This is a genomic window from Oerskovia merdavium (genome assembly GCF_014836755.1).
Taxonomy (GTDB): domain Bacteria; phylum Actinomycetota; class Actinomycetes; order Actinomycetales; family Cellulomonadaceae; genus Oerskovia; species Oerskovia merdavium.
Genome location: NZ_JACSQF010000009.1, coordinates 63881 through 105280, shown reverse-complemented (window position 1 = coordinate 105280; position 41400 = coordinate 63881). Strand labels below are relative to the sequence as shown.

The window sequence follows — 41400 nt, the reverse complement described above, 5'->3', positions numbered from 1 at the left end:
AGGTAGAGGGCTGGAGCCCTCTACCTCGACGCGAGACCTCTACCTCGGCGAGGCGGGCAGGGCTTAGTGGAACTGGGCGGTCTCGGTGGATCCGGCGAGCGCGAGGGTGGCGCTGTCGGGGTTGAGAGCCGTGGCGACCCGGTCGAAGTAGCCGGTGCCGACCTCCCGCTGGTGGCGGGTGGCCGTGTAGCCGTCGGCCTCGGAGGCGAACTCGGCCTCCTGCAGCTCGACGTAGGCGCTCATCGCGCGGTCGTTGTACCCGCGGGCGAGCTCGAACATGGAGTGGGACACGGCGTGGAAGCCGGCCAGGGTGATGAACTGGAACGCGTAGCCCATCGCGGCGAGCTCCTTCTGGAAGCTCGCGATCTGGGCGTCGTCGAGGTGCTTCTTCCAGTTGAACGACGGCGAGCAGTTGTACGCGAGCTTCTTGTCGGGGTACTGCGCGTGGATCACCTCGGCGAAGCGGCGGGCCAGCTCGAGGTCCGGCTCGCCCGTCTCGACCCAGATGAGGTCGGCGTACGGGGCGTAGGCCAGTCCGCGCGAGATGACCGTGTCGATGCCGGGGCGCGTGCGATAGAACCCCTCGGCCGTGCGCTCGCCCGTGAGGAACTCCTGGTCGCGGGGGTCGACGTCGGACGTGATGAGGTCCGCGGCGAGTGCGTCGGTGCGGGCGATGATGACGGTCGGGACACCCGCGACGTCGGCGGCGAGGCGCGCCGCGTTGAGCGTGCGGATGTGCTGCGCGGTGGGGACGAGGACCTTGCCGCCCAGGTGGCCGCACTTCTTCTCGGACGCGAGCTGGTCCTCCCAGTGCACGCCCGCCGCGCCCGCCTCGATCATCGAGTGCATGAGCTCGTAGGCGTTGAGGGGCCCGCCGAAGCCGGCCTCGGCGTCGGCGACGATGGGGGCGATCCAGTCCCGCTCCGGTGCCCCCAGGGGAGACTCGGCGGTCTCGATCTGGTCGGCGCGCAGCAGGGCGTTGTTGATGCGGCGCACGACGGCCGGGACCGAGTTCGCAGGGTAGAGCGACTGGTCCGGGTAGGTCTGGCCGGACAGGTTGGCGTCGGCCGCGACCTGCCAACCCGAGAGGTAGATGGCCTGGAGACCGGCCCGCACCTGCTGCACGGCCTGGTTGCCGGTCATCGCGCCGAGCGCGGCGACCCACTCCTCGGTGTGGATGAGGTCCCACAGCTTCTCCGCGCCGCGACGGGCCAGGGTGCGCTCCTCGCGCACCGAGCCGCGCAGGGCCACGACGTCCTCTGCCGTGTAGTCGCGCTGGACGTCGGCCCAGCGGGGGTCGGTCGACCAGGAGAGCGCGAGGTCGGCCGCGGACTGGCGCTGGTCGCCGGGGCGCGAGGGGGTGTGGCCGGAGGATGCGACGGGGGCCGTGACGGCCTCGGTCCGGGAGGTCGCCGACGCCGGGCGGGGCGTGGCGTACTCGTTCTCGGAGCGACGGCTGATGATGGGCGGGGTGGTCACGGGGTGCCTCCAGAGCTTCGTTGCGTGCGGTGGTACTCGTTCCGGTCGCCGTTCGGGGTGAGCGGTGGCCGTGGAACGACCTTCCTTCGCCGCGCAAGGGGTCCACAAGGACTTTCTTCGTAGAAGAAGTCGACTTCTTCTGTTGTGCGCAAGGAGTGGCGTGTGTCACCCTCAGTCATGGCAACTGACCCCGGCGCGGTGCAGAAGATCAGAGGCACGTCAGGCGAGTCCCTCGGTCCCCTCGGGGGCACCCTGGCCGTCGAGGACGAGGCCGACGCCCTGACGATCGGCCGCCGCATCCGGCACCTGCGCACCGAGAGGGGCATGACGCTCGACGACCTGGGTGCCGCGATCGGGCGTGCGCCCTCGCAGGTGTCCGTGATCGAGAACGGGCGCCGCGAGCCCAAGTTCTCCCAGCTCCAGGCCATCGCCCGTGCGCTCGGCGCGAGCGTCGAGGACCTGCTCTCGGCCGAGCCGCCCACCCGGCGCGCGGCCCTCGAGATCGAGCTCGAGCGGGCGCAGCGCGGTCCGCTGTTCGCCTCGCTCGGGCTGGGCGCGGTGCGGGTCGGCAAGTCCCTCCCGAGCGACGCGCTCGAGGCCATCGTGGGCCTCCAGCGCGAGCTCGAGCGCCTGCACACCGAGCGGGCCGCGACCCCCGAGGAGGCGCGCCGCGCGAACACCGAGCTCCGCGCGACCATGCGCGCCCAGGACAACCACTTCCCCGAGCTCGAGGCCACCGCGCGCGAGCTGCTCGACGGCGTCGGGCACGCCCGCGGACCCATGTCGCAGCGCGTGGCCGCCGACCTCGCGACCCACCTGGGCTTCTCGCTGCACTACGTGCACGACCTGCCGCACTCGACCCGCTCGGTCATCGACCTGCGCCACCACCGCGTGTACCTGCCCAGCACGGGCACGCGCGCGTCGAGCGACCCGCGCTCGGCCCTGCTCCAGGCGCTCGCGTCGCACGTCCTGGGCCACCACGAACCGCGCGACTACGCCGAGTTCCTGCGCCAGCGCGTCGAGGCCAACTACCTCTCGGCCGCGCTGCTGCTGCCCGAGCGGGACGCGGTCAAGCTCCTCAAGGAGGCCAAGGACGCCCGCGAGATCTCGGTCGAGGACCTGCGCGACGCGTTCTCGGTGTCCTACGAGACCGCGGCCCACCGGTTCACGAACCTCGCCACGACGCACCTGGGCATCGGGGTGCACTTCATGAAGATCCACGAGTCCGGGATCATCCACAAGGCCTACGAGAACGACGGCGTGCGCTTCCCCGCGGACCCCCTCGGCGCGGTCGAGGGCCAGTACGTGTGCCGCCACTGGACCGCGCGCACGGTGTTCGCGGTCGAGGACCGCCTGAGCCCGTTCAGCCAGTACACCGACACCCCGACCGGCACCTACTGGTGCACCTCGCGCGTCCAGGACTCCGACGACGGCCAGTTCTCGGTGAGCGTGGGCGTGCCGTTCGCGCACGTCAAGTGGTTCCGGGGGCGCGAGACGAGCGAGCGCACGGTCTCGCGCTGTCCCGACGAGTCGTGCTGCCGGCGCCCGCCCGCCGCGCTGACCGAGCGCTGGGGCGAGCAGTCGTGGCCCAGCGCGCGCCCGCACGCGAGCATGCTCGCCGCGATGCCCGTGGGGGCCTTCCCGGGCGTGGACCAGACCGAGGTCTACCGGTTCCTCGAGGCGCACGCACCGGCGCTGCGGTAGCCAGCGAGGCGACAGGTCAGCCCAGGCGGGGGAAGACCGGCACCGGCGTGCCCACGCGGTCGGTGCCGGATTCCTGCCCGCCGCCCGCGGGCCCGCCGAGCTGCTCGCGGAGCCGCGCGGCGCCGTCGGGCACGAACGGCGAGAGCTCGACCGCCACGACCCGGCACGCCTCGACGGGCCGCGCGAGCACCTCGTCCAGGTGCGCAGCAGCCTCCGCAGCGTCCGCGTCCCCGGCCCGCTCGCGCGCCGCGAGCTCCCACGGCCGCTCGGTGTTCACGTACCGGTTGGCCGCGTCGACGACGCGCCGCACGGCTCCGGTCGCGGCCCGCAGGTCGGCGTCCGCGAGGGCCGCGTCCACGGCAGGGGCGACCTGCCCGACGGCGGAGCCCAGCTCGTCGGGTGCGCTCGCCCGGGTGCGGGGGAGCGCAGGCACGACGCCGTCCCGGAACCGGTGCACGAGCGTGAGCGTGCGGTTGACCAGGTTGCCCACGCCGTGCGCCAGCTCGTCGTCGTGCCGGGCCACGAGGCGCTCGGCCGTGAACTCGGCGTCGCCCAGGAGCGGGACCTCGCGCGCGAACCACCAGCGCAGTGCGTCGGTGCCGTAGGCGTCCACGAGCCCGACGGGGTGCACCGCGGTACCCGCGGACTTGGCGAGCTTGGCGCCGCCGGCGGTGACGTAGTCGTGCACGTGGATCGTGGTGGGCAGCGGCTCGCCCGCCGAGAGCAGGAGCGCGAGCCAGTACACCGCGTGGAAGCGCGTGATGCCCTTGCCGATCACGTGCACGCGCTCGTCGCCGCCGGACCACCAGGTGCGGTAGTCGTCCGCGGCGCCCGGGTCGGCCGGGTCCGAGCCGTAGCCCAGCGCGGTGACGTAGTTGGTCAGCGCGTCCCACCACACGTAGATGACCTGCGACGGGTCGCCCGGGACGGGGACGCCCCACCCGTCCGAGCGGGTCTCGGGCCGCGAGACGCTGAAGTCCTCGAGCCCGGCGTCGACGAACGCGAGGACCTCGTTGCGCTTGGCGGGCGGGTTGATGCGCACGCGCCCCGACGTGATCTCCTCGCGGACGCGGTCGGCGTAGCGGGACAGGCGGAAGAACCAGTTCTCCTCGACCACGCGCTCGGGCAGGGGCAGGTGCTCCGGACAGCGGCCCGACGCGTCGAGCTCGTCGGGGGAGTAGAACTGCTCGCAGCCCGCACAGTACAGACCCTCGTAGGAGCGCAGGTAGAAGTCGCCGGCCTCGGCGCACCGCCGCCACAGGGCCTCGACGCCCGGACGGTGGCGGGCGTCGGACGACGTCGACAGGAAGTCGTCCGTGGACAGCGACAGCGCGGGGCGCAGGGCGCGGAAGTCCTCGACACGCTCGGCGACGAACTCCCCGACCTCGCGGTCTGCCGCTCGGGCCGCGCTCACGTTCTTGAGGGCGTGGTCGTCGGTGCCCGTCAGGAAGCGGGTCGGTCGTCCGCGCAGTCGCGCGTGGCGGGCCAGGACGTCCGCCTGGACGAGCTCGAGCGCATGGCCCAGGTGCGGGTCGCCGTTGACGTAGGGGATCGCGGTCGTGACGTAGAAGGTGGGGCTGCTGGGCGGTGTCGTGCTGCGGGGCTGGGCGGGTGCGGCGGTCATGGCGGTGGTCCTCTCGGGGACTGCGGCACCTTGGGAGGTGCCTCGACGGGCGCCTCGACCGCACCGGGCCCGGACACACGAAAGGCCTCGCTGCGGCGAGGCCTTGGGTGGTGACGAGCGTGCTCAGCGCATCACGAAGGGCCCCGGGTGGGGCGCATCATGACGGTCGACGAGCAGCTCATGCGTCCGACCCTAGCAGCGTCGCGGCGCGGTCCTGAAGCCGGTCGGCATCGGGTGGGGTCGGGCCGGGCGTGCGCGGCCGGCACCCGGCCGGTCGGCCGTCCAGGTGTCGCGCCTGGCGCGCTACGGCAGGAGCTGACGCACGAGCGCGTCGGTCGCCCAGTCCTGCCAGGCCTGAGGGGACCAGCCCAGGTCGAGCACGAGCGTGCCGTACGTGTCCGGGCTGAGCAGTGCGTGGGTGATGTCGGTCGCGACCTGCGTGCTGGTGCGGAGCGCGGACTTCGTGGCGAGCGCGCTCGTCAGGGTCGCAGCGACGGTCCGTCGTTGCTCCTGGTTGGCGGCCCACAGGTCGGCGAGGGCCGGCAGGCCGGGCGCGGCGTCGCGCAGCACGCGCAGGAGGGGGGCGACGCGTTCGAGGACGGCGCGGGCGCCCGCGACGTGCAGGGCGAGGTGACGTGCGGGATCGGGCTCGGCGAGCACCTCGCGGGCCCAGGGGCGGTCGAGCGTGGCGACGTCGTCGTGGTCTCCCGCGATGCGGACGTCGAGCAGCTCCTTGAAGAGCGCGTGCTTGGTGCCGAACGTGTAGTAGATCGTCTGTGTGGCCACGCCCGCCGCGCGTGCGACGTCCTCGACCGAGGTGCGGGTCCAGCCGTTCGTGACGAAGAACTCGTGCGCCGCGTCGAGGATGCGGGTGCGTGTCGCGCGGGCCTTCTCGGCGCGGGTGGGGGGCATGGGTCTCCGGGGGACGGTCGCCGACAATTGACTGTAGTTAGACTACAGTGATATTCACTAGAGCATGACTCTAGTGAATGTGCGGGACGTGCTCGTGATCGGTGGCTACGGGGCGGTCGGGTCCGTCGTGTGCGAACGGCTCGCCGAGGCGATCCCCGGGCGCGTGGTCCCCGCAGGGCGCAACCTCGATGCCGCGGAGGCGCTCGCGCGACGGATCGGCTCCCCGCGCGCGGTGCGCGTGGACCTCGCCGACCCCGCGACCCTCGTTGCGGCGCTCGACGGCGTGGGCCTGGTCGTCCTGGCGGTCGAGCCCGGTGACGACCGGGTGGCCCGGGCGTGCCTCGCACGGGGCGTGTCGCTCGTGGACGTCTCGGCATCCCGCGAACAGCTCGAGGCGACCGAGCGCCTCGACGAGGTCGCCCGTGACGCGGGCGGCGCGGCCGTGCTGAGCGTGGGCGTCGCGCCCGGGCTCACGAACCTGCTCGCCCGGCGTGCGCACGACCTGGTCGGAGGTGCCCAGGAGATCGACGTGGCGGTGGTCCTCGGCGGGGGCGAGGCGCACGGCGCGGACGCGATCCGCTGGACGGTCGACGGGCTGGTCGGTCCGCAGCCCGACGGCGGCGCACGCCAGGTGCTGCTGCCCGGCCTCGGGCGGCGCACCGTCCATCCCTTCGACTTCTCCGACCAGCACGCCCTGCGTCGCACGCTCGACGTGCCGCACGTGACGACGCGGTTCGCGCTCGACTCCCGCCTGCTGACCGCATCGGTGTTCGGGGCGCGGCGTGCGGGGGTCCTGCACGCCTTCCGCGGCGAGCGCGGGCGGCGGGCGCTCGCATCGGTCTTCGCCGCCGTGCACGTGGGCGGCGACCGGTTCGCCCTCGCTGCCACGGCGCGCCACGGCGACCGCGAGGTCCAGGTCTCGCTCGTCGCGTCGGGCCAAGGCCGGGTCACGGGGCTCGTCGCGGCCGAGGTGGCGCTCGCGGTCCTCGCGGGGCACGTCGCGCCGGGCGTGCGTCACGTCGAGCAGGTCGACGGCCTGGCCGACCTGCCAGAGCGGCTCGTCGCGGCCGGAGGAGAGGCGGCCGTCGAGGTGTTCGTCGACGGGGGCGCTCAGCCGTCGGGCACGGAGAGCGGGTTCCTCAGCCCGTCGAGCTCGACGCGGCCGGCTGCTTGGTCAGCATCTGCTCCTTGAGGCGCAGCGTGTCGTCCTCGTCCCAGCCGTCGGGGGCGTTGAGCGCCGACCAGCCGTCGGCGTACTCGAGGTAGTAGACGTGCCCGTGACCTGCGGGGATGTCCGAGGCCGCGGCCACGAAGAGGTCGCCCGTGAGCTGCCAGAACGTGACGACGGGACGCCACTGCACGGCGTCGAGGACATCGGGCCCGCGGGGCTCGCGCATCCAGTCGGGCTCGGACCACAGGGTCGTGGGGGACCACCACGTGACGCCGTCGGACGCGTGCTGGACGTACACGACACGCGGTGTCTCCCACGTGCCGGGCACCGACCAGATGTTGGCCGCGCTCGAGACCTCGGTGCCCCACCGGACCTGTGCGCCCTCCTCGTACACGGGCGAGTACTCGAGCGAGCCGGCGTCGCGGTGGTTCGTGAAGTCGGTCCAGTTGGGCGTGAAGTTGGGCGTGCCCACGAACATGGCCCCGTCGGTGCGGGTCGTCATGTCCTGCAGGCCGCTGAACGCGCCCTGCGCACCGAACGAGCCGAGCGAGATGCCGAACGCCATGAGCTGCGGACGCGAGTCCTCGGGCTGCTTCGACCACGCCTCGTACACGGCCTCGTAGAGGGCCTTGCCCGCGTTCGGCGGGGTGCTGCGGTCACCGACGAAGCTGATCCAGCTCGGCAGGTACGAGTACTGCATCGAGGCGATCGCGGTGTCGCCTCCGTGCATGAGCTCGAGCGAGTTGCTCATGCCGGGGTCCACCCAGCCCGTGCCGGTCGTGGTGGCCACGACCAGGACCGAGCGGTCCCAGGCGTTCGTGCGGTCGAGCTCGTCGACCACGCGCTGGGCGGTCGCGTCGAGGTCGCCCTCCGGGTCGAGACCCGCATAGACGCGGATGGGCTCCTGGACGTCGGCCGGGTCGACCACGTCGCCGCCCGCGGCGAACTCGGTCAGCTCGGCCTGCGTGGGGCCGAGCGCCACGAACCGGCGCCCTTCGGCACCGAGCGACTCCCAGGACGAACCGGACTCGGGCGAGCCCGACCGGTCGGGCGAGGTGGGCGGGGCGAGGTCCGGGTCGATCTTCTCGTTGGCGCTCGCGTAGACGTTGTTGAGCATGTGCAGCGCGCCGGCCCAGATCACGCCGTTGAAGAGCAGCACGACCACGACGGCGACGATCACCCCGCTCAGGAAGCGGGCGACCGGCTTGGGCATGATGTTGTCCACCAGCAGGCTCACCCACTGCGCGACGCGGCGCAGCGCGCGGCCGAGCTGCAGGACGCCGATCGCGATGAGGACCGCGACGAACACGACCGCGACGTCGTTGGCGGGCGCCTGCTCGGGCATGCCGAACAGGGCGCGCAGCTCGTGCTGCCACCGGGCGCCCAGGACCAGGAAGACCGGCACGAGGACGATCGTCGCGGCGCCCAGGACCCACCAGGCGATCCGGCTCACGCGTGGGCTCCAGCGGATCCGGAGCCCCACCTTGAGGGCGAACCACTCGACGAACGCCCCGATCCCGTACCCGCCGACCATGCTCATGCCCGTGATGAGCGCCTGGTAGTACCAGGCGCGGGGGATGAGCGAGGGCGTGAGGGAGAAGCAGAAGAACAGGAGGGCGAGGACGAGCCCGGTCGTGGAGAAGCGCCGCACGTAGTGCTGGAGCCAGGCCCACGGCCGACGGCGCAGCGGTGGCCGCGTGCTCGCCTCGCCGTCGGGCGTGGCCGGGCGGGCTGGGGTCCGTGCGCCGGAGCTGCCCGTCGGCCCGGCGGGTCCGGCGGGGCCGACGGAGCCATCGGAGCCGGCCCCCTCGGGGACCTCGGGCGTCCCGGCGTCCGGAGCGTTCTCGGGCTTCTGCGTGACGTCTGGCTGCACGGGTGCGATCGTACGGGGCTGGGGGTTTCGCGCCACCGGGCGCCGGGTGAAGCCGGTGGGGCGGTCCCCGCCGGGTGAGGGAGTCCGGAGCCCTCGCGGCTCCCGCCACCTCGCCCGGCCGGGACCTGGCTCAGCGCTCGTCGTCGACGGCGTCCCCGATGTACGTCGAGACGTCGTCGGGCAGCCCGTCCTCGTTCATGTCGTCGGAGCGCTTGCGCCGGGCGTCCCAGCGCAGCGCCGTCGCGGCGAGCAGCGCCGAGATCACCGAGGCCAGCAGCACCGCGGCCTTGGCCGAGTCCGTGTGCTCGGAGTCGGGGAAGGACAGCTCGGCGATGAGGAGGGAGACCGTGAACCCGATCCCGGCGAGCAGGCCCACGGGCAGCAGGTCGCGCACCCCGATGCCGGGCGCGAGCCGCAGCGGCGTCAGCCTCGTCACGAGCGCGGTGACGCCGAGCACGCCGATGCCCTTGCCGACCACGAGCCCCACGATGATGCCGATCGCGGCCGGCTGGCCGATCATCTCGCCGATCCCGCCGCCGTCGACGAGCGAGACGCCGGCCGCGAAGAACGCGAAGATCGGCAGGGCGATGCCCGAGGAGATCGGTCGGACGACGTGCTCGAACCGGTGCGTGCGCGAGGTCTTCTCGCCGAACAGGACGACGGCCGGGACCGTGAAGCCCAGGAGCACGCCCGCGACGGTCGCGTGGATCCCGGACGCGTGGACCAGCGCCCAGACGACGAACGCGAGCGGGAGCAGCAGCCACCAGTGCGTGCGGCGGCGGCGCACCAGGAACGCGAACAGCGCGACGCCCACGAGCGCCAGGCCCAGCGGGGCCCAGTGCAGGGTCTCGGTGTAGAAGACCGCGATGACGACGATCGCGAGCAGGTCGTCGACCACGGCGAGCGTGAGCAGGAACGTGCGGATCGCCGTCGGGAGCCCGCGGCCGAACACCGCGAGGACCGCGAGCGCGAACGCGATGTCGGTCGCGGTCGGGATGGCCCAGCCGTGCACGGCGTCGGCGCCGCCTCCCCAGAGCGCGACCGTGACGTAGAGGATCGCGGGCACGATCATGCCGCCCACGGCCGCGAGCATGGGGACGCCGGCCTGACGCGGGTTGCGCAGCGAGCCGGCGACGAACTCCTGCTTGAGCTCGACGCCCACCACGAAGAAGAAGATGGCGAGCAGCCCGTCGGCGGCCCACGTGGACAGCGACAGGTCGAGGTGGAGGGACTCGGGTCCGAACGTGAGCGCGGACAGGTCGAAGTACGCCGCGCGCCAGGGCGAGTTGGCCCACACGAGCGCGATGATCGCGGCGCCGATGAGGAGCGCGCCGCCCGTGGTCTCGCGCGTGACCCAGCGCTTCCAGCGCTGCGCGGCGCCGGGGCGCGGCGCGGGCTGGGCGGCGGGCGAGGGGGCGGGGTTCTCGCTGCCCGACGGCGTCGCGCCAGCAGGGAGGTTCACCGCGCCGTCCGCGGTCGCCGGGCCGGGCGTCGCGCTCGTGCGGGGGGAGTCGTCCGGGGTGGGGGTGTGCTGCTCGTGCGTGCTCACAGGGCTCCTGTGGTTGAGGGGTCGTCGACGTCACGCCGACCAGACTTCCCGGCACACCAGCGTCCCATCTTACCGGTGGCCCGGCTCGGGCGGGCCCGCCCGTCGGGTCCTGGACCGGACCGGAGGAGGACGGCACGCTCGCCGGGGGATGCCGGAAGGTGGACACGGACGCGACCGAAGTCCGCCGAAAGGGGGATGTCTCGGACACCCGCCCGGCAGGAGCATGTACGGGTGTACGAGAAGACCCCTGACGCGCCCACCCCCACGCCGCCCTCCGCATCGACCACCCCTCGCACCCCGGAGGAGACGGTCGTGGGGTGCTCGTCCGCCGACACGCTGTTCCTCCGTGCCGTCCTCCCGGTCCTCGGTGCCGCGGCCGGCGTCGGCCTGCGCTGGCTCGCGGCGTGGATGTCCGGCCTGTCGTGGGCGCCGTGGCAGGGCATCGCCCGGTCTGTCGACACGCTCGCCGACAGGTGGGGTGCGTGCACCGTCGTCGGGCTCGCGATCGTGGGCGCGATCGTCGGAGCGGTCTTCGCCCAGCACCTGGTCGAGACCATGGGGCGCGTCGCGGTGACGTCCACGGGGGCCGGGTTCAAGACCAAGGACACTCTCGAGACCCTCGGGCGGTCCGAGGTCACCGACGTGTTCGCGGACGGCAAGGAGATCGTCCTCCTGCGCGGCGAGCGGGAGGTCGCCCGGTGGTCCGCCGACCTGCCCTCCGCGGAGGTCCGGGCGGCCTTCGACACGCACGGGTGGCCCTGGCGTGAGACCGGCGACCCGTTCCGTGCGGCATACCGCCCGTGGGAGGCAGGCGACCTGGGGCTTCCCGCGGGGGCCGACGCCCTCCTGCGCGCACGAGCCGGACTGATCGACGCGGGAAAGGACGACCACGTGCGCGAGCTGCGAGCCGACCTCGCGGCGATCGGGGTCGTGGTGCGGGACGAGGGGACCGTGCAGCTCTGGCGTCCGGTCGCGCCCGCCGCGCCCACGGGCGCGATCGGCGTCGAGCGCCGGGCCTGAGGGAAGATCAGCCCGCCGCGTCGACCAGCCCGGCGAGCTTGGTGACCGTGTTCCAGTTCCTGGCCGTGCCCCACAGCCCGACCGTCCGCAGCAGCACCGCCGGCGTGAGCCTCGAGGTCCCGACCCCGCCCTGGTACCAGGTGTAGCTGACCGGCCCGGACCACGCCATGTGCTCGACCCCGTAGGCGAGCGGGTCGAGCGCTGCGACCCGCTCCGGGTCCGGTGCCGCCGGGTAGAACGTCAGCAGCAGGTGCGACGGGTCCTGGCCCGCGGCCTCGAGGAAGGGGTTCGCGGCGATCGCTCGTTCGAGGTCCGCGCCCGTCAGCGCGAGCACGTCGACGTCCAGCCCCAGGCGCCGGGCGAGCCCTGCGCGCACGAGGCGCGCGACGTCGTCGGGCCCGGAGGCTCCCGACGTCCCCGGCGAGACGACGAGGTTCCCGCTGTTGAGGAGCGTGCGCGCGCCCGCGAACCCTGCGTCCTGCGCGACAGCGCGCAGGTCCGCCGACAGGACCTTGCGGCCCCCGCCCACGTTCACCCCGCGCAGCAGCACCGCGTAGGCCGACGGGACGCTCGACCCGGACACGCCTCAGCCCAGGAGGTTGCGCGCGGACGCCGGCATGCCGGGCGTCGACGGGGCGACCGCCACGGGCGGGCGGACCACGCAGCGGAAGCCGATGTGGCTCGTCGCGGTGTCGACCGCCTGGGGCGAACGAGCCGCGGGCCGGTAGCGCAGGCAGTACTCCGGTGCGCACAGGTGCGACCCGCCCTTGAGGACCTTGCGGGGGATCGCCGAGCCGGGCTCGGCGCTCGCGGCGGCCCGAACGTCCGTCGCGGTGTCCTCGTCGAGGCCGGCCGCTCCCAGCGGGTCGTGCGGGGCGGGGTGGGCCGCTGCCATGGCTGCGCCGGTGCTCGGCGCGCAGCACGCGGGCATCTCGATCGTGAGCGCGTCACGTGCCGCGGCGACCTCCTCGGCCGTGCGGGCGTCGACCGCGTGGTTGGGCGTGTAGAAGGACGAGGTCCACTCCCAGACGTTGCCGGTCATGTCGGCGAGCCCGAACCCGTTCGCGGGGAACGTCCCCACGGGGCTCGTGCCGACCCACCCCCGGGCGCCCGTGTTGCGGTACGGGAACGAACCCTGCCAGTGGTTCGCGAGGAGCTCGCCGTCGGGCTGGTACTCGTCGCCCCAGGCGAAGCGTGCGCCGTCGAGCCCGCCGCGTCCTGCGTACTCCCACTCGGCCTCGGTGGGGAGCGACCTGCCTGCCCACGCCGCGTAGGCCTGGGCGTCCTCGTACGAGACCTGCACGACCGGGTGGTCCTCGCGGCCCTCGATCGAGCTGCCCGGGCCGTGCGGTGCGCTCCACCGGGCCCCGGGCTGCCAGCGCCACCACTGGCGCCAGTCGGAGAGGTTCACAGGACCGGCGGTCGGGGTGAAGACGAGCGCCCCCGGCTGGAGGTCCTCGACCGCGACGCCCGGGTAGTCGGCCGGGTCGAGCGGACGCTCGGCGACCGTGACGTAGCCCGTCGCGTCGACGAACGCCGCGAACTGCGCGTTGGTCACCGGGTGCTGCTCGATCTCGAACGGGCCGACCGTGACCTCGTGGACAGGAGCCTCGTCGGGGTAGAACTCGGTCGATCCCCGCCGGTACGTGCCGCCGGGCAGCGGGACCAGGGGCGAGAGGGTCGAGGTCGGGCGGGCCGTCACGGGGGCCGTCGCGGGGACGGTCGTGCCGGCCCGACCGGCGCTGCCGGTCGTCCCGCCGTCGGGCCCCTTCGTCTGCTCGGGTGCCGATGACGTGCCCGCTGCCGTGTCCATGCGTCTCCTCGTGTCGAGCTCGTTCTCGATACCGCTCTGATGCCGCCCGGACACCGCTCCGGTGGCGGGCCGTGCCGGCGTCCGCACCGGCGCCGTTCGGCGGCCGCGGTCGGGGTGGTGCTTGACCTGCAGCGATGCCGTCCGTCCTGCCCGCGCGCACCGCCCGTCCGAGCCTAGTGCCGTGAGTGGCGACCGGAGTAGTCAACACCTCGGCAGCATGCGGGCACGTCGGCCCGGTCCGTCGGACGACGGCAGGGACACGTGACGTGCCCCACCGTGGCGGCATCGCCCTCGACCCTGCCGCTGCGGGGGCGTATATTCCGACGGGAATATTCCTGGGGGAACGACCGTGCTGGAGTGCTCGCGCACACCCGCCGCTCCGGCTCTCCGGCCACCCGTCGTCGGCCGCCAGGTTGCTCGCACGAACCACACCAACGAACCAACGAGCCACCCCACCGTCAGGAGGCGAGACATGGCACGCAAGGAGCTGTCCGCCGCCGCGCTCCTGCTGCTCGGGCTCCTCCACGAGCAGCCCATGCACCCCTACCAGGTCCACCAGACGCTCAAGCAGCGCGGGGACGACCGGCTCGCGAGCATCACGCCGGGCTCGGTCTACCACGCGATGGACCGCCTGGAGTCCGAGGGGTACGTCGAGGTGGTCGGCACCGACCGCGAGGGCAACCGTCCGCAGCGGACCACCTATCGCCTGACCGGCGCGGGGCGCGACGCGTTCGCCGACCGCACCGCGCTGCTGCTCGGTCGACCCCGGCGCGAGCACCCCTCGTTCCCGCTCGCGCTCTCGCAGGCGCACGCGATCGACCGGGCGAGCGCGGTCGACGCGCTGCGGGACCGGCGGGCCGCGTCGGCCGAGGAACTCGCGTCCTACATCGCCAGGTACGACGTCGTCCGCAGCCACGGGCTGCCACGTCGCCTCCTGCTCGACGTCGAGTACGACATCCACCGGATCGAGTCCGAGCTGGCCTGGATCGACCGCCTGCTCGCCGACCTCGACTCCGGCGCCCTGGACTGGGACGAGTCCGTCCCGCAGTCCTTCCGTGACTTCTCCGCCGCCCGCTCGCGGGCCGCGGCCGCAGGTGACGTGCCCTGACGGGCCGCCGGCGTCACGCCGGTTCCGCTGCTCGCGCAGCCCTTCCTGAACTCCCCGCACTTCTCCGAGCCCGAGGACACCCATGACCACCACGCCACCCTCTTCCGAGAGCCTGCCGACGACCGGCACCCGGACGGACCCCGCCACGCCGACGCTCGCTGCACCACCGGAAGGCCCGCCCGCAGGCGCACCCGGGGCGCCCGGCGCGACCGCAGGACCGCCGCTCGTCGACCTCGGCGGGCGCAGCCCGTGGAGCATCCTGCCCGCGCTGTGCCTGGGCTTCTTCATGATCATGGTCGACACCACGATCGTGAACATCGCGGTCCCCACGCTCGTCGACACGTTCGACACGACCCTCACCGCGGTGGGCTGGGTCAACAGCGCCTATCTGCTCACGTACGCGGTGCTGCTCCTGCTCGCGGGTCGCCTGGGCGACCGGTTCGGACCCAAGCCCGTGTTCGTCCTGGGGCTCGTGGTCTTCACGCTCTCCTCGCTGTGGTGCGGGCTCTCCGGGTCGGTCGAGATGCTCATCGTGGCCCGCGCGGTCCAGGGCGTCGGTGCCGCCCTCATGACCCCGCAGACCATGTCGATGATCACGCGCGTCTTCCCGCCGCGTCAGCGCGGCGCGGCGATGGGGCTGTGGGGCGCGGTCGCGGGGGTCGCGACGATCGCGGGACCGCTGCTCGGCGGTGTGTTCGTCGAGTCCTGGGGCTGGGAGTGGATCTTCTTCGTCAACATCCCCGTGGGCGTCGTGGCTCTCGTCCTGGCGCTGCGGAGCCTGCCGTCCCTGCCGACCAACAAGCGCAGCTTCGACATGGTCGGGGTCGCGCTGTCGATCGTGGGCCTGTTCCTGTTCGTGTTCGGTCTGCAGGAGGGCGAGACCTATCACTGGGGCAGGGTCGTGGGCCCGCTCACCATCTGGTCGATCATCGGCCTGGGGGTCCTGGTGCTCGCGGCGTTCGTGCTGTGGCAGCGGCACCTGGGCGACCGTGCCCTGCTGCCGCTCACGCTCTTCCACTCGCGCAACTTCTCGCTCGCGAACGTGTCCGGCATGGCCGTGTCGTTCGGGATGATCGGGATCTTCTTCCCGCTGACGATCTTCCTGCAGTCGATCCTGGGTCTCTCGCCGCTCGAGGCGGCGCTCATCAACCTGCCGGGGTCGCTCGTGTCCGGTGTCGTGGCACCGTTCGCGGGCAGGCTCTCGGACCGGATCCCGGCCAAGTGGGTCGTCGCGACGGGCTTCGCGCTGCTCGCGGCGTCGGTCGCGTGGCTCAGTGTCGCGATCACACCTGACGCGAGCACCCTGTCCATCGTCGCGCCCATGACCCTGTTCGGGATCGGTACCGGCGCCGTCTTCTCGCCGCTCGCCAACCTCGCCACGTCGGGGCTCGACCACCGCACGGCGGGCGCCGGCGCGGGCGCGTTCAACACGTTCCGTCAGGTGGGCGGCGTGATCGGTTCGGCTGCGATCGTCGCGACCCTCACGAGCCGTCTCTCGGCGACCCTGCCCGCGGCCGCGCGCGACGCCGCGGCAGGCCTGCCTCCCGAGCTCCGCCAGCCGTTCGTCGACGGCTTCGCGTCGGCCGGCGGGTCGTACACGGGCGCTGCCCAGAGCTTCGATCTCCCTGCGGGCATCCCGCCCGAGGCCGCGGCGCAGATCCGCGAGGCCGCCACGACCGCGCTGCACCAGGGATTCTCTGTCGCGGTCGGGCAGACGCTCCTCGTGACGTCGGCGGTCCTGGTGATCGGGCTCGTCGCGGCGCTCGCCATGCGGGGGACGCACGTCGCGCACGCGGACTGAGCACGCGGCGACGGAGACCGACGGCGGTGCGTGCGTGCCGCCGTCGGGCGTGCCGGGCCCCGCTCGCCCCGTCCCAGGGGGCGGGCGGGGCCCGTCACGTGAACGGCAGGTGACATCTCGGACGCGCGGCGTGTCAGGTCGACACGGCAGAACTTCACGGGCGTAGTTTCGAACGTGACGGACGACACACGTCGTCCTCCGGGAGGCCATCCGATGGAGTTTCTGCTCCGCGCAGGAGGGCCGGCACCGGCCTTCTGTCGGCCGGTCGCCTGCCCCACCCAGCGAGAACGGCGCTGAGCGCCGGAGGGAGCCTGCTGTGGTCCGAACCGCCTCTGCTTCTGGAGCTGCACCCGACGTCACGGACATCGCGTCCCGTGGCACGACGTCCCCCGAGGGTCTGCGCACCTTCGTCATCGACACGTCCGTGCTCCTGTCCGACCCGCGAGCCATGCTGCGCTTCGCCGAGCACGACGTCGTCCTCCCCGTCGTCGTCATCACCGAGCTCGAGGCAAAGCGCCACCACGCCGAGCTCGGGTACTTCGCCCGCAGCGCGCTGCGCATGCTCGACGACCTGCGGGTCAAGCACGGCCGCCTCGACGCCCCGCTCCCCGTGGGGGCCGTGGGCGGGACGCTGCGCGTCGAGCTCAACCACACGGACCCGGCGGTGCTTCCCGCCGGGTTCCGTCTGGGCGACAACGACACGCGCATCCTGTCGGTCGCGGCCAACCTCGCGAGCGAGGGCTGCGACGTGACCGTGGTGTCCAAGGACCTGCCCATGCGGGTCAAGGCCTCGGCCGTGGGTCTGCGGGCCGAGGAGTACCGGGCCGAGCTCGCGATCGACTCGGGCTGGACGGGCATGGGCGAGATCGACGTGAGCGACGAGCAGATGGCCGACCTGTGGGAGCACGAGTCGGTCGAGCTCTCGGCCCTCGACGCCGCCACGGTCGCGGCCGCCGAGCCGCTCCTGGTGCACTCGGGGCTCGTGGTCCACTCGCCGCGCGGCTCGGCGCTGGGCCGCGTCACGGCCGACAAGCACGTGCAGCTCGTCCGGGGGGACCAGGACGTGTTCGGCGTGCACGGGCGCTCGGCCGAGCAGCGCATCGCGATCGACCTGCTGCTCGACCAGGAGATCGGGATCGTGTCGCTCGGCGGGCGTGCCGGGACGGGGAAGTCCGCGCTCGCGTTGTGCGCGGGCCTCGAGGCGGTGCTCGAGAAGAGGCAGCACCGCAAGATCATGGTCTTCCGTCCCCTGTACGCCGTGGGCGGCCAGGAGCTCGGCTACCTGCCCGGCTCCGAGGCCGAGAAGATGAACCCGTGGGCCCAGGCCGTGTTCGACACCCTGGGGGCGCTCGTGTCCAAGGAGGTCATGGAGGAGGTCGTGGACCGCGACGTCCTCGAGGTCCTGCCGCTGACCCACATCCGCGGACGCTCGCTCCACGACGCGTTCGTCATCGTCGACGAGGCCCAGTCCCTCGAGCGCAACGTCCTGCTGACCGTGCTCTCGCGCATCGGCCAGTCCTCGCGGGTCGTCCTCACGCACGACGTCGCCCAGCGTGACAACCTGCGCGTCGGGAGACACGACGGCGTCGCCGCGGTGATCGAGGCGCTCAAGGGCCACCCGCTGTTCGCGCACGTGACCCTGACGCGCTCCGAGCGCTCGCCCGTCGCGGCGCTCGTGACGGAGATGCTGGAGAGCATCGAGGTCTGACCTCGCGGGATCCGGTGCGTCACGGCCCCGGTCCTCACGGACCGGGGCCGCGACGGTGCACGATGCTCGGGCCTGTCCGAAGGTCGGCTCTCCGACGTCGGCAGGCATACTCGGTGCGATGAGCACAGGTCAGCAAGGTCCCGCGGTCCTCGTCCCCTCGGACCCGGCGTGGGGCGACCAGGCCGCGGCCCTTCTCGCGGACGTGCGTCGTGCGTTCGCTCCCCTCGAGGGAGCGGACGAGATGCGTTATGACCACATCGGGTCCACGGCGGTCCCCGGGCTCGCCGCCAAGCCCTTCCTCGATCTCCAGGTGCGTGTCCCGGTGCTGCTTCCTGTCGAGGACTGGGCGCACGCCCTCGGGTCGACGACCTTCCGCCAGGCGCACGGCAGCAGACCCGACTCCCCGGGTGTCACGTTCGATCTCCCGCGAGGGCGAACGGGACGCGACGACGAGAGCCTCTGGAGGAAGTCCCTCTTCGTCTCGGCCGTGCCCGCAGCGATCCTGCACGTCCGGCGGTCCGACTCGCCCTGGGGCGCGTACACCGTCGCGCTCCGGGACCTCCTGCGCGACGACCCGCGCCGGCGGGCGCAGTACGAGCGCCTCAAGAGCCGGCTGGCTCGCGAGCACGCGGAGGACGGCGACTACGACGACTACACGCGTGCCAAGACGGTGTTCTTCGACGAGGTCCAGGACGAGCTCGAGCGCAGGGTTCGGGCCGTCGGCGAGCCGGTCAGGTCCGCACAGCACCGCTGACGCGTGGCGCGCCACGCCGCGCGTGGACCAGCACCACGGTCAGCACGCCGACGACCGCGCCCACGGCCGTGTCGAGCGCCCGGTCCAGCGCGATGCCCTCTCCGGTCCCGCCGAGCGACGTCATGAGCAGGGCCATGGGCGTGATGGTCAGCATCGCGAGGCCGTAGTGACGCCCCACGACGATCTCGGTGACGACCTGGAGCACGACGACGAGCGCCGCGGTGGCCCAGAACCCGAGGTGCGCGTCGAGCAGCGGCCACGCGATCAGGGCGCCCGCGACCGTGCCGAGCGCCCGCTGGAGCGCGCGGACCACGGCGTGCTGCGTCGTCGTGCCCTGGAGCGTCGCGGTGGCGCCCATCGCGGCCCAGGCCGGGTGGCCGAACCCGGCGACCTGCGCGATCGCCGCCGCTGCGGCCGCCGCGAGCGTCACGCGGGCCGCGCGCAGACCCCAGCCTCCGTCAGCGAGGGACCTGTGGGCTGTCTGGCGCAACGAGAGGCGAGGTGGAAGGGCAGCGGGGGTCCCGGCCGCCCCGGAGAGCTCGTCGGCGAGCCGCAGCGCGGTGGCGCGCGTGCGGCCGTGAGAGGCGTCGTCGGCGAGGACGGTCCGGGCCAGGGCCACGGCCTCCTGCGCGCGCCCGACGGCGCCACGGTCCTCGGGTGCGAGGGCTGCGGCCTCGGCGGCGAGGGTCGCGCGGCGCACGGCGAGCCGCGCGGGTCCGCTCGGCCGGACCAGGAATCCTGCCAGGCACACGACGCACGCGACCACGACTCCCAGGAGCGCGGCGAGGCCCCGCGGGGCGAGGTCGGCGAACGTGGGCGCTCCTGCCAGGCCCGCACCGGCCGCGAAGACGACGATCGTGGCGCCGGGCGCACCCGTGCGGACGAGCTGGCACAGGGCGGTCATGCCGCCCGCGAGCAGTGCGACGACCCCGAGCGTCACGGCGGCCGGGGCGCCGGCGGCCGTGATCGCGGTCGTGAGCAGGATCGAGCCGGTCATGGTCGCGCCCACCAGGGCGAGCAGAGCGGCACGACGGCGGTACGGGTCGAACCGCCCGTAGAGCGAGGTCAGGGCACCGAGGGCCGCGAAGCCCGCGAGGTCCTGGTGCCCGCTCGTGGCGGCGAGGACGAGCGTGAGAGCGACGCTCGCACCGCACCGCAGGGCTGCTGTGAGGGTCGCGTCGACAGAGGTGAGTCGGAGCGCGGCCCGCAGGTGGGAGGGGTCGAGGACCTCGCGTGCGGCGGTGCGGACGGGGGAGCGTCGATCGGCTGGTGGCTCGGGGGACAGGGCTGTGGCGGTCGCGGAGGAGAGTGGCATCCCGTCCAGGGTACGCCTCGTTCGCAGACGTTTCACTAGTGAACTAGTTGGCGACGGGCACTACGCTGGGTCTCGTGGACTACGTGGAGCGCCTGCGCGAGCAATGGGCAGAGCAGATGCCCGACGTCGACGTCTCGCCCGCCGACTCGATCGGCCGGATCACCCGGATCGCCGCGCTGCTGGCCGAGGCGAGCGACGCCGCCCTCGCGCAGCGGTCCCTGACCCGCCCCGAGCTCGAGGTGCTCACGGCCCTGCGGCGCGCGGGCCGCCCCCTGCGGGCCCGCGAGGTCACGACCATCACCCGCGCCCCCGGCGCATCGATCAGCAAGCGCCTCGACCACCTCCAGCGCGAGGGGCTCGTCGAGCGCACCGTCGTCGAGCGGGACCGCCGGGGTGTGCTGCTCTCGCTCACCGAGGAGGGGACCCGGCTCGTCGACGAGCTCTTCCCCGCCCAGCTCGACCGCGAGCGTGCCGCGCTCGGCGGGCTCACCGGCGACGAGCGCGAGCGCCTCGCCGAGCTGCTCGCGATCGTGCTGCGTCGGGTGGACCCGGTCGAGTACTGAGCGGCAGGGGCTCGGGCGACGAGAGCGCCCTGGGCAGTCGTCATCGGGCCAAGCCTCCCGAGCCGCGCGAGGTGGACGGCGACGCCGAGGACGTCGACGGCCAGGTCGGTGCTCCGTCAGCTGCTGGTCGGTCTCGCTCCGTGTCGCTCGGTGTCGACGGCGGCGAGCAGGGTCTCGACGTCGGCCTCGGAGAGGATGAAGGGTGCGGCACAGATCCTGAGGCAGGAGACCCGCTCTGCGCGGGTCCAGGTGTCCCAGGGGGCTGACGAGGCCAGGTATCGGACCACGATCGGAGGCTCGGTGCCGCGGTTGGACCACTGAGCCCATCGGCGCCAGCCCGCTGCGCGCCCTCGATCCTCGGTCCGGTCGCTCTCGTCGAGAATCGCCTGAAGCATCTTCGACGCTGCGTCCGCGACGAAAGGGCTGCCGAAGTACGGCTCGGGCACATCGCCGGATTCATCGAACTTCAGGCGAACGATCGCCGCCAGGGTTGCTTCGCACTCCTGGACCGTCAGTGCCACCTGCACGTGTGCTTGCTCCTTGCGTACGTGTCGCCCCGGTGGGGAGAGTCTGGCGCCGCCAAGGGTACGGGTTCTCGTCGCCGCCCGGGTACGTCGTCGGCGAAGCGCGGATCGACAGCGTGTGCCCGGCGACGAGGTGCGCACAGGGGTGGCAGGAACGACCGACGGCGTGGGCCGGGTGACCGCACCCGGCACACGCCGTCCGTCGTGCAGGCCGAGGGGTGCGCTCCACGCCGGAGCGCACTCCTCGCTGCCTCAGCGCCTCGTCAGGCCTGCGGCGGGCGCGTCATCGACAGGACGTCGAGCGCCGTGTCGAGCTGCTCCTCGGTGACCTCGCCGCGCTCGACGAAGCCCAGGTCGATCACGGCCTCGCGGACCGTGAGGCCCTGCTTGACCGAGTGCTTGGCGACCTTGGCCGCCGCCTCGTAGCCGATCACGCGGTTGAGTGGCGTGACGATCGACGGCGAGGACTCCGCGAGCGCACGCGCGCGCTCGACGTTGGCCGTGATGCCCGTGACGGTCTTGTCCGCGAGGACGACCGACGCGTTCGACAGCAGACGGATCGACTCCAGGACGCCCAGCGCGATGACCGGGATCTGCACGTTGAGCTCGAAGCTCCCCGAGGCCCCGGCCCACGCCACGGTCGCGTCGTTGCCGATCACGCGCGCGGCGATCATGAGGACGGCCTCGGGCACCACGGGGTTGACCTTGCCCGGCATGATCGACGAGCCGGGCTGCAGGTCCGGGATGAAGATCTCGCCCAGGCCCGTGTTGGGGCCCGAGCCCATCCAGCGCAGGTCGTTGCAGATCTTGGTGATCGAGACCGCGATGGTGCGCAGCGCGCCCGAGAGCTCGACGAGCCCGTCGCGCGAGCTCTGCGCCTCGAAGTGGTCGCGCGCCTCGGTGAGCGGCAGGCCCGTGTCCTCGACCAGCAGGGCGATGACGCGCTGCGGGAAGCCGGCCGGCGTGTTGATGCCCGTGCCGACGGCCGTGCCGCCCAGGGGGACCTCGGCCGCGCGGGGGAGCGCCGACTGCAGGCGCTCGATCCCGTAGCGCATGGCCGCGGCGTACCCGCCGAACTCCTGGCCCAGCGTGACCGGGGTCGCGTCCATGAGGTGCGTGCGGCCCGACTTCACGACCGTCGCGAACTCGGCAGCCTTGGCCTCGAGGGCCTCCGCGAGGTGCGTCAGGGCCGGGATCAGGTCGTGCACGACGCCCGCGGTCGCGGCCAGGTGCACCGACGTCGGGAAGACGTCGTTGGACGACTGCGACGCGTTGACGTGGTCGTTCGGGTGGACCTCGCGGCCCAGCGAGCGCGTGGCGAGCGTCGCGAGGACCTCGTTGGTGTTCATGTTCGACGACGTGCCGGAGCCCGTCTGGAAGATGTCGATCGGGAAGTGGGCGTCGTGCGCGCCCGAGGCGACCTCGTCGGCCGCGGCCACGATGGCGGCCGCGACGTCCTCGTCGAGCACCCCCAGCTCGGCGTTGGCGCGCGCGGCGGCCTTCTTGACACGAGCGAGGGCCTCGATGTGGCTGCGCTCGAGAGGAGTGCCCGACAGCGGGAAGTTCTCCACGGCGCGCTGCGTCTGCGCGCGGTAGAGGGCGGCCGCGGGGACGCGGACCTCACCCATGGTGTCGTGCTCGATGCGGTAGTCGGAAGCGTCGGCAGAAGTCATGGGGCTAATGGTGCCGCACGAGCACGGGTGATCTCGAACCCGGCCGCGGGGCGGGTGCGTGCTGCACGCCGCCCGCGCGGACCGGTTCCGGCGCGGGAGGGCGCCGGTCAGACGTCCTGGGTCTCGCCGACGTCGCCGACGACCTCGACGAGCCGGGCGCGGCCGTCCGCGAGCGTGTACTCGACGCCGACGATCGCGAGCCTGCCCTCGGCCACGGCGTCGGCCAGGGCCGCCGAGTAGCCGTGGAGCATGTCGACCGTGTGGCGCACGTGCTCACGACGCAGCGTGTCCGGGTCGAGGGTCGCGAGGCTGCCCGTGCTGCTCGTGATGTTGACGATCGAGGGGATGACCCGGTCCACGACCGCACGGACGAACCCGTCGGCCTGCTCACCGGTCGAGAGGGTGTGTGCCGCCGCGGCGATCGCACCGCAGCTGTCGTGGCCGAGCACGACCACGAGCGGGGTCCCCAGGATGTTGACCCCGTACTCGATCGACCCGATCACGGTGGTGTCCAGGACGTGACCCGCGGTCCGCACGACGAACACGTCGCCCAGGCCCTGGTCGAAGATGATCTCGGCGGCGACACGCGAGTCCGCGCAGCCGAAGATCACGGTGTGCGGGTGCTGCGCGACGCTGAGCTCGGCCCGGCGCGCGGCGCCCTGGGAGGGGTGCTCCATCTCGTCGCGGACGAAGCGCCCGTTGCCGTCGCGGAGCATGGCCCAGGCCTCGGCGGGGGTCATCACGGGTGGGGTCTGCTCGGTCGTCTCAGTCGTCGTCACAACCTCCATGTTCGCTCACGCGAGCGCGTCCTGTCGGCGGTGTTCACGATCCGACCCTCGCCGTGGACGCGGCGGGCCTGCCGCACGGGGCGCGCGGCGTCGTCGGGCCGGCGCACGGGCGCCCCGACGGCCCTCCGGAATGTCCCCCCTGTGGCGAGACGTCCCGCGACGGTGTAGCCCTAGGAGGAGGGAACCAACCGAGAACGGGCACGAGGCAGCGCCCGTTGGACGAAGGGGAGACCGTGCACCGACGCACCCGAGCACTTGCCGCGGCGCTCGCCGTCGCGACGATCGTGCCGCTCGCCGCGTGCAGCACCGGAGAGGGTTCCGGCCCTCCCGTGCTCACCTGGTACATCAACCCGGACAACGGGGGACAGGCCTCGATCGCGGCCTCGTGCACGGACGCGGCAGGGGGCGCCTACACGATCGAGACGTCCCTCCTGCCGCGAGACGCGGCCGCCCAGCGCGAGCAGCTCGCGAGACGTCTCGCGGCCAAGGACTCGTCGATCGACCTCATGAGCCTCGACCCGCCGTTCATCCCCGAGCTCGCCGAGGCGGGCTTCCTCGCCCCCGTCCCGGACGACGTCGCGGCCGCCGCGACCGAGGACGTCGTGCAGGGCGCGATCGACGGCTCGACGTGGAAGGGAGAGCTCGTCGCGATCCCCTTCTGGGCCAACACCCAGCTCCTCTGGTACCGCAAGTCGGTCGCCGAGGCCGCGGGACTCGACCTGACCCAGCCCGTGACCTGGGACCAGCTCATCGACGCCGCGCAGTCCCAGGACAAGTACCTCGCGGTCCAGGGTGCCAAGGCCGAGTCGCTCACGGTGTGGATCAACGCCCTGATCGCCTCGGCCGGCGGCCAGATCCTCGAGAACCCCGAGGCCCCCGCCGACGAGCTGAAGCTCGGGCTCGAGACCGACGCGGGCCGTGACGCGGCCCGGATCATCGGCGAGATCGGGACGTCGGGCGTCGGGGGTCCGGGCCTGCCGAGCGCCGACGAGTCCGCCTCCCTCACGCTCTTCCAGGGGGACAAGGGCTCGTTCATGGTCAACTGGCCGTTCGTCTGGTCGTCGACGCAGGGCGGGGTCGAGGCGGGCTCGCTCGACCAGTCGCTGCTCGACGACATCGGCTGGACCCTCTATCCCCAGACCGTGGCGGGCGAGGACACCCGCCCGCCCTACGGCGGCATCAGCATCGGCGTCGGGGCGTTCAGCGACCACACCGACCTCGCGTACGAGGCCGCGCAGTGCATCGTCGGTGCTGAGAACCAGGCCGCGTACTTCGTGTCCGACGGGAACCCGGCGTCCAACACCACGGCCTACGACGACCCGGCGGTGCAGGCGGCCTACCCGATGTACGACGTGATCCGGCAGTCGCTCGAGCAGGCCGCACCCCGGCCGCAGACCCCGTTCTACAACGAGGTCTCGACGGGCCTCCAGCAGACCTGGTACCCGCCCTCGAGCGTGACCGAGGACGGGACCCCCGTGAAGTCCACCGACTTCATCACCGCCGTCCTGCGAGGGGAGCGACTGCTGTGAGCACCGAGACCCGAGGCGCCCGCCGCGCCCAGCCCGAGCCCGCCGCCCCGGACCCCGCGCACGGCAGGAAGGGCAGGGCCGCACGCAGCGACCGTGCCCGCGCCGAGGCCCGGCTCGGCTGGTACCTCGCCGGACCCGCGTTCGTCGTGATGCTGGCCGTGACGCTGTACCCGATCCTCCAGGCGGTCTACGACTCGCTGTTCAACTACAAGCTCACGGCGCCCGACGACCGCTCGTTCGTCGGGCTCGGCAACTACCTGGTGATCCTCAGCGACCCCGTGTGGTGGCGCGACTTCGCGGTGACGTTCTTCATCATGGTCGTGTCCGTCGTGGTCGAGCTCGTCCTGGGGTTCGCGCTCGCGCTCGTCATGCACCGGGCGATCAAGCGTCTGCGAGGGCTGCTGCGCACCGCGATCCTCGTGCCCTACGGGATCATCACCGTGGTCTCGGCGTTCGCGTGGTTCTACGCGTTCGACATCACCTCGGGGTACGTCAACAGCTGGTTCGACTGGGTGCCGGGGGTCGGCCCCGACCTCAACTGGTTCGCGCACCAGGGCACGAGCCTGTTCGTCATCATCGCGTCCGAGGTCTGGAAGACCACGCCGTTCATCTCGCTCCTGCTGCTCGCGGGCCTGGCCCAGGTGCCGGGCGACCTCGAGGAGGCCGCGAAGGTCGACGGCGCGACGGCGTGGCAGCGCTTCTCGCGCGTGATCGTGCCCAACATGAAGGCCGCGATCATGGTCGCGGTGCTGTTCCGAGCGCTCGACGCGTTCCGCATCTTCGACAACGTCTTCATCATGACCAACGGCGCGAACAACACCGAGGTCCTGTCGCTGCTGGCCTACCGGACCTCGATCGGCCAGCTCCAGATCGGCATGGGCTCGGCGATCTCGGTCCTGCTGTTCCTCTGCGTGATCGGGATCTGCTTCGTGGCGATCAAGCTCTTCAAGGTCGATCTGGCCGGCGCGAGAGGGGAGCGATGATGGGCAGCGTCCTGAGCACCCGGGCCCGCGTGTGGTGGGCCGTCATCACGGTCGTCGTCCTCGTGGGGGCGCTGTTCCCGGTCGTCTCGATCCTCATGACGAGCTTCAAGGGCCCGAGCGACATCAACTCGGGCACGTTCCTGCCCCCGCAGTGGAGCACCGACAACTACGAACAGATCCTGTCCTCGGGCGGGTCCGCGCAGGAGCTCTTCCTGTCCGCGCTGCGCAACTCGGTGGGCATCTCGCTCATCGCGACGGCGATCGCCGTGGTCCTCGCGACGCTCGCGGCCTACGCGATCGCGCGCCTCGACTTCCCGGGCAAGCGGCTGATCCTGACGACCGCGCTCGGGGTGTCGATCTTCCCCGTGGTCTCGATCGTGACACCGCTGTTCAACCTGTGGCGCAACATCGGGCTCTACGACACGTGGCTCGGGCTCATCATCCCGTACCTCTCGCTCACGCTGCCGATCTCGATCTGGACCCTCGCGGCCTTCTTCCGGCAGATCCCGTGGGAGCTCGAGCAGGCCGCACAGGTCGACGGCGCGACGCCGTGGCAGGCGTTCCGCAAGGTCATCGTGCCGCTCGCGGCCCCTGGCGTGTTCACGACGGCGCTCATCGCGTTCTTCATCGCGTGGAACGACTTCATCTACGGCATCTCGTTGACGTCGACGAGCGCGGCCCGGCCCGTGCCCGCGGCGCTCGCGTTCTTCACGGGCGCGTCGTACTTCGAGGAGCCGACGGGGGCGATCTCGGCCGCTGCCGTGGTCGTGACGATCCCCGTGGTGATCCTCGTGGTGCTGTTCCAGCGCCAGATCGTCTCGGGCCTCACGCAGGGGGCGGTCAAGGGATGAGCAGAGCCACCGGCCCGACGGCGCCGCCCGCCCCGAGCGCTCGACGCCCCCTGCGCACGGCGCGCCGCGCGCGGGGGAGAACCCGCTCGGAGGTGCGCGACGCCGTCGGGCACCTCCCACCAGCACGCGCCCGAACCCTTCGCTGCCCGACCCCCGACCGAGGAGAGAGCTGATGGCGTCGATCACCCTCAAGGACATCGTCAAGAAGTACGGCGACGGGTTCCCCGCCGTGAACGGGGTGAGCATCGACATCGCCGACGGCGAGTTCGTGATCCTCGTCGGCCCGTCGGGCTGCGGGAAGTCGACGCTGCTGCGCATGATCGTCGGCCTCGAGGACATCACCTCGGGAGACCTGATGATCGACGGGCAGCGTGTCAACGAGAAGGCGCCGCGCGACCGTGACCTCGCGATGGTCTTCCAGAACTACGCCCTGTACCCGCACCTGACCGTCGGGGAGAACATCGCGTTCCCCTTGCGGCTGACCAGGGGGAAGTTCAGCGACGCGGAGATCCGCGAGAAGGTCGAGTACGCGGCCGACCTCCTCGAGCTGCGCGAGCACCTCGACCGCAAGCCCGCCAACCTCTCGGGTGGTCAGCGACAGCGCGTCGCGATGGGCCGGGCGATCGTGCGAGACGCCAAGGCCTTCCTGTTCGACGAGCCGTTGTCCAACCTGGACGCCAAGCTGCGCGGGCAGATGCGGACCGAGATCGCCCGGCTCCAGCGGCGCCTCGCGACCACGACCGTGTACGTGACCCACGACCAGACCGAGGCCATGACGCTCGGGGACCGTGTCGCGGTGCTGCGCAAGGGCGAGCTGCAGCAGCTCGCGAGCCCGCGCGCCCTGTACGAGCAGCCCGTCAACCTGTTCGTCGCGGGGTTCATCGGGTCGCCGCCCATGAACTTCCTGCCCGGGCAGGTCTCCGGGAGCAGCATGGAGCTGCCGTTCGGGACGTTCGAGCTGCCCGAGCGGATCGTGAGCGCGGTCGGGGAGCGCGAGCTGGTCATCGTGGGGCTGCGCCCCGAGCACTTCGAGGACGCCCGGCTCGTCGACCCGACGAAGAAGGACCGAGGTCGCACGTTCGACGCCCAGATCGACGTGACCGAGTGGCTCGGGGCCGAGCTCTACGCGTACGTGCCGTTCGAGATGCACGCGTCGGTCGCCGAGAAGCTCGAGGAGCTGGACCGCGAGCTCGACGGCGAGGGCCTGCGGACCCAGTTCGTCGTCGCGCTCAACTCGGCCTCGCGCGTGCGCGACGGTGACACGACCGAGCTCTGGTTCGACCCCGACAAGATGATGATCTTCGACCCCGAGACGGGGGAGAACCTCACGCACGACCAGGACGAGGTGGACCGGCTCGACCGGGAGAACGAGGAGGACCGGCGCGCCTCGCTCGAGCGCGCCCAGGCGCAGGCCGACGCCCAGTCCCAGAAGGCCAGCGCCTGACGCGACCCGGTCAGTCGTCCTCGGTCGCCTCGGAGGAACCGCCCGCCGCGGCGGGGGCGTCCGCGGCGCGTGCTGACGCGAGGCGCTCGCGCGCGCCGTCGAGCCACTGCTGGCAGCGGGCCGCGAGGGCCTCGCCACGCTCCCACAGGGCGAGCGAGGCCTCGAGCGGCTCGCCGCCGGTCTCGAGGCGGGACACGACCTGGACCAGCTCGTCGCGGGCCTGCTCGTAGGTGAGGTCGGCGACGTCGGCGTGGGGAGGGGTGGTGGTCATGGTGGTGGGCCTTCCTGGGGCTGGTCTGGAACCTGGGTGCTGCGTTTGCTGCGGTGCTGCGGTGCTGTGGGGGGCGGCCGGACGGGTTCAGCGCACGGTGGCGTCGATCGCGCCCTGGGCGAGGCGGACGTGCAGCGCGTCGCCCGGGCTCACGTCGTCGGGCGACCGGACGATCGCGCCGTCCGGGCCGTGCACGACCGCGTAGCCCCGCTCGAGCGTCGAGGCGGGGGACAGGGCGCGCACCTGGGCCGCGAGCCGGTCGACCTCGCCGTGCGCGCGCAGCAGGACCGCGTCGAGCGAGCGCCGGGCCCGGTCCCTCGCGGTGAGGACCTGCTGCTCGCGCGTCGAGATCATGGTCTCGGGGGCTGCGAGCACCGGACGTGAGCGTGCGCTGTCCAGGCGCGACTGCTCGCGCTGGAGCTGGTGCGTGATCGCGGCCCGGATCCGGGACCGGGCCTGCAGGACGCGCGCACGCTCCTCGCCCACGTCCGGCACGATGCGCTTGGCGGCGTCCGTGGGGGTCGAGGCGCGGTAGTCGGCGACCAGGTCCAGGAGCGGCGTGTCGGTCTCGTGGCCGATCGCGCTCACGAGCGGGGTGCGGCAGGCCGCCGCAGCCCGGACCAGGGCCTCGTTGCTGAACGGCAGGAGGTCCTCGACCGCGCCGCCCCCGCGTGCGACCACGATCACGTCGACGTCGGGGCGCGCGTCGAGCTCGGCGATCGCGGCGCTCACCTGCGCGACGGCCCCCGTGCCCTGGACGGCGACCTCGCGGATCTCGAAGCGCACCTGGGGCCAGCGGGCGCGGGCGTTGACCACGACGTCGTGCTCGGCCTTGGACTCGCGGCCGCACACCAGGCCGACGACCGCCGGGAGGAAGGGGAGCGGGACCTTGCGGTCCGCGTCGAACAGGCCCTCGGCGGCCAGGACTCGCTTGAGGTGCTCGATGCGGGCCAGGAGCTCGCCGATCCCGACCGTGCGCACCTCGCTCGCCTGGAGCTGGAACGACCCGCGCTTGGGCCAGAAGACCGGCTTGGCGTGGACGACGACGTGCGCGCCCTCGGTGAGCGGCGTGCTCGCGGCCTCGAAGACCTTGGCGAGGGCGGCGACCGGGAGCGACATGTCGGCGTCGGTGTCACGCAGGGTCAGGAAGGCCATCGAGGCGCCGGGCCGACGGTTGAGCTGGACGACCTGACCCTCTACCCAGACGGGGGCCATCTTGTCGATGTACGCCGTGATCTTGCTCGACAGCAGCCGGACGGGCCACGGGTTCTCGGCGGTCGTGTCGAGAGCCCGGGCGGGGAGCGCGGGCGGCGGGGCGGGGCTGGCGGGGCGGTCGGTCACGGGTCAAGACTGCCTCATGGGTCTGACAGGAGGGCTGTGTGCGCGCCGACCCGTGGGGATCCTGTGGAGTTGCTGCCAGGACCTGGCCCGGACCGCACCCGGGGCCGCCGGCCCGGCCCGGCCCCGGAGGCCCGTCGCCTAGACTCGTGGGGTGACTTCCCCGACTGGTAAGCGTGTCCTCCTCGCCGCCCCCCGCGGCTACTGCGCGGGGGTCGACCGCGCCGTGATCGCGGTCGAGAAGGCGCTCGAGCACTACGGCGCCCCCGTGTACGTCCGCAAGGAGATCGTCCACAACAAGTACGTCGTCGAGTCCTTGAGCGACAAGGGCGCGGTGTTCGTCGACGAGACCGACGAGGTGCCCGAGGGCGCGCGCGTCGTGTTCTCGGCCCACGGCGTCTCGCCCGCGGTCCACGAGGCCGCTGCGCAGCGCAACCTCCAGACGATCGACGCGACGTGCCCCCTGGTCACCAAGGTGCACAAGGAGGCCGTGCGCTTCGCGGCGGACGACTACGACATCCTGCTGATCGGGCACGAGGGTCACGAGGAGGTCGAGGGCACGGCCGGTGAGGCTCCGGACCACGTCCAGATCGTCAACTCGCCCGACGACGCCGCGAACGTGACGGTCCGCGACCCGGACAAGGTCGTGTGGATCTCGCAGACGACGCTGTCGGTCGACGAGACCATGGAGACCGTCGACCGCCTCCGTGAGCGGTTCCCGACGCTCCAGAACCCGCCGTCGGACGACATCTGCTACGCGACGCAGAACCGTCAGGTCGCCGTCAAGAAGCTCGCCCCCGAGTGCGAGCTCGTGATCGTGGTCGGTTCGGCCAACTCGTCGAACTCGGTGCGTCTCGTCGAGGTCGCCCTGAACGCCGGCGCGGACGCCTCGTACCGCATCGACCGCGCGCAGGAGATGGACGAGTCGTGGCTCGAGGGCGTCACGACGGTCGGCGTGACCTCGGGGGCCTCGGTCCCGGAGATCCTCGTCAACGACGTGCTCGCGTACCTGGCCGAGCGTGGCTACGGCGAGGTGCAGGAGGTGCGCACCGCGACCGAGGACCTCATGTTCTCGCTCCCCAAGGAGCTGCGCGCGGACCTCAAGGCCGCGGGCAACGCCCCGGCCCGCCCTCGCCGCGAGAACCGGACGTCGCTCTCGGTCGAGCCCGTCTGACCCGTCCGCGTCAGTCTGCATCGAGCAGCCGCACGAAGGCCCGCCCCCCTGCTGGGGGCGGGCCTTCGTCGTCCGGCCCGACGACGGCGCTCACCTCGCGGCGAGCCCCCCGACCGTGCTGTGCGTCAGGACGCGTCGGCCCCGCGGTCGCGCTCGTGCCGTCCGGGGCCGTTGATGGTCCCGAGCATGCCCGCGTCGAGCACACCGTCACTGCCGTCGCCGCGTGAGCCGGGGTCCGCACCCGCACCCGAGGCGCTCCCGATCTCGTCGAGCGCGACGACCGACTCGTTGACCGAGGCGAGCAGCTCGGGTGCGCTCACGGCGCTGAGCTGCGGGTTCGCCGGGGCGGGGGTCTCGAGGTCCTCGTCGACGACGTTGAGGTCGGCGAAGCGGCGGGCGCTCACGAGGACGCGGGTCTCGAGCGAGGCGACGGTCTTGTTGTACGACTCGGCGGCGCCCTGGATGGACCTCCCCAGCTTGGCCAGGTGGCTGCCCATGACGGCGAGGCGCCCGTGCAGCTCCTTGCCGAGCGTCAGCACCTGCTGGGCGTTGGCCGCGAGGGCGTCCTGGCGCCACGCGTACGCGACGGTCCGCAGCAGCGCGATCATGGTCATGGGGGCCGCGATGATGACGTTCTTGGCGACCGCGTACTCGAGGATCGAGGGGTCCTGCTCGACCGCGGCCGACAGGAACGACTCGGCGGGCACGAACATGACCACGAACTCGGGCGCGGGGCTGAACTGGTCCCAGTACCTCTTGCCCGCCAGGTCGTCGATGTGCTTGCGGAAGTGGCGCGCGTGCGCGGCCAGGCGTTCGGCGCGCACCCGGGGGTCGGCGGTCTGCTGGGCGTCGAGGTAGCCGAGGAACGCGACCTTGGCGTCCACGACGACGTTCTTCCCGCCCGCGAGCCTGATCACCATGTCAGGGCGCAGCGCGCCGTCGTCGGTGCTGACCTGGTCCTGCTCCATGAAGTCGACGTGGGGGATCATGCCCGCGGCCTCGACCACGCGGCGCAGCTGGAGCTCGCCCCAGGCCCCGCGCACCTGCGAGGATCGCAGGGCCGTGACGAGCTGGGCCGTCTCCGAGCGCAGGGCCTCCGAGTCGAGGCGCATGCTGCGCACCTGCTCGGTGAGCGTGCCGTGCGCCTCCCGGCGGGCCCGCTCGGCGGCCGTGACCTCGGCCTTGACCTGGTCGAGGGCCTTGCTCAGCGGCTCGACGAGCTGCTGGACGGCCTGCTCGCGCTTGGCCAGCTCGGACTCGCCGACCTGCTGGCTGCGCTTGAAGCGCTCCTCGGCCTGGGTGAGGAACTGCTCGCTGCTGGTCGCGAGGGCCTTGCGGGCCAGGACCTCGAACTGCGCCTCGAGGCGCGCCTGGTCGCCGCGGATCTCGCCGAGCCTCTTCTCGGAGCCCGCGCGCAGCTCCTCGATGGCTCGCTCGTGGTTGGCGCGCTCGATGTCGAACCGTTCGTCCGCTGCGCGCTCGACGCCCGCGAGGTGACGTCCGAACCCCTCGCGCTCGGTGCGGAGCTGTCGCTCGAACCCCTCGCGCTCGGCCTCGAGGCGCTCGGCGAGCCCCGCGCCGCGCGCGGCCTCCTGCTGCGCCTGGGACAGCAGGCCCGTGAGCCTGCCGATCTCCTCGCGCCCCGAGTCCGGCGCGGACCGCCGCGCGAACCACCCCAGGAGGGCACCCACGAGGAGCCCGACGACGAGCATCAACCACGGCAAGGCGTTGTCCATGCCCGCACTCTGCCAGGTGCCACCGACAGGACGGGTGAGCGACGCCGTCGGGCGTGCGGGCGAACCTCCCACCTCGAAAGACGTGACATTTCACAGGGGGAGCAGCGGCCCTGCTCCGCTACGTTTGTCCGTATGGCCCACGACCCTGAGCCCCGCGACCTGTTCCCACCCACGACCCCCGGCGCACCCGAGGCGCCGACCGCCCCGGCCGAGACCGCCCCCGTGCTCGCTCCCGCAGCGCCCCCGGCCCCGTCGACGCAGGGGCCCGCTGCCCCCGCGCTCTCGGTGCGCGGGCTGTGGAAGAAGTTCGGCGAGAAGATCGCCGTGGCCGGGATCGACCTCGACGTCCCGGCCGGATCCTTCTACGGGCTCGTCGGCCCCAACGGCGCGGGCAAGACGACCGCGCTGTCCATGGCCACTGGCCTGCTGCGACCCGACTTCGGCACGGTCCACGTGCACGGCCTGGACCTGTGGGCCAACCCGCTCGAGGGCAAGCGCATGCTCGGCATCCTGCCCGACGGCGTGCGCCTGTTCGACCGCCTCACGGGCGCCCAGCTGATCACGTACGCGGGCCTGCTGCGCGGCATGGACCGGCAGACGGTCGCCGAGCGCACCGCGGACCTGCTCGAGGCCCTGGGCCTGGCGGCCGACGCGAACACGTTCGTCGTCGACTACTCGGCGGGCATGACCAAGAAGATCGCGCTCGCCTCGGCCCTCATCCACGCGCCGAGCCTGCTCGTGCTCGACGAGCCGTTCGAGGCCGTCGACCCGGTCTCCGCGGCCAACATCCGCGAGATCCTCAACGGGTACGTCGCGAGCGGCGGCACCGTGATCGTGTCCTCGCACGTCATGGACCTGGTCCAGCGCATGTGCGACCACGTCGCGGTCATCGCGGGCGGGCACGTGCTCGCGGCGGGCACCGTGGACGAGGTGCGCGCGGGCCAGAGCCTCGAGGACCGCTTCGTCGACCTCGTCGGCGGCCGTCACACCACGGAGGGGCTGTCGTGGTTGCGCACCTCGTAAGGCTCAAGCTCACGCTCATGCGCAACACGCTCAAGAAGAGCGTGTGGCAGACCATCGGGCTGGCCCTCGGCATCCTCTACGGGCTCGGCATCGCGACCATGGCGCTGATCGGGCTCGCGGTCCTGGGCACCACGGCCCCGGAGACCGCGGGCCAGATCGTGACGATCGTCGGCTCGGTCGTGGTCATCGCGTGGTGGGTCGTGCCGCTGTTCGCGTTCGGCGTGGACGCCACGCTCGACCCGCAGCGCTTCGTGACGTTCGCGGTGCCCCAGCGCCAGCTCCTGGCGGGCCTCGCGGTCGCAGGGCTCGTCGGGATCCCGGGTGTCGTGACGCTCCTGGTCTCGCTCGGCACCACGCTCGCGTGGTGGCGCTCTCCCGTCGCGGCCCTCGCCGCGGTCGTGGGCGGGCTGCTCGCGGTCGCGATGTGCGTCGTGGGGTCGCGCGCGACCACGACGGCGCTCGCGCCGCTGCTCGACTCGCGCCGCTACCGCGAGGTCCTGTCGATCGCGGCGTTCGTGCCGCTCATGCTCGCCGGCCCGATCATCGGCTGGGCGACCGCGGCGATCGCCCGCGGCCAGGACGTCCTGCCGGTCATCGCGGACGTCCTGGGCTGGACGCCTTTCGGAGCACCGTGGGCCGTCGCGTCCGCGGTCGCGGACGGCGCCTGGGGACTCGCGCTCGCCCGGCTCGCGATCGCCGTGGTCGTGGTCGCGCTGGCGTGGGTCGTGTGGGACCGCGCGCTCGCCAAGGCGCTCGTCGCCCCGCGCGGCGGCGCGAGCGCGGGCAAGTCCAAGGGCCTGGGCTGGTTCGACCGCTTCCCGGCGACCCCGGTCGGGGCCGTCGCGGCGCGCTGCCTGACGTACTGGTTCCGCGACCCGCGCTACTCGGGGTCCATCGCGGTCGTCCCGCTGCTCCCGGTCCTGCTGTGGTTCGTCGGGTCGAGCATGGGGATCGACGGCGGCGACGGGTTCCGCGAGCTCATGCTCGTGCTCGGGCCGCTCACGGCGTTCACGTTCGGGTTCGCGATCTCGGCGGACATCGCCTACGACCACACCGCCTTCTGGACGCAGCTCTCGTCCGGGGTCACGGGCTTCGCGGACCGCGCGGGCCGTGTGCTCGCGGCCGCGGTGCTGGGGGTCCCGGTCGTGACGATCTTCGCGGTCGTCTCGGTAGCGTTCACGGGGCGCTGGGACCTGCTGGTCGCCACGGTCGGGCTGAGCCTGGGCGTGCTCGCGACGGGGCTCGGGGTGTCGAGCGTGGTCTCGGCGCGGCTCCTCTACCCGGTGCCCAAGCCGGGGGACAGCCCCTTCAAGTCGCCCCAGGGTGCCGCGATGGCGACCATGTTCGCGCAGATGATCACGATGCTCGTGCTCCTCGCGCTGTCCCTGCCCGCGGCGGGCCTGGCGCTCACGAACGTCCTGACGGGCGACGCGGTGTGGGGCTGGCTCGCGCTGGTCGTGGGCATCGGTCTCGGCGGGCTCTTCCTGGTGCTGGGCATGCGCTGGGGCGGGCGTCTGGTGGACCAGCGGGGGCCGGAGCTGCTCCAGCAGGTCATGAGCTACAAGTAGCGGGCCCGACGCCGCCTCTCGCCCGGGTGCGCACGTGCAGTCCTGCACGGGCGCACACGGGTGGGCGGCGCCGTCGGGCTGCGGGCCGCCGAGCGCGCGAGCGGGCCGGGGCGCGGCTCCCGTAGACTCAGGCCCCGTGGCTCTTACAATCGGCATCGTCGGCCTGCCCAACGTCGGCAAGTCCACCCTCTTCAACGCCCTGACGCGCAACCAGGTCCTCGCCGCGAACTACCCGTTCGCGACGATCGAGCCGAACGTCGGCGTGGTGTCCCTCCCGGACCCCCGGCTGAACAAGCTCGCGGAGATCTTCGGCAGCGAGCGCATCCTGCCCGCGACGGTCTCGTTCGTCGACATCGCGGGCATCGTCAAGGGCGCGAGCGAGGGCGAGGGCCTCGGCAACAAGTTCCTCGCGAACATCCGCGAGGCGGACGCGATCTGCCAGGTGACCCGCGCGTTCGACGACCCCGACGTGATCCGCGTCGAGGGGTCCACGGACTCCGCGGACGACATCGAGACCATCAGCACCGAGCTGATCCTCGCGGACCTCCAGACCCTCGAGAAGGCGCTGCCGCGCCTCGAGAAGGAGGTCAAGATCAAGAAGGGCGACCCCGTCCTCGTCGCGGCCGCGCAGAAGGCCCAGTCGCTGCTCGAGCAGGGCATCACGCTCTTCCAGGGCGCTGCTGCCGCGGGCCTGGACCTGGCCGAGATCGCGAGCCTGCAGCTCATGACGGCCAAGCCGTTCATCTACGTCTTCAACACCGACGACGCGGGGCTCGTGGACGAGGCCCGCAAGGACGAGCTGCGCGCGCTCGTCGCGCCGGCCCAGGCGATCTTCCTGGACGCCAAGTTCGAGTCCGAGCTCGCCGAGCTCGAGCCCGAGGAAGCGGCCGAGATGCTCGCCGAGACGGGCCAGGAGGAGTCGGGGCTCGACCAGCTCGCTCGCGTCGGCTTCGACACGCTCGGCCTGCAGACGTACCTGACCGCCGGGCCCAAGGAGTCGCGCGCCTGGACCATCCGCAAGGGCTGGACCGCGCCGCAGGCCGCGGGCGTCATCCACACCGACTTCGAGCGCGGCTTCATCAAGGCCGAGGTCATCTCGTTCGACGACCTCGTCGAGACCGGCTCGGTCGCGGCTGCTCGTGCGGCGGGCAAGGCGCGCATCGAGGGCAAGGACTACGTCATGGTCGACGGCGACGTCGTGGAGTTCCGCTTCAACGTGTAGTCGCGCGGCGCCCGGCCCGGCCCGGCCCGGGGCGAGCCGGGCCGGTGGGTCTGGCCGGGTCGGTGTCGGCTCGACGACCGCGGGCGGGACCGCACGAACGACGACGGAGGACAGCCATGGCCCGCCCGTACCACCCCGGACCGAAGCAGTTCGTCTTCGGCGTCGGCGACGGCGTCGGCGACGGCGACGACCGACGGGTCTCCGTGGACGACCCGCAGGAGGCCTACGTCGCGTTCTCCGCGTTCTTCAGCGGTCGAGAGTCGGACACGTACACCGTGGACGACGAGTCGGCGGGCCAACGCCTGGTGCTCATGCCCGGTCGCGGTGTGATCGTGAGGATCGAAGCAGCAGGACGCGCCCGGAGCGAGCACCTCACGGTCGACCGGGCCCATCGCTACCTGCCGAGCGCCATGCTGTTCTTCGAGAACGGGTTTGCCGGCCTGGACCGGTTCGGCCAGTGGCTCCCGGCGGTCGCCGACCTCGACGCGTCACCGGAGGCGCGTGGTGCCGCCCGTGCCGCGGCGATCACGACCGAAGCCGCGGCGATCGAGGAGGTCGCTCGGATCTGGGGAGACTCGGGCACGATCGACCCGAGCGACCAGCTCTACGTCTTCTTCGGTGCGCACGGCCTCGACGAGGACCAGGCGGAACGAGCCGAGCTGCTCGGACTGATCACGTTCCTCGGGCTCCAGCGGGTCGATGCGCCGAGCGAGGCCTCCGACGGCGAGGTCTGGGTGCGCACCGACGAGCGCCTCGACGTCGAGCTCGAGAAGTGGTCATGACGGAGGTCGTCTTCGCGCGCACGAGCGGCTGGATCCCCACCGTGATCCGGGAGGACGGCGTGCTCACGCTGATGCTCGCTGCCGGGGCCGACGCCAACCACGATCCGCGGACGTTCACGTTCCCGATCGGGGATGCCCATCTGGCGGTGATCCGGGAGGACCTGGCGAGACACCTGCTGCTGTGGAGTGCGGTCCTTCCCTTGTGCGACGCGGCCGGGACCCGGGGGCGCCTCGACGAGGACGCCGCAGTCGCGCTCCTGGACCCGGTCCTCCTCTCGCCGTCCGCCGCCGTCGACGCGCTGTTCGAGCGCATCCCGTGGGACAGGAGCCGGCTCGTCGCTCACGGGGCCGACATCCTCCTGCTCGAGCGCGGTCAGCTCTGCGCGGCGATGCGGTCGGCCACGGAGACGCCCGACGGGAGACGGGCGCAGGAGTACTCCGCGGACCGCCGTCGCGCCGGGCGCGGTGTGGTGCTCGGTCCGCTCGACACCGCGATCCTGAAGTTCACGGGACAGCACCTGCACGGCGCGACGATCCCGAGGCGTCTTCCCGAGGCCGTCGACCCCGCGCTGCTGCCCGAGGTCCTGCGCGTGATCGGCACTGCCGAGCAAGCGTGCGCCGGGATGCGGATCGGGCGCGATCCGCGACGGGGAGAGCGCGCCACGGACAGGCGAGAGTGGGACCGCGTGGCGGAGGCCGTCGAGGCCGCGGTGCGCGGCGCACACCCTGGGCTCGTCGACGACGCGGTGCGCTCCGTGAGCTTCCTGATGTGCTCGGAGGTCGCGGACCGTACACGGAACCTGCCCGTGGGTGACGACGAGGCGGCCCCCGGACCAGGCGCCGGTACGCGAAAGGTGAAGCTGACCTTCACCGACGACAAGGACGTCGAGAGGCTCTGGCAGCGGGGCGATCCCCGCAGCGCCGACGCGGAGTTCTGGGAGTTCGTCGGTGATCGGTCGGCCCCGGACAACGAGGTGTTCACCATCGAGGACGAGACGATGGGCGAAGGGATCCAGCTCCACTTCTACGCGGACTCGATCGCCCGGGTCACGACCGTGCACGAGGGTGTCGGCGGGGCGGAACCGGAGTACCGGGTCGAGTACGGTCTGGTCGACGGGACGAGCGGGTACCGGACCGTGGTGAGCGCCTTCGTCCGCGGCGGCTGCGCCGGGCTCGACCAGCACGGCCCGTGGATGTTGGACGCCGCCGAGCTCGAGCACGCACGTCGGCGGCGCGACGCCGGGTGGCCCCGGCCCGACGCACCCACACGGTGACAGGAACGATGACCGGCTCGAGGCCGATTCCTCGACACACGACGACCTGGAGGTCCAATGTCTGATCAGCTGCCCCCCTGCCCTTCGTGCGCGAGCGACTTCACGTACGAGTCCGGCGCACTGCTGGTGTGCCCGATGTGCGGCCACGAGTGGGCGCCCGGAAGCGTCGAGGAGACCGACGAGGTCGGGACGCTGGACGCACGTGTCGTGAAGGATGCCGTCGGCAATCCGCTGGAGGACGGCGACGACGTCACGATCGTCAAGGACCTGAAGGTCAAGGGTGCGGGCGGCGGGGTCGTCAAGGTCGGCACCAAGGTGCGCGGCGTCCGACTGATCTCCGACGGCGTGGGTGACCACGACATCGACGCGAAGGTGCCGGGCTTCGGGCAGATGCAGCTCAAGTCGAGCGTGGTGAAGAAGGTTCTGTAGTCCGATCGATGCGTCCGGGACGACCCGTTCCATCTCGTGGCGTGCGGCTCGGTCAGGAGCGTTCGAGCGACTTCCCCCGCAGGGCGCGGTCTCGGCCGTCGAACGGGTGGATCGGCTGCGTGACCGACGTCTCCGAGAGACCGGTCACACTCACGGTTCGTGGGACGAGTAGCGCCGTATCGTGAGACGAGGCAGGTTGCTATTCCTTGTGTCCGGGTTGTTACGTACCGGTTTCTCCCGGTATCAAGACGGAAACAGGACCGTACCGGCCAGTATCAACTCGGTAACGATCGGTTGCTCGAATGGTGCAACCGGGTGAAGTCACCCATCTTGGTCGGTACCGTTGCCCCAAACCATGGTGGGCTTCCCTGACGACGCCGCCGAGGGACGCCCTGCGGGTCACCCCGCGCGTTCCTTCGGGGCAAGGGAGTCGCCATCCCCTTGAGGAGGAACATTGAACATCAGGCGCACAAGTGCCGTCACCGCGGCCGTGGCCTCGGTCGCGTTGGTGCTGACCGCATGCGGTGGCACGGCCAACGAGGCGGACACCGAAGACGCAGGCATCAACCAGGAGTCCGCGGTCACCGTGGCCTGGGAAGCGCCGCTCAACGAGCTCAACCTCAGCTCGTCGAACGGCAACGCGACGCAGAACGCCGTCATCGGTTACATGCTGAACTCGGGCTTCAACTACTACGACGAGAACCTCGACCTGGTCGAGGACACCTCGTTCGGCACGTACGAGAAGGTCTCCGACGACCCGTTGACCGTCAAGTACACCGTCGCGGACGACACCAAGTGGTCGGACGGCACGGCGTTCGACGCGACGGACATCCTGCTCCAGTGGGCCGGTACCTCCGCCAAGTTCAACAACGTCGAGCCCGAGACGGACGAAGAGGGCAACGTCACGAACCAGGAAGCCCTGGACGCCGGCGTCTACTTCGACGGCACGACCCCGGGTGCAGCGCTCATCAGCGCGACCCCGGAGATCAGCGAAGACGGCAAGTCGATCACCTTCGTGTACGACAAGCCGTTCGGTGACTGGGCCCTGAACTTCACCAACCAGTTCGTCCCCGCGCACGTGGTCGCACAGAACACGCTCGACATCGAGGACGCGCAGGAGGCCAAGGACGCTCTGCGCGACGCCATCCTGAGCGGCGACGCTGCCAAGCTCTCGCCCGTCGCGACCTTCTGGAACTCGGGCTTCGAGATGACGAAGATGCCCGAGGACAAGGCACTCGTGCTCTCGAACGGCGCGTACGTCCTCGACGCGTACGAGGAGAACCAGTACCTGACGCTCAAGGCGAACCCCGACTTCAAGGGCAAGAACAAGGCGTCGGTCGAGACCATCACGGTCCGCTACATCGACGACCCGATGGCCCAGGTCCAGGCGCTGCAGAACGGTGAGGTCGACCTCATCGGCCCGCAGGCCTCGGCAGACGTGCGCAGCGCCCTCGAGGCCCTGCCCGGGATCGAGACCAACAACAGCGTCGAGGGCACGTTCGAGCACGTCGACCTGGTCTTCGCGAACGGTGGTCCGTTCGACCCGGCGACCTACGGTGGCGACGCCGAGAAGGCCAAGAAGGTCCGCCAGGCGTTCCTCACGGCCATCCCGCGCCAGACGATCGTCGACAACCTGATCGTCCCGCTGAACCCCGACGCCGAGGTCCGCAACTCGCAGATCCTCATCCCGGGCTCGCCGAACTACGACAAGATGGTCGCTGAGAACGGGTCGGACTTCTACAAGCCCGAGGCCGACATCGAGGCCGCCAAGGCGCTCCTGGCCGAGGCCGGCGTGACCACCCCGGTCAAGGTCCGCTTCGCGTACAACAACGAGAACGCGCGTCGTGTCAACGAGCTCGCGCTCATCACGGACACCGCCTCGCAGGCCGGCTTCGAGATCGTCGACACCGGCCGCCCCGCCGCGACGTGGGGCACGCTGCTCGCGACCGGTCAGCAGGAGTACGACGCATCGCTCTTCGGCTGGCAGTCGACCTCGACCGCCGTCACCGAGTCGGACGCCAACTACCGCTTCGCTCCTGAGCGCGGCATCAACAACTACGGCTTCTACTCGAACCCGGCCGTCGACGCCGCGCTCGACCAGCTCCAGGTCGCGACCGAGCCCGACGAGCAGTTCGCGCTCCAGCTCGAGGTCGAGAAGAACCTGTGGGCTGACGCGTTCGGCACCACGATCTTCCAGTTCCCCGCGATCCAGGGCTGGAACGAGAACCTGAAGGGCGTCGACGCGATCACCATCAGCCCGACGATCTTCTACGGCTTCTGGAACTGGGAGCTCGGCGCGTAGCGTCGAGCCCATCCGTTCCTGAGCACGGGGCCAAAGCCCCCGGTCGGGCCCCCCCCCCCCCCCGGGACCCGGTCAGACCATCGAGCGGCCCTCGT

At 72.1% G+C, this 41400-nt stretch carries 34 protein-coding genes; 20 read left to right on the top strand and 14 right to left on the bottom strand.

Annotated elements, in window-relative coordinates; translation table 11 throughout:
* Positions 1-63 precede the first annotated feature (63 nt).
* Positions 64-1479 carry an isocitrate lyase gene (aceA, locus tag H9641_RS10245; protein ID WP_318244509.1) on the bottom strand — a complete coding sequence of 472 codons (1416 nt, stop codon included), beginning with the start codon at positions 1477-1479 and terminating at the stop codon, positions 64-66.
* Between the two features lie 177 nt (positions 1480-1656).
* On the opposite strand from aceA, the gene H9641_RS10240 reads away from it, so the two are divergent.
* Entirely contained in the window at positions 1657-3183 is a 1527-nt protein-coding gene (locus H9641_RS10240; RefSeq protein ID WP_191803413.1) for a helix-turn-helix domain-containing protein, read from the top strand.
* Between the two features lie 16 nt (positions 3184-3199).
* Here H9641_RS10240 and metG read toward each other — a convergent pair whose 3' ends face one another.
* Complete coding sequence (gene metG / locus H9641_RS10235; protein ID WP_191803411.1) at positions 3200-4807, bottom strand: methionine--tRNA ligase; 1608 nt, start codon at positions 4805-4807, stop codon at positions 3200-3202.
* Between the two features lie 303 nt (positions 4808-5110).
* Entirely contained in the window at positions 5111-5719 is a 609-nt protein-coding gene (locus tag H9641_RS10230; protein WP_191803409.1) for a TetR/AcrR family transcriptional regulator, read from the bottom strand.
* A gap of 64 nt (positions 5720-5783) precedes the next feature.
* Here H9641_RS10230 and H9641_RS10225 point away from each other — a divergent pair, with 64 nt between their 5' ends.
* Entirely contained in the window at positions 5784-6911 is a 1128-nt protein-coding gene (locus H9641_RS10225) for a saccharopine dehydrogenase family protein (RefSeq protein ID WP_191803407.1), read from the top strand.
* On the opposite strand, the gene H9641_RS10220 is transcribed toward H9641_RS10225, so the two are convergent.
* Both H9641_RS10220 and nhaA read right to left on the bottom strand, forming a co-directional pair.
* A complete protein-coding gene (locus tag H9641_RS10220; protein WP_191803405.1) occupies positions 6859-8763 on the bottom strand; it encodes an alpha/beta hydrolase in 1905 nt (634 codons plus the stop codon). The two genes, H9641_RS10225 and H9641_RS10220, sit on opposite strands and share 53 nt — an antisense overlap.
* 130 nt (positions 8764-8893) lie before the next feature.
* A complete protein-coding gene (nhaA, locus tag H9641_RS10215) occupies positions 8894-10312 on the bottom strand; it encodes a Na+/H+ antiporter NhaA (RefSeq protein WP_318244508.1) in 1419 nt (472 codons plus the stop codon).
* Between the two features lie 231 nt (positions 10313-10543).
* On the opposite strand from nhaA, the gene H9641_RS10210 reads away from it, so the two are divergent.
* On the top strand, positions 10544-11332 hold the full coding sequence (locus H9641_RS10210; RefSeq protein ID WP_191803403.1) for a YqeB family protein: 789 nt from the start codon (positions 10544-10546) through the stop codon (positions 11330-11332).
* A gap of 7 nt (positions 11333-11339) precedes the next feature.
* On the opposite strand, the gene H9641_RS10205 is transcribed toward H9641_RS10210, so the two are convergent.
* The gene (locus H9641_RS10205; protein WP_191803401.1) at positions 11340-11915 is read right to left on the bottom strand and encodes a DUF1697 domain-containing protein; all 576 of its coding nucleotides are present in this window, start codon (positions 11913-11915) and stop codon (positions 11340-11342) included.
* A 3-nt stretch (positions 11916-11918) separates the two neighbouring features.
* On the bottom strand, positions 11919-13145 hold the full coding sequence (locus H9641_RS10200; protein ID WP_449866957.1) for a formylglycine-generating enzyme family protein: 1227 nt from the start codon (positions 13143-13145) through the stop codon (positions 11919-11921).
* A 472-nt stretch (positions 13146-13617) separates the two neighbouring features.
* On the opposite strand from H9641_RS10200, the gene H9641_RS10195 reads away from it, so the two are divergent.
* From H9641_RS10195 to H9641_RS10180, 4 genes are all read left to right on the top strand, one after another.
* A complete protein-coding gene (locus tag H9641_RS10195; RefSeq protein ID WP_191803398.1) occupies positions 13618-14253 on the top strand; it encodes a PadR family transcriptional regulator in 636 nt (211 codons plus the stop codon).
* 82 nt (positions 14254-14335) lie between these two features.
* Entirely contained in the window at positions 14336-16054 is a 1719-nt protein-coding gene (locus tag H9641_RS10190) for a DHA2 family efflux MFS transporter permease subunit (RefSeq protein ID WP_191803396.1), read from the top strand.
* Positions 16055-16502: 448 nt separating this feature from the next.
* Positions 16503-17762: a PhoH family protein gene (locus H9641_RS10185; RefSeq protein ID WP_377617603.1), complete on the top strand. Its 1260-nt coding sequence runs from the start codon at positions 16503-16505 to the stop codon at positions 17760-17762.
* A gap of 118 nt (positions 17763-17880) precedes the next feature.
* Positions 17881-18516, top strand: a complete 636-nt coding sequence (locus tag H9641_RS10180; protein ID WP_191803394.1) for a GrpB family protein — start codon at positions 17881-17883, stop codon at positions 18514-18516.
* Here H9641_RS10180 and H9641_RS10175 read toward each other — a convergent pair.
* Entirely contained in the window at positions 18494-19831 is a 1338-nt protein-coding gene (locus tag H9641_RS10175; protein WP_191803392.1) for an FUSC family protein, read from the bottom strand. The two genes, H9641_RS10180 and H9641_RS10175, sit on opposite strands and share 23 nt — an antisense overlap.
* Positions 19832-19905: 74 nt before the next feature.
* Between H9641_RS10175 and H9641_RS10170 the strand changes: the two genes are divergently transcribed.
* Positions 19906-20394, top strand: coding sequence for a MarR family winged helix-turn-helix transcriptional regulator (locus H9641_RS10170; RefSeq protein WP_318244507.1), 489 nt, complete (start codon positions 19906-19908; stop codon positions 20392-20394).
* 116 nt (positions 20395-20510) lie between these two features.
* Here H9641_RS10170 and H9641_RS10165 read toward each other — a convergent pair whose 3' ends face one another.
* The 3 genes from H9641_RS10165 to H9641_RS10155 form a co-directional block, all read right to left on the bottom strand.
* Complete coding sequence (locus H9641_RS10165; RefSeq protein ID WP_191803390.1) at positions 20511-20921, bottom strand: hypothetical protein; 411 nt, start codon at positions 20919-20921, stop codon at positions 20511-20513.
* A gap of 260 nt (positions 20922-21181) precedes the next feature.
* Positions 21182-22591: a class II fumarate hydratase gene (locus H9641_RS10160; RefSeq protein WP_191803388.1), complete on the bottom strand. Its 1410-nt coding sequence runs from the start codon at positions 22589-22591 to the stop codon at positions 21182-21184.
* A 107-nt stretch (positions 22592-22698) separates the two neighbouring features.
* Positions 22699-23379 (bottom strand): carbonic anhydrase, encoded by a 681-nt coding sequence (locus tag H9641_RS10155; protein ID WP_404821935.1) that lies wholly within the window; start codon positions 23377-23379, stop codon positions 22699-22701.
* 233 nt (positions 23380-23612) lie between these two features.
* On the opposite strand from H9641_RS10155, the gene H9641_RS10150 reads away from it, so the two are divergent.
* From H9641_RS10150 to H9641_RS10135, 4 genes are all read left to right on the top strand, one after another.
* Positions 23613-24908 (top strand): extracellular solute-binding protein, encoded by a 1296-nt coding sequence (locus tag H9641_RS10150; protein ID WP_191803386.1) that lies wholly within the window; start codon positions 23613-23615, stop codon positions 24906-24908.
* A complete protein-coding gene (locus H9641_RS10145; RefSeq protein WP_318244506.1) occupies positions 24905-25891 on the top strand; it encodes a carbohydrate ABC transporter permease in 987 nt (328 codons plus the stop codon). The genes H9641_RS10150 and H9641_RS10145 overlap by 4 nt, the downstream gene beginning before the upstream one ends.
* Positions 25888-26742: a carbohydrate ABC transporter permease gene (locus tag H9641_RS10140; protein WP_191803383.1), complete on the top strand. Its 855-nt coding sequence runs from the start codon at positions 25888-25890 to the stop codon at positions 26740-26742. The genes H9641_RS10145 and H9641_RS10140 overlap by 4 nt, the downstream gene beginning before the upstream one ends.
* Positions 26743-26914: 172 nt before the next feature.
* Complete coding sequence (locus H9641_RS10135; RefSeq protein ID WP_191803381.1) at positions 26915-28186, top strand: ABC transporter ATP-binding protein; 1272 nt, start codon at positions 26915-26917, stop codon at positions 28184-28186.
* A 10-nt stretch (positions 28187-28196) separates the two neighbouring features.
* On the opposite strand, the gene H9641_RS10130 is transcribed toward H9641_RS10135, so the two are convergent.
* Both H9641_RS10130 and xseA read right to left on the bottom strand, forming a co-directional pair.
* Positions 28197-28457 carry an exodeoxyribonuclease VII small subunit gene (locus H9641_RS10130; protein ID WP_191803379.1) on the bottom strand — a complete coding sequence of 87 codons (261 nt, stop codon included), beginning with the start codon at positions 28455-28457 and terminating at the stop codon, positions 28197-28199.
* A gap of 87 nt (positions 28458-28544) precedes the next feature.
* Entirely contained in the window at positions 28545-29798 is a 1254-nt protein-coding gene (gene xseA / locus H9641_RS10125; protein ID WP_191803377.1) for an exodeoxyribonuclease VII large subunit, read from the bottom strand.
* A gap of 151 nt (positions 29799-29949) precedes the next feature.
* Between xseA and H9641_RS10120 the strand changes: the two genes are divergently transcribed.
* Complete coding sequence (locus H9641_RS10120; RefSeq protein WP_191803375.1) at positions 29950-30969, top strand: 4-hydroxy-3-methylbut-2-enyl diphosphate reductase; 1020 nt, start codon at positions 29950-29952, stop codon at positions 30967-30969.
* A 125-nt stretch (positions 30970-31094) separates the two neighbouring features.
* Here H9641_RS10120 and rmuC read toward each other — a convergent pair whose 3' ends face one another.
* A complete protein-coding gene (gene rmuC, locus H9641_RS10115; RefSeq protein ID WP_225220280.1) occupies positions 31095-32705 on the bottom strand; it encodes a DNA recombination protein RmuC in 1611 nt (536 codons plus the stop codon).
* 132 nt (positions 32706-32837) lie between these two features.
* Here rmuC and H9641_RS10110 point away from each other — a divergent pair, with 132 nt between their 5' ends.
* The 7 genes from H9641_RS10110 to H9641_RS10080 all read left to right on the top strand — a co-directional run bounded on the left by H9641_RS10110 (position 32838) and on the right by H9641_RS10080 (position 41305).
* A complete protein-coding gene (locus H9641_RS10110; RefSeq protein ID WP_191803373.1) occupies positions 32838-33728 on the top strand; it encodes an ABC transporter ATP-binding protein in 891 nt (296 codons plus the stop codon).
* Positions 33710-35296 carry a hypothetical protein gene (locus H9641_RS10105; RefSeq protein ID WP_191803371.1) on the top strand — a complete coding sequence of 529 codons (1587 nt, stop codon included), beginning with the start codon at positions 33710-33712 and terminating at the stop codon, positions 35294-35296. The genes H9641_RS10110 and H9641_RS10105 overlap by 19 nt, the downstream gene beginning before the upstream one ends.
* Positions 35297-35432: 136 nt before the next feature.
* On the top strand, positions 35433-36518 hold the full coding sequence (gene ychF / locus H9641_RS10100) for a redox-regulated ATPase YchF (protein WP_030152107.1): 1086 nt from the start codon (positions 35433-35435) through the stop codon (positions 36516-36518).
* A gap of 116 nt (positions 36519-36634) precedes the next feature.
* On the top strand, positions 36635-37300 hold the full coding sequence (locus tag H9641_RS10095; RefSeq protein ID WP_191803369.1) for a hypothetical protein: 666 nt from the start codon (positions 36635-36637) through the stop codon (positions 37298-37300).
* Positions 37297-38574: a DUF6357 family protein gene (locus H9641_RS10090; RefSeq protein WP_191803367.1), complete on the top strand. Its 1278-nt coding sequence runs from the start codon at positions 37297-37299 to the stop codon at positions 38572-38574. Before H9641_RS10095 ends, H9641_RS10090 begins: the two co-directional genes overlap by 4 nt.
* 57 nt (positions 38575-38631) lie before the next feature.
* Positions 38632-39003: a zinc ribbon domain-containing protein YjdM gene (locus H9641_RS10085; protein ID WP_191803365.1), complete on the top strand. Its 372-nt coding sequence runs from the start codon at positions 38632-38634 to the stop codon at positions 39001-39003.
* A gap of 454 nt (positions 39004-39457) precedes the next feature.
* On the top strand, positions 39458-41305 hold the full coding sequence (locus tag H9641_RS10080) for an ABC transporter family substrate-binding protein (RefSeq protein ID WP_191803363.1): 1848 nt from the start codon (positions 39458-39460) through the stop codon (positions 41303-41305).
* Positions 41306-41400: the final 95 nt, after the last annotated feature.

Bases quoted from the DNA above. Each gene is read 5' to 3' on its own strand.
- H9641_RS10240 (WP_191803413.1), top strand. From the start codon at position 1,657: ATGGCAACTGACCCCGGCGCGGTGCAGAAGATCAGAGGCACGTCAGGC.
- metG (WP_191803411.1), bottom strand. From the start codon at position 4,807: ATGACCGCCGCACCCGCCCAGCCCCGCAGCACGACACCGCCCAGCAGC.
- H9641_RS10230 (WP_191803409.1), bottom strand. From the start codon at position 5,719: ATGCCCCCCACCCGCGCCGAGAAGGCCCGCGCGACACGCACCCGCATC.
- H9641_RS10225 (WP_191803407.1), top strand. From the start codon at position 5,784: ATGACTCTAGTGAATGTGCGGGACGTGCTCGTGATCGGTGGCTACGGG.
- H9641_RS10200 (WP_449866957.1), bottom strand. From the start codon at position 13,145: ATGGACACGGCAGCGGGCACGTCATCGGCACCCGAGCAGACGAAGGGG.
- H9641_RS10195 (WP_191803398.1), top strand. From the start codon at position 13,618: ATGGCACGCAAGGAGCTGTCCGCCGCCGCGCTCCTGCTGCTCGGGCTC.
- H9641_RS10190 (WP_191803396.1), top strand. From the start codon at position 14,336: ATGACCACCACGCCACCCTCTTCCGAGAGCCTGCCGACGACCGGCACC.
- H9641_RS10185 (WP_377617603.1), top strand. From the start codon at position 16,503: ATGCTGCGCTTCGCCGAGCACGACGTCGTCCTCCCCGTCGTCGTCATC.
- H9641_RS10180 (WP_191803394.1), top strand. From the start codon at position 17,881: ATGAGCACAGGTCAGCAAGGTCCCGCGGTCCTCGTCCCCTCGGACCCG.
- H9641_RS10175 (WP_191803392.1), bottom strand. From the start codon at position 19,831: ATGCCACTCTCCTCCGCGACCGCCACAGCCCTGTCCCCCGAGCCACCA.
- H9641_RS10160 (WP_191803388.1), bottom strand. From the start codon at position 22,591: ATGACTTCTGCCGACGCTTCCGACTACCGCATCGAGCACGACACCATG.
- H9641_RS10155 (WP_404821935.1), bottom strand. From the start codon at position 23,379: ATGGAGGTTGTGACGACGACTGAGACGACCGAGCAGACCCCACCCGTG.
- H9641_RS10140 (WP_191803383.1), top strand. From the start codon at position 25,888: ATGATGGGCAGCGTCCTGAGCACCCGGGCCCGCGTGTGGTGGGCCGTC.
- H9641_RS10135 (WP_191803381.1), top strand. From the start codon at position 26,915: ATGGCGTCGATCACCCTCAAGGACATCGTCAAGAAGTACGGCGACGGG.
- H9641_RS10130 (WP_191803379.1), bottom strand. From the start codon at position 28,457: ATGACCACCACCCCTCCCCACGCCGACGTCGCCGACCTCACCTACGAG.
- rmuC (WP_225220280.1), bottom strand. From the start codon at position 32,705: ATGGACAACGCCTTGCCGTGGTTGATGCTCGTCGTCGGGCTCCTCGTG.
- H9641_RS10110 (WP_191803373.1), top strand. From the start codon at position 32,838: ATGGCCCACGACCCTGAGCCCCGCGACCTGTTCCCACCCACGACCCCC.
- H9641_RS10095 (WP_191803369.1), top strand. From the start codon at position 36,635: ATGGCCCGCCCGTACCACCCCGGACCGAAGCAGTTCGTCTTCGGCGTC.
- H9641_RS10090 (WP_191803367.1), top strand. From the start codon at position 37,297: ATGACGGAGGTCGTCTTCGCGCGCACGAGCGGCTGGATCCCCACCGTG.
- H9641_RS10085 (WP_191803365.1), top strand. From the start codon at position 38,632: ATGTCTGATCAGCTGCCCCCCTGCCCTTCGTGCGCGAGCGACTTCACG.